At 73.7% G+C, this 57,671-nt stretch carries 45 protein-coding genes and 1 pseudogene (1 of these 46 running past the window's edge); 17 read left to right on the forward strand and 29 right to left on the reverse strand.

All coding sequences use genetic code 11. The annotated features are described in order from the left end of the window. On the reverse strand, positions 1-122 hold the 5' portion of the coding sequence (locus C4J65_RS30285) for a CDP-alcohol phosphatidyltransferase family protein (RefSeq protein ID WP_162833643.1). Its footprint begins 655 nt before the window's first position; 122 of the gene's 777 nt are visible here — the first part of the coding sequence; it begins with the start codon at positions 120-122; its stop codon lies beyond the left edge, outside the window. A gap of 118 nt (positions 123-240) precedes the next feature. Between C4J65_RS30285 and C4J65_RS30295 the strand changes: the two genes are divergently transcribed. From C4J65_RS30295 to C4J65_RS30315, 5 genes are all read left to right on the forward strand, one after another. Continuing rightward, positions 241-1,251 (forward strand): zinc-binding alcohol dehydrogenase, encoded by a 1,011-nt coding sequence (locus C4J65_RS30295; RefSeq protein ID WP_162833420.1) that lies wholly within the window; start codon positions 241-243, stop codon positions 1,249-1,251. A 115-nt stretch (positions 1,252-1,366) separates the two neighbouring features. Then, entirely contained in the window at positions 1,367-1,765 is a 399-nt protein-coding gene (locus C4J65_RS30300) for a 6-carboxytetrahydropterin synthase (protein WP_115745279.1), read from the forward strand. 50 nt (positions 1,766-1,815) lie between these two features. After that, a complete protein-coding gene (locus tag C4J65_RS30305) occupies positions 1,816-2,994 on the forward strand; it encodes a glycosyltransferase family 4 protein (protein ID WP_240330659.1) in 1,179 nt (392 codons plus the stop codon). Then, the gene (locus C4J65_RS30310) at positions 2,991-4,304 is read left to right on the forward strand and encodes a hypothetical protein (RefSeq protein WP_240330555.1); all 1,314 of its coding nucleotides are present in this window, start codon (positions 2,991-2,993) and stop codon (positions 4,302-4,304) included. Before C4J65_RS30305 ends, C4J65_RS30310 begins: the two co-directional genes overlap by 4 nt. Then, the gene (locus tag C4J65_RS30315) at positions 4,301-5,584 is read left to right on the forward strand and encodes a lysylphosphatidylglycerol synthase transmembrane domain-containing protein (protein WP_240330556.1); all 1,284 of its coding nucleotides are present in this window, start codon (positions 4,301-4,303) and stop codon (positions 5,582-5,584) included. Before C4J65_RS30310 ends, C4J65_RS30315 begins: the two co-directional genes overlap by 4 nt. Here the strand turns inward: C4J65_RS30315 and C4J65_RS30320 are convergent. Then, a pseudogene (locus tag C4J65_RS30320) lies at positions 5,551-6,210 on the reverse strand (creatininase family protein); the annotation flags it as partial. The gene C4J65_RS30315 and the pseudogene C4J65_RS30320 overlap by 34 nt on opposite strands. A gap of 35 nt (positions 6,211-6,245) precedes the next feature. Here C4J65_RS30320 and ribA point away from each other — a divergent pair. Continuing rightward, on the forward strand, positions 6,246-6,908 hold the full coding sequence (gene ribA, locus C4J65_RS30325; RefSeq protein ID WP_115745282.1) for a GTP cyclohydrolase II: 663 nt from the start codon (positions 6,246-6,248) through the stop codon (positions 6,906-6,908). A gap of 30 nt (positions 6,909-6,938) precedes the next feature. On the opposite strand, the gene C4J65_RS30330 is transcribed toward ribA, so the two are convergent. From C4J65_RS30330 to tkt, 8 genes are all read right to left on the reverse strand, one after another. Beyond that, on the reverse strand, positions 6,939-8,168 hold the full coding sequence (locus tag C4J65_RS30330) for a serine hydrolase domain-containing protein (RefSeq protein WP_115746703.1): 1,230 nt from the start codon (positions 8,166-8,168) through the stop codon (positions 6,939-6,941). A gap of 91 nt (positions 8,169-8,259) precedes the next feature. Continuing rightward, the gene (locus C4J65_RS30335) at positions 8,260-9,765 is read right to left on the reverse strand and encodes a membrane-associated oxidoreductase (protein WP_115745283.1); all 1,506 of its coding nucleotides are present in this window, start codon (positions 9,763-9,765) and stop codon (positions 8,260-8,262) included. Between the two features lie 85 nt (positions 9,766-9,850). Then, complete coding sequence (gene gnd, locus C4J65_RS30340) at positions 9,851-10,732, reverse strand: phosphogluconate dehydrogenase (NAD(+)-dependent, decarboxylating) (RefSeq protein WP_115745284.1); 882 nt, start codon at positions 10,730-10,732, stop codon at positions 9,851-9,853. A gap of 1 nt (position 10,733) precedes the next feature. Then, on the reverse strand, positions 10,734-12,383 hold the full coding sequence (gene pgi / locus C4J65_RS30345; RefSeq protein WP_115745285.1) for a glucose-6-phosphate isomerase: 1,650 nt from the start codon (positions 12,381-12,383) through the stop codon (positions 10,734-10,736). Further along, the gene (opcA, locus tag C4J65_RS30350) at positions 12,376-13,311 is read right to left on the reverse strand and encodes a glucose-6-phosphate dehydrogenase assembly protein OpcA (RefSeq protein ID WP_115745286.1); all 936 of its coding nucleotides are present in this window, start codon (positions 13,309-13,311) and stop codon (positions 12,376-12,378) included. The genes pgi and opcA overlap by 8 nt, the downstream gene beginning before the upstream one ends. Next, entirely contained in the window at positions 13,308-15,086 is a 1,779-nt protein-coding gene (gene zwf / locus C4J65_RS30355) for a glucose-6-phosphate dehydrogenase (RefSeq protein WP_115745287.1), read from the reverse strand. Before zwf ends, opcA begins: the two co-directional genes overlap by 4 nt. Next, complete coding sequence (gene tal / locus C4J65_RS30360; RefSeq protein WP_115745288.1) at positions 15,083-16,228, reverse strand: transaldolase; 1,146 nt, start codon at positions 16,226-16,228, stop codon at positions 15,083-15,085. The genes zwf and tal overlap by 4 nt, the downstream gene beginning before the upstream one ends. Before the next feature lie 30 nt (positions 16,229-16,258). Next, complete coding sequence (tkt, locus tag C4J65_RS30365; RefSeq protein ID WP_115745289.1) at positions 16,259-18,355, reverse strand: transketolase; 2,097 nt, start codon at positions 18,353-18,355, stop codon at positions 16,259-16,261. Between the two features lie 157 nt (positions 18,356-18,512). Between tkt and C4J65_RS30370 the strand changes: the two genes are divergently transcribed. After that, on the forward strand, positions 18,513-19,418 hold the full coding sequence (locus C4J65_RS30370; RefSeq protein WP_115745290.1) for an AraC family transcriptional regulator: 906 nt from the start codon (positions 18,513-18,515) through the stop codon (positions 19,416-19,418). A 78-nt stretch (positions 19,419-19,496) separates the two neighbouring features. Here the strand turns inward: C4J65_RS30370 and C4J65_RS30375 are convergent, their stop codons facing one another. From C4J65_RS30375 to C4J65_RS30395, 5 genes are all read right to left on the reverse strand, one after another. Then, entirely contained in the window at positions 19,497-20,897 is a 1,401-nt protein-coding gene (locus tag C4J65_RS30375; protein WP_115745291.1) for a glycoside hydrolase family 16 protein, read from the reverse strand. A gap of 355 nt (positions 20,898-21,252) precedes the next feature. Next, a complete protein-coding gene (locus C4J65_RS30380; protein ID WP_115745292.1) occupies positions 21,253-23,370 on the reverse strand; it encodes an MMPL family transporter in 2,118 nt (705 codons plus the stop codon). A 147-nt stretch (positions 23,371-23,517) separates the two neighbouring features. Next, positions 23,518-24,189, reverse strand: a complete 672-nt coding sequence (locus C4J65_RS30385) for a response regulator transcription factor (protein WP_115745293.1) — start codon at positions 24,187-24,189, stop codon at positions 23,518-23,520. After that, positions 24,186-25,406, reverse strand: a complete 1,221-nt coding sequence (locus C4J65_RS30390; protein ID WP_115745294.1) for a histidine kinase — start codon at positions 25,404-25,406, stop codon at positions 24,186-24,188. The genes C4J65_RS30385 and C4J65_RS30390 overlap by 4 nt, the downstream gene beginning before the upstream one ends. Before the next feature lie 32 nt (positions 25,407-25,438). After that, positions 25,439-26,233: an IclR family transcriptional regulator gene (locus tag C4J65_RS30395; RefSeq protein ID WP_115745295.1), complete on the reverse strand. Its 795-nt coding sequence runs from the start codon at positions 26,231-26,233 to the stop codon at positions 25,439-25,441. A 127-nt stretch (positions 26,234-26,360) separates the two neighbouring features. Here C4J65_RS30395 and C4J65_RS30400 point away from each other — a divergent pair, with 127 nt between their 5' ends. Next, the gene (locus C4J65_RS30400; protein ID WP_162833421.1) at positions 26,361-27,698 is read left to right on the forward strand and encodes a 6-phospho-beta-glucosidase; all 1,338 of its coding nucleotides are present in this window, start codon (positions 26,361-26,363) and stop codon (positions 27,696-27,698) included. Here the strand turns inward: C4J65_RS30400 and C4J65_RS30405 are convergent. Continuing rightward, positions 27,691-28,839: an ATP-grasp domain-containing protein gene (locus tag C4J65_RS30405; protein WP_115745296.1), complete on the reverse strand. Its 1,149-nt coding sequence runs from the start codon at positions 28,837-28,839 to the stop codon at positions 27,691-27,693. The genes C4J65_RS30400 and C4J65_RS30405 overlap by 8 nt on opposite strands. A 285-nt stretch (positions 28,840-29,124) precedes the next feature. On the opposite strand from C4J65_RS30405, the gene C4J65_RS30410 reads away from it, so the two are divergent. Both C4J65_RS30410 and C4J65_RS30415 read left to right on the forward strand, forming a co-directional pair. Next, positions 29,125-30,012, forward strand: a complete 888-nt coding sequence (locus tag C4J65_RS30410) for a metallophosphoesterase (protein WP_115745297.1) — start codon at positions 29,125-29,127, stop codon at positions 30,010-30,012. Then, positions 30,009-30,689: a 4'-phosphopantetheinyl transferase superfamily protein gene (locus tag C4J65_RS30415; protein WP_115745298.1), complete on the forward strand. Its 681-nt coding sequence runs from the start codon at positions 30,009-30,011 to the stop codon at positions 30,687-30,689. Before C4J65_RS30410 ends, C4J65_RS30415 begins: the two co-directional genes overlap by 4 nt. Positions 30,690-30,712: 23 nt before the next feature. On the opposite strand, the gene C4J65_RS30420 is transcribed toward C4J65_RS30415, so the two are convergent. Then, on the reverse strand, positions 30,713-30,949 hold the full coding sequence (locus tag C4J65_RS30420) for a hypothetical protein (protein WP_115745299.1): 237 nt from the start codon (positions 30,947-30,949) through the stop codon (positions 30,713-30,715). 95 nt (positions 30,950-31,044) lie between these two features. Further along, complete coding sequence (locus C4J65_RS30425) at positions 31,045-31,701, reverse strand: helix-turn-helix transcriptional regulator (protein ID WP_115745300.1); 657 nt, start codon at positions 31,699-31,701, stop codon at positions 31,045-31,047. Between the two features lie 233 nt (positions 31,702-31,934). Between C4J65_RS30425 and C4J65_RS30430 the strand changes: the two genes are divergently transcribed. After that, a complete protein-coding gene (locus tag C4J65_RS30430; protein WP_115745301.1) occupies positions 31,935-32,594 on the forward strand; it encodes a hypothetical protein in 660 nt (219 codons plus the stop codon). Positions 32,595-32,601: 7 nt separating this feature from the next. On the opposite strand, the gene C4J65_RS30435 is transcribed toward C4J65_RS30430, so the two are convergent. The 7 genes from C4J65_RS30435 to C4J65_RS30465 form a co-directional block, all read right to left on the reverse strand. Further along, positions 32,602-33,393: an ABC transporter ATP-binding protein gene (locus C4J65_RS30435; protein WP_115745302.1), complete on the reverse strand. Its 792-nt coding sequence runs from the start codon at positions 33,391-33,393 to the stop codon at positions 32,602-32,604. Between the two features lie 76 nt (positions 33,394-33,469). Beyond that, a complete protein-coding gene (locus tag C4J65_RS30440; protein ID WP_115745303.1) occupies positions 33,470-34,249 on the reverse strand; it encodes an ABC transporter permease subunit in 780 nt (259 codons plus the stop codon). Beyond that, positions 34,246-35,019 (reverse strand): ABC transporter permease, encoded by a 774-nt coding sequence (locus tag C4J65_RS30445; protein WP_115745304.1) that lies wholly within the window; start codon positions 35,017-35,019, stop codon positions 34,246-34,248. The genes C4J65_RS30440 and C4J65_RS30445 overlap by 4 nt, the downstream gene beginning before the upstream one ends. Next, complete coding sequence (locus C4J65_RS30450; RefSeq protein WP_115745305.1) at positions 35,016-35,987, reverse strand: ABC transporter substrate-binding protein; 972 nt, start codon at positions 35,985-35,987, stop codon at positions 35,016-35,018. Before C4J65_RS30450 ends, C4J65_RS30445 begins: the two co-directional genes overlap by 4 nt. A 144-nt stretch (positions 35,988-36,131) precedes the next feature. Beyond that, positions 36,132-37,085 (reverse strand): PDR/VanB family oxidoreductase, encoded by a 954-nt coding sequence (locus C4J65_RS30455; protein WP_115745306.1) that lies wholly within the window; start codon positions 37,083-37,085, stop codon positions 36,132-36,134. After that, positions 37,082-37,252: a hypothetical protein gene (locus tag C4J65_RS36430; protein ID WP_115745307.1), complete on the reverse strand. Its 171-nt coding sequence runs from the start codon at positions 37,250-37,252 to the stop codon at positions 37,082-37,084. Before C4J65_RS36430 ends, C4J65_RS30455 begins: the two co-directional genes overlap by 4 nt. Further along, entirely contained in the window at positions 37,249-38,328 is a 1,080-nt protein-coding gene (locus C4J65_RS30465) for an aromatic ring-hydroxylating dioxygenase subunit alpha (RefSeq protein ID WP_115745308.1), read from the reverse strand. Before C4J65_RS30465 ends, C4J65_RS36430 begins: the two co-directional genes overlap by 4 nt. A gap of 304 nt (positions 38,329-38,632) precedes the next feature. Here C4J65_RS30465 and C4J65_RS30470 point away from each other — a divergent pair, with 304 nt between their 5' ends. The 4 genes from C4J65_RS30470 (at position 38,633) to C4J65_RS30485 (ending at position 50,117) form a co-directional block, all read left to right on the forward strand. Further along, positions 38,633-39,511 carry a DUF4132 domain-containing protein gene (locus C4J65_RS30470; RefSeq protein ID WP_115745309.1) on the forward strand — a complete coding sequence of 293 codons (879 nt, stop codon included), beginning with the start codon at positions 38,633-38,635 and terminating at the stop codon, positions 39,509-39,511. A gap of 46 nt (positions 39,512-39,557) precedes the next feature. Continuing rightward, on the forward strand, positions 39,558-44,591 hold the full coding sequence (locus C4J65_RS30475; RefSeq protein ID WP_115745310.1) for a DNA-binding protein: 5,034 nt from the start codon (positions 39,558-39,560) through the stop codon (positions 44,589-44,591). An 85-nt stretch (positions 44,592-44,676) separates the two neighbouring features. Beyond that, positions 44,677-48,285, forward strand: coding sequence for a DUF5682 family protein (locus C4J65_RS30480; RefSeq protein WP_115745311.1), 3,609 nt, complete (start codon positions 44,677-44,679; stop codon positions 48,283-48,285). After that, a complete protein-coding gene (locus C4J65_RS30485) occupies positions 48,282-50,117 on the forward strand; it encodes a hypothetical protein (protein WP_115745312.1) in 1,836 nt (611 codons plus the stop codon). The genes C4J65_RS30480 and C4J65_RS30485 overlap by 4 nt, the downstream gene beginning before the upstream one ends. Positions 50,118-50,211: 94 nt before the next feature. Here C4J65_RS30485 and C4J65_RS30490 read toward each other — a convergent pair whose 3' ends face one another. After that, entirely contained in the window at positions 50,212-51,501 is a 1,290-nt protein-coding gene (locus tag C4J65_RS30490) for an MFS transporter (protein WP_162833422.1), read from the reverse strand. A 184-nt stretch (positions 51,502-51,685) separates the two neighbouring features. Here C4J65_RS30490 and C4J65_RS30495 point away from each other — a divergent pair, with 184 nt between their 5' ends. Then, entirely contained in the window at positions 51,686-53,749 is a 2,064-nt protein-coding gene (locus tag C4J65_RS30495) for a phospholipase C, phosphocholine-specific (RefSeq protein WP_115745313.1), read from the forward strand. A 28-nt stretch (positions 53,750-53,777) separates the two neighbouring features. Here the strand turns inward: C4J65_RS30495 and C4J65_RS30500 are convergent, their stop codons facing one another. Both C4J65_RS30500 and C4J65_RS30505 read right to left on the reverse strand, forming a co-directional pair. Further along, positions 53,778-54,731 (reverse strand): hypothetical protein, encoded by a 954-nt coding sequence (locus C4J65_RS30500; RefSeq protein WP_115745314.1) that lies wholly within the window; start codon positions 54,729-54,731, stop codon positions 53,778-53,780. Further along, positions 54,728-55,543: a phosphatase PAP2 family protein gene (locus C4J65_RS30505; protein WP_115745315.1), complete on the reverse strand. Its 816-nt coding sequence runs from the start codon at positions 55,541-55,543 to the stop codon at positions 54,728-54,730. The genes C4J65_RS30500 and C4J65_RS30505 overlap by 4 nt, the downstream gene beginning before the upstream one ends. A 174-nt stretch (positions 55,544-55,717) precedes the next feature. On the opposite strand from C4J65_RS30505, the gene C4J65_RS30510 reads away from it, so the two are divergent. After that, a complete protein-coding gene (locus C4J65_RS30510) occupies positions 55,718-56,332 on the forward strand; it encodes a TetR/AcrR family transcriptional regulator (RefSeq protein WP_115745316.1) in 615 nt (204 codons plus the stop codon). A 168-nt stretch (positions 56,333-56,500) separates the two neighbouring features. Here C4J65_RS30510 and C4J65_RS30515 read toward each other — a convergent pair whose 3' ends face one another. Next, positions 56,501-57,538: a DUF2510 domain-containing protein gene (locus tag C4J65_RS30515; RefSeq protein ID WP_115745317.1), complete on the reverse strand. Its 1,038-nt coding sequence runs from the start codon at positions 57,536-57,538 to the stop codon at positions 56,501-56,503. Positions 57,539-57,671: the final 133 nt, after the last annotated feature.

Genomic DNA, 57,671 nt, shown 5'->3' on the forward strand with positions numbered 1-57,671 from the left:
CCGATCGCGGTGCCGAGCAGCGCCAGGAGCAGGATCTGCGCGCCCGCGCCGACCGCCGTCTCCTGCTGAACGGACCTCGCGGGACAGGCGTCGTACGCGTCGTCCGTGTGGTTCAGGTTGATCAGGGCCACCGAACATCCTCCGGCCGTGTGACAGAGTCGATCAACGCCGCTACCTTGTGCGCGGCTTGTGCATCCCTCGGTACGTGAGTGGCTTCCCGACCGTTCAGGAGGACTTCCGATGACACGCAGGGCACGTGCGTTCTGGCTCGAAGCGCCGGGGCGGGGCGCGATCCGCGAGGTGGAGCTGCCGGTACCGGGCGCGGACGAGGTGCTCGTGCGCGCCCTCTTCAGCGGGGTCAGCCGTGGCACCGAGACCCTCGTCTTCGGCGGCCGGGTGCCGGAGAACCAGTACACGGCGATGCGCGCGCCGTTCCAGGAGGGCGACTTCCCCGGGCCGGTGAAGTACGGCTACCTCGGCGTCGGCGTGGTGGAGGAGGGGCCCGAGCCACTCGTCGGGCGCACCGTGTTCTGTCTCCACCCGCACCAGACCCGGTACGTCGTCCCCGCCGCGGCCGTGACGCCGGTACCGTCCTCGGTCCCCGCCGGGCGGGCCGTGCTCGCCGGCACCGTCGAGACGGCGGTCAACGCCCTGTGGGACGCGGCGCCGCTGATCGGCGACCGGGTCACCGTGGTCGGCGGCGGCATGGTCGGCTGCTCGGTCGTCGCCCTGCTGGCCCGATTCCCGGGCGTGCACGTGGAGTTGGTCGACACGGACCCGGCCCGGGCGGAAGTCGCCGAGGCGCTCGGTGCCGGTTTCGCGTCCCCGGACGACGCCGCCGGCGACCGCGATCTCGTCGTGCACGCCAGCGCGACGGAGGCCGGGCTCGCCCGTTCGCTGGAGCTGCTGCGGCCCGAGGGCACCGTCGTCGAACTGAGCTGGTACGGCGACCGGCGCGTCGCCCTGCCGCTGGGCGAGGCCTTCCACTCCCGGCGCCTGACCCTGCGCGGCAGCCAGGTCGGCACCGTCTCCCCGGCCCGCGCCGCCACCCGCACCTACGCCGACCGCCTCGCCCTCGCCCTCGAACTGCTCGCCGACCCGGCGCTGGACGCGCTCGTCACCGGCGAGTCCGCCTTCGCCGAACTGCCGGAGCTGATGCCGCGGTTGGCCTCGGGAGAGATTCCCGCACTGTGTCACCGGGTCCGCTACGACGGGGAGGACACCGGCGCGGGCGCCCACAGCGGCGCCTGACCTTGAGGAAAGACGTAAGGCCCACTGAACAGGGGAAGACATCCGGCCGTAATAGACGGCACCCCGCGCAGCGATCGGCGGGGGACCAGACGCGCCACACCTGGAGGGTCGTCCGTTGTTCAGCATCACCGTCCGCGATCACATCATGATCGCCCACAGCTTCCGCGGCGACGTCTTCGGCCCCGCGCAGCGCCTGCACGGAGCGACGTTCCTGGTGGACGCCACCTTCCGGCGCGAGCAGCTGGACGAGGACAACATCGTCGTCGACATCGGTCTGGCCACCCAGGAGCTGGGTGCCGTCGTGGGCGCACTGAACTACCGCAACCTCGACAACGAACCCGACTTCGCCGGCGTCAACACCTCCACCGAGTTCCTGGCCAAGGTCATCGCCGACCGGCTCGCCGAGCGCGTACACAGGGGAGCGCTCGGCGAGGGTGCCAAGGGGCTGGCCGGGCTCACCGTCACGCTGCACGAGTCGCACGTCGCCTGGGCGAGTTACGAGCGCGCGCTGTGACCGGCACGACCGCCGCCGGGCGGACCCGGCTCGCCTACGTCCCCGCCCAGCTGCCGGGGACGGCCCAGGCCCAGGCCCAGGCCCAGGCCCCGGTCCCGGCCCCGGTCCCGAGGAACGGGGGGATCGTCCCCATGTCCCTGCGATCCGTGCACTTCGTCATGCCGGGCGGCGTCGACGACCCGGCCGCGCCCAGTGGCGGCAACGCCTACGACCGGCGGGTCCGGCTCGACCTGCCCGGCTTCGGCTGGCGGGTACGGGGGCTGCCCGTGCCCGGCGACTGGCCCCGGCCGGACGACGCCGCCCGCGCGGAACTCGTCCGCGTCCTACGGCGGTTGCCGGACGGCGCGGTCGTCCTCCTCGACGGCCTGGTGGCCTGCGGGGTGCCGGAGGTCGTCGTCCCGGAGGCCGAACGGCTGCGCATGGCCGTCCTCGTCCACCTCCCGCTCGGCGACGAGACCGGCCTCGACCCCGGCGTGGCGGCCGACCTGGACGCCCGCGAACGCACGGTGCTGCGTGCCGTCCCGGCCGTCGTCGCCACCAGCGACTGGGCGGTGCGCCGCCTCGTCTCCCACCACGGCCTGGACCCGGGCCGGGTCCACGTCGCCGCCCCCGGCGCCGACATCGCGCCCCTCGCCCCCGGCACCGACGGCGTCTCCCGGCTGGTCTGCGTCGCCGCCGTCACCCCGCGCAAGGGCCAGCACCGACTGGTGGAGGCACTGGCGTCCGTGGCCGACCTGCCGTGGAGCTGCGTGTGCGTCGGCGGGCTCGCACAGGAACCGGACTACGTCGACCGACTGCGGGCGCTGATCGCGCGGCACGGTCTGGAGGAGCGGCTGGTGCTCGCCGGACCGCGGGCCGGTGCCGACCTGGACGCCGCCTACGCCACCGCCGACCTGATGGTCCTCACCTCGTACGCCGAGACGTACGGGATGGCGGTGACCGAGGCCCTCGCGCGTGGCATCCCCGTGCTGGCCACGGACGTCGGCGGCCTGCCGGAGGCGGTCGGGCGCGCGCCCGACGGCGGCGTGCCCGGCATCCTCGTCCCGCCGGAGGACCCCGCCGCGCTCGCCGCGGAGCTGCGCGGCTGGTTCGGCGAGCCGGACGTACGACGGCGGCTCAAGGCCGCCGCCCGCGGTCGCCGCGCCGCCCTGAACGGCTGGGCGAGCACGGCCCAGAGCCTGGCCGGCGTGCTGCACCGGCTGCCGGGCGAACCGAGGAGGGCCGCATGACCACGAGCAAGCCGGCCGCCCCGGCCGGAGGCGCCGTCCCGGCACCGACCGGAGGCGCCGCCCCGGCCCGGCCCGGCCCACCGGACGCCACCGGCTCCCGTCACGCCGTCGCCCCCGCCGCGGGCCCGGCCCGGCCGGACGCCGGACGCCCCGTGGAGTGGCCCGCCTCCGGCCTCGGGGGCGGCCCGGGCGAGGACTGGACGGTCCCGTCCGTTGACCGGCCCGAAGGCGGCGGCCCCGCCCGCCCCGCGACGCAGCGGCAGCGGCCGGACGGCGCCGCCGAGCGGACGGAGGACCGCGCCGAGCGGCCCTCCACCGGGCCGGCCGCCGACGGGCAGGCGCGGTCCGCCGACGGGCAGGGGCGGTTCGGATCCGGGCGGTCCTCTGCCGGGCCGGTCACCGACGGGCACGGGCGGTCCGCCGACGGGCGTGCCACGGTCCGCCTCCGCGGAGCGCCCGCGCGCGAGCACCCCGACGAGCCCCCGCGCTACGCCCCCGAGTGGCTGCGGCTGCGCGAGCCCGCCGACGCCGCCGCGCGGGCGCACGACCTGCTCGACCCGTTGCGGATCAGGCTCGCCAACCTGCCCGGGCGGGCGGACGGGCTGGTGGTGCACGACCTGGGCTGCGGCACCGGGTCGATGGGACGCTGGCTGGCCCCGCTGCTCGACGGCGCCCAGCACTGGGTGCTGCACGACCGGGACCCCTACCTCCTGCACTTCGCCGCCGTCGCCGCCCCGCGCACCGCCGCCGACGGCAGCCGTGTGACCGTCGAGACGCGGCGCGGGGACCTCGCCCGCCTCACTCCGGACGCCCTGACCGGCGCCGCGTTGGTGACGGCGTCCGCACTGCTCGACGTCCTCACCACCGAGGAGGTCGGCAGGCTCGCCGCCGCCTGTACCGCGGCCGGCTGCCCGGCGCTGCTGACCCTCTCCGTCGCCGGACGCGTCGACCTCACGCCAATCCACCCCCTGGACGCCGAGATCACCGAGGCCTTCAACGACCACCAGCGGCGCACCGGCATGCTCGGTCCGGACGCGGTCACCGCCGCCGCCGAGGCCTTCGCCGGGCACGGCGCCACCGTACGGGAGCACCCCAGTGACTGGCGGCTGGGACCCGACGAGGCCCGGCTCACCGCCCAGTGGCTGCGAGGCTGGGTCGGTGCGGCCGTCGAACAGCGCCCGGAACTCGGACCGCGGGCGGACCGGTACCTGGAGGAGCGCCTCGCGGCCTGCGCGGCCGGGGAGTTGCGCGTCGTCGTCCACCACACCGACCTGCTGGCGCTGTGCCGGCCGACGGGCGGGGCCCCGTGAGCGCACCGACGCTGCCGACGGTGTCGGCCCTACCGGCGCGGGAACTGCCGACGGCGGTACGCCCGCACACCCCCACCGGCGGCACGGCTCCCCGCCGCCGCGCCCTGCGCGCCCACCTCGGCACGCTCGCCGGCACCGCGGTCCTCGCCGTGCTCGTGTGGCGGCTGGGGACCGGCGCCTTCCTGGACGGGCTGCGCCGGATCGACGGGCCCACGGTGCTGGCGGCCCTCGGGATCGGGCTGGTCACCACGGTGTTCAGTGCCTGGCGCTGGGCCCTGGTCGCCCGGGGACTGCGCATTCGGCTGCCGCTCGTGGCGGCCGTCGCCGACTACTACCGCGCCCTGTTCCTCAACGCCGCCCTGCCCGGCGGCGTCCTCGGCGACGTGCACCGAGCGGTGCGGCACGGGCGGAGTACCGGAGACCTGGGGCGGGGCGTGCGGGCCGTCGTCCTTGAACGGGTCGCCGGGCAGCTCGCGTTGATCGGTGTCGGCGTCGGCGTCCTGCTCACGATGCCCTCCCCGGTGCTCGACGAGGTACGGCACCTCGCACCCCTCGCGGCCCTGGCCCTGGCCGGCGCGCTCGCCGTCGTCCTCGCCCTGCGCATGAACCGGGCCCCCGCTCGCCGGGGCCGGGCCTTGCGGAAGACGCTCGGTGCGGCAAGGGACGGGCTGCTGTCCCGGCGGAACCTGCCGGGCATCGCCCTCTCCTCCGTCGTCGTGCTCGCCGGACACCTCACGATGTTCGTGCTCGCCGCCCGGGTGGCCGGCAGCGCGACCTCCGTCGCCACGCTCACGCCGCTGGCCGTGCTGGCGCTACTCGCCATGGGGCTGCCGCTGAACGTGGGCGGTTGGGGCCCCAGGGAGGGCGTCACCGCCTGGGCGTTCGGCGCGGCGGGGCTCGGCGCCGGCACCGGGCTGGGCGTGGCGGTGGTCTACGGCGTGCTCAGCCTCGTGGCGAGCCTGCCCGGCGCCGTCGTCCTCGTCGTACGCCGGCACGCAGTGCGCTACACCCGCTCGCCATCGGAGCCATCGGAGCCATCGGAGCCATCGGAGCCGTCAGAGCCGTCAGAGCCGTCAGAGCCGTCAGAATCGCCAGCGCCGCCAGCGCCGCCAGAATCGCCGGCGCCGCTGGAGCGGTCGGACCCGGTCACCGGCACCGCCGTCTCGGTCGTCAGCAGCGCGAAGTATTCCCCGAAGGAATCCGCCAGGCTTGCCAGCAGTTCCTTCCCCTTTTCCGCCGAGCCCAGTGAAGGACGCCCGATGACACCGGAATCGGTGTAGGCGGACATACCGAGGGAGAGCAGATGACGCCGGTCGTCCGCGACGAAATCGGCGGCCTCGTAACCGGGCCTGACCAATTCGGGATGCTTGTGCAGAAGAATGGAGGTCTCGATTTCCCCCGCGTGCATGTCGGTGAGCAGCGAGGTGACCACCCCCGCCCGCCGGCGCGCCGTCTCCCAGTCCTCCGCGGCCGGGAACAGCGCCATCCGCTCACCGCGTGCCGAGGACTCCTGAACGACGTTGCCCAGTACGTAGTTGCCGCCGTGCCCGTTGATCACCACCAGGGTCTCGACACCCGAGCGGCGCAGGGAGTCCGCTATGTCGCGCACCACGGCGTGCAGGGTCACGGCGGAGATGCTGACGGTCCCCGGCCAGCCCGCGTGCTCGTGCGAGCAGCCGATCGTCACCGGCGGCAGCAGGTGCACCGGATACGCGTCGGCCGCCGCCCGGGCGACGGCGCACGCGACGAGCGTGTCGGTCGCCAGCGGCAGATACGGTCCGTGCTGCTCGTAACTCCCGACCGGCAGCACCGCGACCTGTCGCGGAAGCTCCGAGCCCCGTTCGCGCACGTCTTCGCTCGTGTCCGTCGGCACCAGTGAAAAATCCATTCCCGCACGGCCTTTCATCTCGGTTGAGCAAACTGTTGAGGAACGCGAGAATCATGACAGAAAAAGTCGGTGTACTCGGCAAGAAGTCGGCACAGCGCACGGACGTGGAACGGGTCGTGGTGACACCGCTTCCCACCGTGTATGGGAAATTCCGGGCGTTCGGCTATTTCGACCACGAACGCGGCGACGAGCAGGTGGCCCTCGTGCACGGCGACCTCGGCGCCGAAGGCGTGCTCACCCGGCTCCACTCGGAGTGCCTGACCGGCGACGCCTTCGGCTCCCAGCACTGCGAGTGCGGCGCCCAACTCGCCTCCGCGCTCCGGCAGGTGGTCGACGCGGGCAGTGGCGTCGTGGTCTACCTGCGCGGGCACGAGGGGCGCGGCATCGGCCTGCTCGCCAAACTGCGCGCGATGGCGTTGCAGGCGGAGGGCCTGGACACGGTGGAGGCGAACCTCGCCCTCGGCCTGCCCGTGGACGCCCGGGACTACGGCGTCGCGGCCCGGATCCTCGACGACCTCGGGGTGCGGTCGGTGCGGCTGATGTCCAACAACCCGCGCAAGCGCGAGGCGTTGGTGCGGCACGGCATCCAGGTCGCCGAGCAGGTGCCGCTGCTGATCCCGCCGTGCGAGTCGAACATCACCTACCTGCGCACCAAGCGGGAACGGCTCGACCACCACCTGCCGCACCTGGACGCCATGGCGCACCTGTCGTCCTGACCGCGAAGGTTCCGCCCGCGCCGGTCCGGCTCAGTCCGCGACGGCCTCGTGCACCAGCCGCTTCAGGTCCGGGTAGACCGTGTGCGAGGACCTCGGCCGCACCTGGGTCATGAACTGCACCGTCAGATCACGGCCCGGGTCGACCCAGAAGGTGGTCGTCGCCACTCCGCTCCAGCCGTACGTGCCGAGCCCGGAGGGCGACCGCGTGCGGCTCGGGTCGGTCACCACGGACACCCCGAGGCCGAAGCCGACGCCGTCGTTGCCGGGTTCGTCGTGCGCCGGACGGCTGCCGAAGGACCGCAGGTCGGCGTCGCCCGGGAGGTGGTTCCGGGTCATCAGGTCCACCGTCGCCGGGGCGAGCAGCCGGACCCCGCCGAGTGCGCCGCGGCGCCGCAGCAGTTCCGCGAAGCGGTGCACGTCGTACGCGGACGAGACCAGGCCGCCACTGCCCGACAGGAACCTTGGCCGGCCCCGCAGCGGCAGCCCGGGGGCCGGCGCGATGCCGCCGTCCTCCGTCTCGCCGTACAGCTCGGCCAGGCGGTCGGCCTGCGCGTCGGTGACGTGGAACCCGGTGTCCGTCATGCCCAGCGGGCCGAAGATCCGCTCGGCGCAGAACACGTCGAAGGGCTGCCCGGACACCACCTCCACCAGCCGCCCCAGTACGTTGCTGGCCACCGAGTAGTTCCACTGGGTGCCCGGTTCGAACTGCAGGGGCAGGCTCGCGTACAGGTCGACCGTCTCGGCCAGGTCGGCCCCCGGCCGCACCGAGGACTCCACACCGGCCGCCCGGTACAGCGCGTCGACGGGGTGGGTGCGGTAGAAGCCGAACGTCAGCCCCGCGGTGTGGGTCATCAGGTGCCGGACCCGCACCGGACCGGCGGCGGGGCGGGTGACGACGTCCGCCCCGGTTCCCCCGACGTACACCCGCGGCTCGGCGAAGGCGGGCAGGTACCGGTCGACGCGGTCGTCCAGCGCCAGCCGGCCCTCCTCCACCAGGGTCAGCACCGCCACGGACGTGACCGGCTTGGTCATGGAGTAGATCCGCCACAGCGTGTCGGCCGTCACCGGGAGTTTGGCGGCGACGTCCCGCAGCCCGTGCACGGTCAGATGGGCGACGCGGCCGCCGCGCGCGACGGCCACCAGGAACCCGGGCAGTCGGCCCTCGTCGACCTGCCGGGCGAAGTGCAGGTCGAGCCGGTCCAGCGCCCCGGGGTCCAGCCCGGCCGCGCCCGCGTCGACCTCCTGCCGCAGGGGTGGCATCGCCATCACCCTCCTTGATCGTTCGTTCAGGACGCGTCGGGCATACCCCGTACGCGCCTGCTCGGAACTCCTGGCCCCCGTACGGGGCTCCTCACTGGCGGCTGACGGTGCGGGTCAGGCCGGTGATCACCGTCGTGGCCAGGATCCAGCCGGTGACGATCAGGACGTAGGAGAGCGTCTGGTACCAGCCCTCCGGCGCGAACGCGTTCTCCTGGCCGAAGGAGATCACCGGCAGCAGCAGGTCCAGCGTGTAGAAGACCGGGTTGAAGCCGGGGGCCTCCGCCTGCTTGAGCGGCGGCGGGTGGTGCAGCCCGTAGACGACCGAGCCCACCGCAAGGAGCGAGAGCAGCCAGCCGCCCGCGCGCAGCGGACGGAAGCCGTACCCGACCGCGATGTCCTGGAGGTGCCCCCACAGACGGCCGTACCAGGGCAGGGTGCGCCGGCGCCGCCGCTGCTTGGCGAGCTGTACGAGGCGGGCCGCGTCGTCGTCACCGATCCGCCGGTAGGCGGCGGTCAACTGCTCATAGGTGAAGGGGAGGTAGCCGTCCCCCTTCTCCAGCATGGGCAGCCGCCGCTCGGCGGGCTCGTGCGGGATGAGCGACGTGTACGTGAGGTCGTTGAGCTGGACCCAGGCCGGCACCACCTCCGGCTGGAGGAACAGCACGTCCACCTGGGCGCGGCGCAGGTTGAGCGCACCCTGCACCGCCGGGCCCTCCCGCAGCCAGAGTTCGCCGATCACGCAGCTGCTGGCGCGCAGCGCGGTGTTCCCGGCGTTGGCCAGCCGGGCGTGCGACAGGTCGAGCCGGCCGGGTATCCGGGCACCGCGCAGCTCCAGCCGGCCCCGGACGTCCGCACGCCGCAGCAGCACGTCGGCCTCGGCGGCGAGCGTCTCGGCCTGGACGGCGGTGCCGCCCGGCCGGTCCAGCACCGAGTCGTTGAGGTTGACCGTGCCGGCCACCCGGGCGCCGGTGAGCCGGACCTCGCCACTCGCGCGGAGCCCCGGCGCCCAGAGGTCGGCGCCCAGCACCGCCTGGTTCAGCTGGAGCACCGGCCACTCGGTGTTCGGTGTCTCGATGCGGGTGCTCTCCAGGTACAGACTGCCGGTGACCTCCGCCCCCGCCAGCCGCACCGTATCGCTGAACCGGGCCCGGGTCAGCCGCAGTACGCCCTCCACCCGGACCGCGTGCGAGATCAGCCCGGGCAGCACGGACTCGCTCAGGTTCAGCTCGCGCAGCCGGGCCCCGTAGAACCTCGGTGCCTCGTCGAAGTGGCAGTGCCGCAGCCGCACGGGGTGGTCGACCGTCGCGTACTGCAGATCCAACTGCCCGGTGACGCGGGCGCCGGTCAGGCTGAGCGCCGCGACCCGGCCGTCCTCCCGGGGCCCGTCCAGGAGGAGGGACCGCAGCACGCCCGCGCGCACGGTCCGTTCGGGCCCCCAGGTGCCGCCGCGGGCCGGGTCGTCGGAGTCCGCGCCGGAAGGGGCCGCGGCGGAAGAACCCGGGGCGGAAGGGTCCGCGGTACGGAAGTCCACGTCGGTGCCGGAGGCGAAGGCCCGCCAAAGACGCGACTCGGCCGGTGTCAGGTCGTTGATCTCCATCAGGGAGGGACTCTGACCCGAACCGGCCGATCACGTCAACGCGCTTTCCGGACCGCCCACTTCTCGGGCGGCTGTTCCCGGTCGGCTACTTCTTGGCCGACTCCACGGCGTGCCCGCCGAACTGGTTGCGCAGCGCGGCGACCATCTTCATCTGCGGCGAGTCCTCCTGCCGGGACGCGAACCGCGCGAAGAGCGAGGCCGTGATCGCGGGCAGCGGCACGGCGTTGTCGATCGCCGCCTCCACGGTCCAGCGGCCCTCGCCGGAGTCGTCGGCGTAGCCGCGCAGCTTCTCCAGGTGGTGGTCGTCGTCGAGGGCGTTGACGGCCAGGTCCAGGAGCCAGGACCGGATGACGGTGCCCTCCTGCCAGGAGCGGAAGACCTCGCGGACGTTGTCCACGGAGTCGACCTTCTCCAGCAGCTCCCAGCCCTCGGCGTAGGCCTGCATCATGGCGTACTCGATGCCGTTGTGGACCATCTTGGAGAAGTGCCCGGCGCCGACCCGGCCCGCGTGGACGTAGCCGTAGGGGCCGTCAGGCTTGAGCGCTTCGAAGATCGGCTCGAGGTCCTCGACGGTCTCCTTGTCGCCGCCGACCATCAGGGCGTAGCCGTTCTCCAGCCCCCACACGCCGCCCGACACACCGGCGTCGACGAAGTTGATGCCGCGCTTGCCGAGGTCCTCGGCGTGCCGCTCGTCGTCCGTCCAGCGGGAGTTGCCGCCGTCGATGACGGTGTCACCGGGCTTGAGCAGCGTCGCCAGCTGGTCGATGACGTGCTGGGTGGCGCCGCCGGCCGGGACCATCACCCAGACCGCGCGCGGCCGCTCCAGCCGGTCCACCAGCTCGACCAGGCTGTCGACGTCGGCCCGGTCGGGATTGGTGTCGTATCCGACGACGGTGTGGCCGGCGTTGCGCAGACGCTCGCGCATGTTGCCGCCCATCTTGCCGAGACCAACGAGACCGATCTCCATGTCAGTGCACTTCCTTCAGTTCACGGTAGGCGGCCACCAGCGCGGCCGTGGACGGATCGAGGCCGGGCACGTGCGCGCCCTCGGTGAGGGCGGGTTCGACGCGCTTGGCGAGCACCTTGCCGAGTTCGACGCCCCACTGGTCGAAGGAGTCGATGTTCCAGATCGCGCCCTGGACGAACACCTTGTGCTCGTACAGCGCGATGAGCTGGCCGAGGACGGAGGGGGTCAGCTCGGCGGCCAGGACGGTCGTGGTGGGGTGGTTGCCGCGGAAGGTCTTGTGCGGGACCAGTTCCTCGGGCACTCCCTCCGCGCGTACCTCGTCCGGGGTCTTGCCGAGGGCGAGGGCCTGGGTCTGTGCGAAGAAGTTGGCCATCAGCAGGTCGTGCTGCGCCTTGAGTTCGTCGCTCAGTTCGCCCGCGGGCCGGGCGAAGCCGATGAAGTCCGCGGGGATCAGCTTGGTGCCCTGGTGGATGAGCTGGTAGTAGGCGTGCTGCCCGTTGGTGCCCGGCGTGCCCCACACCACCGGCCCGGTCTGCCACTCCACCACATTCCCGTCCCGGTCGACGGACTTGCCGTTGGACTCCATGTCGAGCTGCTGGAGATAGGCGGTGAACTTCGACAGGTAGTGCGAGTACGGCAACACCGCATGCGACTGCGCGCCCAGGAAGTCGCCGTACCAGACGCCCAGCAGGCCGAGGAGCAGTGGCGCGTTGGCCGGGGCCTCGGCGTTGCGGAAGTGCTCGTCGACGATGCGGAAGCCGTCGAGCATCTCCCGGAAGCGGTCCGGGCCGATGGCGACCATCAGGGAGAGTCCGATGGCCGAGTCGAAGGAGTACCGGCCGCCGACCCAGTCCCAGAACTCGAACATGTTGGCCGGGTCGATGCCGAAGCCGGAGACCTTCTCGGCGTTGGTCGACAGGGCCACGAAGTGCTTCGCGACCGCGGCCTCGTCACCGAGCGCGTCCAGCAGCCACGAGCGCGCCGAGGTGGCGTTGGTGATCGTCTCGATGGTGGTGAAGGTCTTGGAGGCGATGACGAACAGCGTCTCCGCCGGGTCCAGGTCCCGGACCGCCTCGTGCAGGTCGGCGCCGTCCACGTTGGACACGAAGCGGAACGTGAGCGAGCGGTCGGTGAAGGCCCGCAGCGCCTCGTAGGCCATCGCGGGACCGAGGTCGGAGCCGCCGATGCCGATGTTGACGACGTTCCTGATGCGCCTGCCGGTGTGACCGGTCCACTCGCCGGAGCGGACCCGGTCGGCGAAGCCGGCCATCTTGTCGAGTACGGCGTGCACCCTGGGAACGACGTTCTCGCCGTCGACCTCGATCACCGCGTCCCGCGGGGCGCGCAGCGCGGTGTGCAGCACCGCCCGGTCCTCGGTGATGTTGATGCGCTCACCGCGGAACATCGCGTCGCGCAGCCCGAACACACCGGTCGCGGCGGCCAGCTCCTGGAGCAGGGCCAGCGTCTCGTCGGTGACGAGGTTCTTCGAGTAGTCGATGCGCAGGTCGCCGACGCGCACGACGTACCGCTCCGCCCGCCGGGGGTCCTGGGCGAACAGCTCGCGCAGGTCCGGGTGGGGCAGCGTGCCCTTGGCGTGGTCCGCGAGCGCGGTCCACTCGGGCCGCCGGTCGAGCTTCGGGGTGTCAGACATGGACAGGGGTCTCCTTGCCGGCCTCGCCGCGCAGGGCGACGGCGTACATCTCGTCGGCGTCGAGGCGCCTGAGCTCCTCGGCGATGAGTTCGGAGGTGGGGCGCACCTTCAGGGCGACCGAGCGCGGGGGCTGACCGGGCAGGGTCATCGTGGCGAGCGGCCCCTCCGGCCGGTCGACGACGATCTCGCCGTCGGCCGTGCCGAGGCGGACGGCCGTCACGACCGGGCCGTCGGTGACCACGCGCTCCACGCGGACGCCGAGGCGGGCCTCCATCCAGCGGGCCAGCAGTTCGGCGGCCGGATTGTCGGCCTCGGCCTCCACGACCGCGGAGGTCACCGGTACCCGGGCCTGGTCCAGGGCCGCGGCCAGCATCGAGCGCCACAGCGTCAGCCGGGTCCACGCCAGGTCGGTGTCGCCGGGGGCGTAGGCGCGGACCCGGCGCTCCAGGACCTCCATCGGCCGCTCGACCGTGTAGAGGTCGGTGATCCGGCGCTGGGCCAGCGCGCCCAGCGGGTCCTTCGCGGGGTTGTCCGGAGCCTCCACCGGCCACCACACGACGACCGGCGCGTCCGGCAGCAGCAGCGGCAGCACCACCGAGTCGGCGTGCTCGGACACCTCGCCGTACATGCGCAGGACGACGGTCTCGCCGGTACCGGCCTCCGAGCCGACCCGGACCTCGGCGTCGAGGTGCGAGCGGGTGCGGTCGCGCAGGTTGCGGGGGTGGCGCTTGATGACGACCAGGGTGCGCGAGGGGTGCTCGTGCGAGGCCTCCTCGGCCGCCTTGATCGCGTCGTAGGCGTTCTCCTCGTCCGTGACGATGACCAGCGTGAGCACCATGCCCACGGCCGGGGTGCCGATGGCCCGACGGCCCTGCACCAGCGCCTTGTTGATCTTGCTTGCCGTGGTGTCGGTCAGGTCGATCCTCATGGCCTGCGCCAGCTCCGTCCGTCTCGTGCGAGCATCTCGTCGGCTTCCCGCGGTCCCCAGCCGCCCGACGCGTACTGCGCGGGCTTGGCGTGCGAGGCCCAGTACTCCTCGATCGGGTCGAGGATCCGCCAGGACTCTTCCACCTCCTGGTGGCGCGGGAACAGGTTGGCGTCACCCAGAAGGACGTCCAGGATCAGCCGTTCGTACGCCTCGGGGCTGGACTCGGTGAAGGACTCGCCGTAGGCGAAGTCCATGGACACGTCCCGGATCTCCATCGACGTGCCCGGCACCTTGGAGCCGAAGCGCACCGTCATGCCCTCGTCGGGCTGGACGCGGATCACGATGGCGTTCTCGCCCAGCTCCTCCGTCGCCGTGGAGTCGAAGGGGGAGTGCGGGGCGCGCTGGAAGACGACCGCGATCTCGGTGACCCGGCGGCCCAGTCGCTTGCCGGTGCGCAGGTAGAAGGGCACCCCGGCCCAGCGGCGGTTGTCGACGCCCAGCTTGATCGCCGCGTAGGTGTCGGTGGTGGAGGCCGGGTCGATGCCCTCCTCCTCCAGGTAGCCGGGCACCTGTGCGCCGCCCTGCCAGCCGCCCGCGTACTGCCCGCGCACCGTGTGCCCGCCCAGGTCGTCCGGCAGCCGCACGGCCCGCAGCACCTTCAGCTTCTCGGTGAGCAGCGACCGCGCGTCGAAGGCGGCCGGCTCCTCCATGGCGGTCAGCGCCATCAGCTGGAGCAGGTGGTTCTGGATGACGTCGCGGGCGGCGCCGATGCCGTCGTAGTAGCCGGCCCGGCCGCCGATGCCGATGTCCTCGGCCATGGTGATCTGCACGTGGTCCACGTAGGACCGGTTCCAGATCGGCTCGTACATCTGGTTGGCGAAGCGCAGCGCCAGGATGTTCTGGACCGTCTCCTTGCCCAGGTAGTGATCGATCCGGAAGACCTGCTCCGGGTCGAAGACCTCGTGCACCAGCGCGTTCAGGTCGCGGGCGCTGTCCAGGTCGTGCCCGAACGGCTTCTCGATGACCGCACGGCGCCAGGAACCCTCGGGCGCGTCGGTCAGCCCGTGCTTCTTGAGCTGCTGGACGACCTTCGGGAAGAACTTCGGCGGCACGGAGAGGTAGAAGGCGTAGTTGCCGCTGGTGCCGCGGGAGGCGTCCAGCTCCTCGACGGCCTTGCGCAGCTGTTCGAACGCGTGGTCGTCGTCGAAGTCGCCGGGGATGAAGCGCATGCCCTCGGAGAGCTGCTGCCAGACCTCCTCGCGGAACGGTGTGCGCGCGTGCTCCCTGACGGCGTCGTGCACGACCTCGGCGAAGTCCTGGTCCTCCCAGTCCCGGCGGGCGAAGCCGACCAGCGAGAAGCCGGGCGGCAGCAGGCCGCGGTTGGCCAGGTCGTACACGGCGGGCATCAGCTTCTTGCGGGACAGGTCGCCGGTGACGCCGAAGATGACCAGCCCGGACGGGCCCGCGATACGGGGCAGACGGCGGTCCTGGGGATCGCGCAGCGGGTTGCTCCAGTCGAGCGGTGCCACCGGCTCCACGGCCCGGCCGGCCGCACCCTTGCCCTTCGCAGCCTTGGCGGCGCCGGCCGTCCCGGTCCTCTTCGCGCTCCGGGAGGACCCGGACGCGCCGGTGGCCTTCGCCGTCTCGGCGACGCGGGCCTGCCCGGCCTCCTCGGCGAGCGGCGGTCCGGCCGCCTCCTGCGCCGCCCGGGCCTCCTTGGCTTCCTTCGTCGCCTTGGTCTCCCGGCCCGTCGTAGCGGGAAGCTCCTCGCTCATTCCCCGTCAACTCCCTTGCTGTCGAGGGACTTCGTCACGGCGGCGAGCAGGTCCTGCCAGGCCGCCTCGAACTTCGCCACGCCCTCCTGCTCCAACTGCTCCACCACCTCGTCGTACGACACGCCGAGCCGCTCCACGGCCGCGAGGTCGGCTCGCGCCTGGGCGTACCCGCCGGTGACCGTGTCGCCCCGTACGTCGCCGTGATCGGCGGCGGCGTCCAGGGTGGCCTCCGGCATCGTGTTCACGGTGCCGGGGGCGACCAGCTCCTCCACGTACAGGGTGTCCCGGAATGCCGGGTCCTTCACACCGGTGGACGCCCACAGGGGGCGCTGCGGGTTGGCCCGGGCCCCCGCGAGGGCGGTGAAGCGGTCACCCGCGAAGACGTTCTCGTACGCCTCGTAGGCCAGCCGCGCGTTGGCCAGCGCCGCCCGCCCGCGCAGGCCGAGCGCCTCGTCGGTGCCCAGCAGCGACAGGCGCTTGTCGATCTCGCTGTCGACGCGGGAGACGAAGAACGACGCGACCGAGTGGATGCCCGCCAGGTCGGTCCCGGCCGCCTGCGCCTTCTCCAGGCCGGCGAGGTAGGCGTCCATCACCTCGCGGTAGCGCTCCAGGGAGAAGATCAGCGTGACGTTCACGCTGATGCCGGCGCCGATGACCTCGGTGATGGCCGGGAGACCGGCCTTCGTCGCCGGGATCTTGATCATCACGTTGGGGCGGTCGACCAGCCAGGCCAGCTGCCGCGCCTCGGCGACGGTGGCCCGGGTGTCGTGGGCGAGCCGGGGGTCGACCTCGATGGAGACCCGGCCGTCGCGCCCGCCGGTGGCGTCGTACACCCCGCGCAGCACGTCGGCGGCGGCGCGGACGTCGGCGGTGGTCATCATGCGGACCGCCTCGTCGACGGTGACGCCCCGGGTCGCCAGGTCGGCGAGCTGCTCCTCGTAGCCTTCGCCGGAGCCTATGGCGGCCTGGAAGATCGACGGGTTGGTGGTGACGCCGACGACGTTCTTCGTCCTGATCAGCTCGGCGAGGTTGCCGGACTCGATCCGCCGCCGCGACAGGTCGTCGAGCCAGACGGACACGCCCTGGTCGGCCAGGCGCTGCAGTGCTCCCGCGGTGGCGGTTGCTTCGGTCACAGTGATCATCTTCTCTTTCTGCTTGTCAGTGCGTTCGGCTCAGCCGCGGGCGGCGGCCAAGGATTCCCGGGCGGCGGCGGCCACGTGCCCGGCGGTGAAGCCGAACTCGGTGAACAGGGTCTTCGCGTCGGCGGAGGCGCCGAAGTGCTCCAGGGAGACGATGCGGCCCGCGTCCCCGACGAACCGGTGCCAGGTCAGGCCGATCCCGGCCTCCACGGCCACCCGGGCCCGCACGGACGGCGGCAGCACGCTCTCGCGGTAGGCGCGCGGCTGCTCCTCGAACCACTCCACGGACGGCATCGACACCACGCGCGTGGCGGTGCCCTCGGCCTCCAGCGCCTCCCGCGCGGCCATCGCGAGCTGCACCTCGGAGCCGGTGGCGATCAGGACGACGTCCGGGGCGCCGGTGGAGGCGTCGGCGAGGACGTACCCGCCGCGCGCCGCGTCCGGGTTCGGCGCGTAGGTCGGTACGCCCTGGCGGGTGAGGGCGAGGCCGTGCGGCGCCGGGTGCGTGGCGTGGCGCCGGAGGATCTCCGCCCACACGGTCGCCGTCTCGTTGGCGTCGGCGGGGCGGACGACGTTGAGACCGGGGATCGCGCGCAGCGAGGCCAGGTGCTCGACCGGCTGGTGGGTGGGGCCGTCCTCGCCGAGGCCGATCGAGTCGTGCGTCCACACGTACGTCACCGGCAGCTGCATCAGCGCGGACATGCGGACCGCGTTGCGCATGTAGTCGGAGAAGACCAGGAAGGTGCCGCCGTAGATCCGGGTGTTGCCGTGCAGGGCGATGCCGTTCATCTCCGCGGCCATGGAGAACTCGCGGATGCCGAAGTGCACGGTGCGGCCGTACGGGTCGGCCCCGGGGAGCGGGTTGCCCACGGGCAGGAAGGAGCTGGTCCCGTCGATGGTCGTGTTGTTGGAACCGGCCAGGTCGGCCGAGCCGCCCCACAGTTCGGGCAGCACCGGGCCGAGCGCCTGGAGGACCTTGCCGGAGGCGGCGCGGGTGGCGACGGCCTTGCCGGTCTCGAACACCGGCAGGGTGTCCTCCCAGCCCTCGGGCAGCCGGCCGGCGACCACGCGGTCGAACAGGGCCGCGCGCTCGGGAGCGGCGTCGCGCCAGGCGGCGATCCGCTTGTCCCAGGCCGCGTGCGCCTCGGCGCCCCGGTCCAGGGCCCGGCGGGTGTGGGCGAGCACCTCGCCCGCGACCTCGAAGGACCGCTCCGGGTCGAAGCCGAGGACGCGCTTGGTGGCGGCGACCTCCTCCGCGCCGAGGGCGGAGCCGTGGGATGCCTCGGTGTTCCGCGCGTTCGGGGCGGGCCAGGCGATGATCGTGCGCATCGCGATGATGGACGGACGCCCGGTCTCGGCCTTCGCCGCCGTCAGCGCCGCGTGCAGCGCGTGCACGTCCACGTCACCGCTCTCAGCGGGCTCGACGCGCTGTGTGTGCCAGCCGTACGCCTCGTAGCGCTTCAGCACGTCCTCGGAGAACGCGGTCACGGTGTCGCCCTCGATCGAGATGTGGTTGTCGTCGTAGAGGAAGACCAGATTGCCGAGCTTTTGGTGACCGGCGAGCGACGACGCCTCGGCGGAGACGCCCTCCTGGAGGTCGCCGTCGCTGACGACCGCCCAGATCGTGTGGTCGAAGGGCGACTCGCCCTCGGGGGCCTCGGGGTCGAACAGGCCGCGCTCGTAGCGGGCCGCCATCGCCATGCCCACCGCGTTGGCCACCCCCTGGCCCAGCGGACCCGTGGTGGTCTCCACGCCCGCCGTGTGCCCGTACTCGGGGTGGCCCGGCGTCCTGGAGCCGTGCGTGCGGAAGGCCTTGAGGTCGTCCAGCTCCACCTCGTACCCGGCGAGGAAGAGCTGGGTGTAGAGGGTCAGCGAGGTGTGGCCGGGGGAGAGGACGAAGCGGTCACGGCCGGTCCACTCGGGATCGGCGGGGTCGTGTCGCATCACCTTCTGAAAGATCGTGTACGCCGCCGGGGCCAGGGCCATCGCCGTACCCGGGTGACCGTTGCCCACCTTCTGCACGGCGTCGGCCGCCAGGACCCGGGCGGTGTCGACGGCACGCCGGTCGAGTTCGGTCCATTCGAAGCGGTCCGCGCTGTCCACTGTCTGCTTGCTCGACTGCGTGCTCATCTTCAAGAAATCCTCGATCGGAGCGAAGTAGCTGGCCTGACGTGTTCAAACTTAAAAGTCTGACTTTTGGGAGTGAAGGTCGTGGTGTGCCAGCCTGTGGTGAAACTGGGACACGCCCCGGCCGCGGGGCACACGGGCGGGACGGTACGAGAAGGACATGGCGGACGAAAGAAGCCAAGGCGGCGGCGACGGGATCAGAACGTTCCCCTTCCCGGTCGATCTCAGCCTCCTCGGGGTGGGCATGCAGGTCGGTCCCATGGGCGCCGGCCGCACCTGGCGCGCGCACGCCCCGCTGCACCGCGTGCACCGCATCGACTTCCACATCGTCATGCTCTTCACCGGCGGACCGGTCCGACACATGATCGACTTCGCCGAGTACGAGGCGACGGCCGGCGATCTGCTGTGGATCCGTCCCGGCCAGGTCCACCGCTTCGCGCCCGAGGGCGAGTACCGCGGAACGGTGCTCACCATGCAGCCCGGCTTCCTGCCCCGCGCCACCGTGGAGGCCACCGGCCTCTACCGCTACGACCTGCCGCCCCTGCTCCACCCCGACGAGGCGCGGCTCGCCGGACTGACGGCGGCGCTCGACCAGTTGCGGCGCGAGTACGAGGACGCGACCACACTCCCGCTGAGCCTGCACACCGCCGTACTGCGCCACACGCTCTCCGCGTTCCTGCTGCGCCTCGCCCATCTCGCGGCCGGCTCCGCGAGGGCGGCGCGTCAGGGGCGGGCCGAGGCACCGGGGGACAGCACCTTCATCCTCTTCCGGGACGCGGTCGAGCGGGGCTTCGCCACCAACCACAGCGTCAGCGCCTACGCCGACGCGCTCGGTTACTCCCGCCGCACCCTGGTGCGCGCGGTGCGCGCCGCCACCGGTGAGACGCCCAAGGGGTTCATCGACAAGCGCGTCGTCCTGGAGGCCAAGCGGCTGCTCGCCCACACCGAGATGCCCATCGGCCGGATCGGCGCGGCGGTCGGCTTCCCGGACGCGGCGAACTTCTCCAAGTTCTTCCAGCAGCACACGGATCAGACACCGGCGGCATTCCGGGCGGAGCTGCGCTGAAACACCGCGCGTGGCACGACGAAGGGGCCCCACGGCGAGTGGAGCCCCTGCGCCCTCCTGCGGGGGGCCGGTTGCCGCTCAGCGGCCGAAGCTGAACCAGTTCACGTTCACGAAGTCGGCGGGCTGCCCACTGGTGAAGGTCAGGTACACGTCGTGCGTGCCCGTCACCGAGGCGATGTTCGCCGGTATGGTCCGCCACGACTGCCAGCCGCCCGTGTTGCCCACGGCGAAGCTGCCGACCGGCGTGCTGCCGCGGCTGTCCAGGCGCACCTCGACCAGACCGCTGACCCCGGCGGCCGCACCGCTGGCCACCCGGGCCTTGAACTGGGTCGCCGCGCTCGAACCGAACTTCACACCCTTGTACTGGACCCAGTCGCCGTTCGCCAGGGCGCCGAGGTTGCTGCCGCCGCCCGAGTCCGAGGTGCCCTCGGTCATCGTGCCGGACTGGGCGTCGTACGACTCCGCCTCGACGGTGCTGTACGCGTCGCGGTCACCGCCGGTCGGGGGCGGCGTGGTACCGCTCCCACCGGCCGACAGCACCTGGACGTAGTCCACGAGCATCGAGTGGCCGGGCTGGGTGCCGCCGTCCGGGCCGCCGCCGAAGGCGTCCGGGAAGCCGCCGCCCATCGCGACGTTCAGGATGATGAAGTAGCCGTGCTTCGTGGCGTTCGCCCATGTCGTCGCGTCGACCTGGTTGGCGCGGACGGTGTGGAAGTTGTTGCCGTCGACGTAGAAGCGGATCTCCTCGACGCTCGTCGAGCGGTCCCACTCCACCCGGTAGGTGTGGAAGCCCGCCTGGCAGGTGGCGCCGGGACACGGGGTGTTGCCGCCGATGCCGCTGGTCTCGTTGCAGGGGCCGCCGGGCGAGGTGCCGCAGTGCAGCGTGGACCAGACCGTGTTGAGGCCCTGGGTGTTCTCCATGATGTCGATCTCGCCGACGCCGGGCCAGTTCCAGTAGTTGCCCCGGTAGGGCGAGCCCAGCATCCAGAACGCCGGCCAGTAGCCCTTGGCCGCCGCCCCGGTGACGTTCGGGACCTGGATGCGGGCCTCGACGCGCAGCTTGCCGCCCGCCGGCGGTTCGAAGTCGGCGCGCTTGGTCTCGATGCGGCCCGAGGTCCAGTTGCCGGCGCCGTCGCGCTGCGGGGTGATGCGGAGGTTGCCGCCGCCGTCCAGCGAGACGTTGCCTGGGGAGGAGGTCATCGTCTCGATCTCGCCGGTGCCCCAGTTGGCGGGGCCGCCGGGGTACGACGTGCCGGTGTCGTACTGCCAGTTGGCCGTGTTCACGCCGGAGCCGGCCGCGCCGTCGAAGTCGTCGGCGAAGACCTGCGTCCAGCCGGACGGGGGTGGCGGAACGGCCGCGCCCGCCGACGGGCCCGTGACGGTCGTCGCCGCCGCGGCGAGGCCGAGCGTGCCGACGACGGCCACCAGTGCCCGGCGCAGCGGCCGGCGTCTGGGCGGATTGCCGGATGCATCTCTCATGTGGGGGTCGCCTCTCGAAACGCGGGAGTGGGAAGCGGTACGCCCCGAGCGCGCTCCGCGGGGAGACGTGTGAGAGCGCTCTCAGAGTGCGGCCAATGTGCTCCGGGTCGCCGCCGCCGTCAAGAGGTGAAGCCGAGAAAGTCCTTGCGGGGCCGGGGAGTTCAGCCCGTGAACGTCGTGAACGTCACGAAAGTGCCGGGCGGGGGCGGGCGTGCCTCGACCGCGGTTCCTCCCCACCCCCGTCGGGGCGGAACCGCGGACCGGCCGGGCCGCGCGCCCGGTGTCCCGGCGGCGCGCCGGCGTCTCAGCGCTCCCGGCGTCTCAGCGCTCCCGGCGTCTCGGCGCGCCCGGCGTCTCAGCGCGCCGCGGGTTGCGGCGGAGCCGGAGCGGGGGCGGGGGCCTCCTCGCGCACCCCGAACCTCTCGTGCGCCCGGCGCAGCGGCTTCGGGGCCCACCAGGCGCGCCGGCCCAGCAGCGCCATGGTGGCCGGCACCAGCAGCATCCGGACCACTGTGGCGTCGATCAGCACCGCCAGGGTCAGGCCGAGCCCGATCTGCAGGATCGGCGAGAAGCCGCCCGTCATGAAGGCACCGAAGACCACCGCGAGGAGCAGCGCGGCACAGGTCACCACCCGGCCGGAGCGGCGCAGTCCGGTCACCACGGCCTCCCGGTCGTCGCCGGTCCGCTCCCGGGCCTCGCGCATCCGGGCCAGGATGAACAACTCGTAGTCCATGGCCAGTCCGAAGGCGATGGCGATGATCAACGGTGGCGCCGTCAGGCTCAGCGCGCCCAGCCCCTCGGCACCGATCAGCCCGGCCAGATGGCCGTCCTGGAACACCCAGACCACCGCGCCGAGTGCGGCCCCGAGGCTGAGCAGCGTGGTCGCGACGGTGCGCAGCGGCAGCAGCACCGACCCGGTGAACGCGAACAGCAGCACGAAGATCCCCGCCAGCACGGTCAGCGCCGCCCAGGGCGCCCGGTCGGCGAGCATCTGCCGGAAGTCGACCAGCTGGGCCGCGCTGCCGGTGACCTGGACGGGTGCGTCACCGCGCAGGTCCCGTACCCGCTCGACGAGTTCGGTGGCCGCCGGGCCGTCGGCCGCTCCGCCCGGGGGCAGTTCGAGCACGGTGGTGCCGCCGGACAGGTCGCGCGCGACCGTGCCCGGAGCGAGCGCGCGGATCCGGTCGGCCGTCGCGGCGTCGGTGCCGGGCCGCAGGACGACCGTGACCGGTGAGACGCCGGTGCCCGGCGGGAAGTGCGCCTCGATCGCGTCGTACAACTGCCGCGCCTCGGTGCTCTTCGGAAGCTGCCGCGCGTCCCCGAGGTTGATGGTCATGCCGGTGACGGGCAGCGCCAGCACCAGCAGGGCCGGGACGGCCACCGCCAGGACGGCCACCCGCCGCCGGGCGGCGAAACGGGCGAGGCGGGCGAAGAGCCGGCCCTCCTCCTCGGGCCGGGCCTTCGCCGGGGGGATCCGGCCGCCGAACCGGGCCAGCAGCGCGGGCAGCAGCGTCAGCGCCGCCAGCATGTCGACGACGACCACCGCGGCCACCGCGAGCCCCATGCTGCGCAGGAACGTGCTCGGGAAGACCAGCAGCCCGGCCAGGCTCACGGCCACCGTCAGCCCCGAGAACAGCACGGTCCGCCCGGCCGCCGCGACCGTGCGGTGCACGGCCTCCACCACGTCGGGGGTGTTCCGCCGCTCCTCGCGGAAGCGGACCAGCATCAGCAGGGCGTAGTCCACGGCGAGGCCGAGCCCCAGCATCGTCGTGACCTGGATCGCGTACACGGAGATGTCGGTGAACTGGCTGAAGCCGAACAGCGCCAGGAACGCGCCCGCGATCCCCGCGACCGCCACCAGCAGCGGCAGCCCGGCCGCACGCAGCCCGCCGAACACGACGAACAGCAGGACCAGCACGACCGGCAGCGAGATCAACTCCGCGTTCTTCACGTCCTCCTGGGCGCGCTCGCCCAGCTGCTGTCCCAGCAGCGGCCCGCCGCTGACGTGGACCCCGGACACCTCGCTCCCGTCGATCCGGTGCAGCCGGTCGGCCGCGTCCTGGACCGCCGCCTCCTCGGCGTCGTCGCCGAGACCGCCCTCCAGGGCGACGGAGACGACCAGGGCCCGTCCGTCCCCGGCGACCATGCCGTGCGTGGCGTAGGGGTCGGGGACCTCGGCGACGCCCGCGACCTCCCGCAGGTCGGCCACGGCCCGCCGGACCTCGGCCCGCACCGCGGGATCCGCGACGGCGGCGGCCTCGACCACGCCGGTGATCGAGTCGCCCGCCGGGTCGAGGCCGTCCAGGTGTTCGGCGGCGACCTGCGACTCGGTGCCCGGGACGTCGGGCACGTCGTCGGAGAGCTTCCCGAAGACGCCCGTGCCGAGGCCGAAGCCGAGCAGCAGGAACAGGCCCCACAGGAGCATCACGGTCAGAGGGCGGCGGGTCGCCGCCCGGGCGAGTGTGGACAGCACGGTCCCTCCCGGCGATCGGACTCGGATCTGGTGTCATCGCCACCAGAGTCGGGGCGGCCGGGGGTCCGCCGGATCGCCGGAGAGAGCGGTTTGCGCACTCGCCCGCACGGGGGAGAGCGGCCGTCGCCTCACCCGTCAGGGGGAGCGTCACGGGGCGCCGGGAGCCACCAGACCGGTCTCGTACGCGCAGATCACCGCCTGCACCCGGTCGCGGAGACCGAGCTTGCTCAGCACGTTGCTGACATGCGTCTTGACGGTGTGCTCGCTCACGAACAGGGTCGTGGCGATCTCGGAGTTGGACAGCCCCCGCGCCAGCAGCCGCAGCGTCTCCACCTCGCGCGCGGTCAGCACCTCCAGACGCTCCGGGGTGACGTCGGCCGCGGCGGCCTCCTCGCGCCGGCGCCGCACGATGTCCGCGACCAGCCTGCGCGTCACCGCCGGGGCCAGCAGTGAGTCACCGGCCGCGACCACCCGCACCGCGTGCACCAGGTCGTCCCGGCGCACGTCCTTGAGCAGGAAGCCGCTGGCACCCGCGTACAGCGCCTCGTACACGTACTCGTCCAGGTCGAAGGTGGTCAGCATCACGACCTTGCAGGCGGAGCGCGCGCACACCCGCCGGGCCGCGTCCAGGCCGTCCATGACCGGCATGCGGATGTCCAGGAGCAGGACGTCCGGCGCGTACCGCTCGACCGCGGCGACCGCCTCCGCGCCGTCCCCGGCCTCCGCGACCACCTCGATGTCCGGCTGCGCCTCCAGGATCATGCTGAACCCGCTGCGCACCAGCTCCTGGTCGTCGGCCACGACCACCCGGACGCTCACCCGAGCGCCGTGTGCCGGACGGCCGCGACGGGCAGGCGTACGACGACCCGGAAGCCGCCGTCCGGTCCGCCGCCGGTGACGGCCTCGCCCCCGCAGGCGGCGGCCCGCTCCCGGATGCCGATCAGCCCGTGCCCGGCGTCGCCCGCCCCGTCACCCGGGGCCGCCGGGCCCCGTCCGTCGTCCGTCACCGTCAGGGTCACCGCGTCCTCCGCCCAGTCGAGTCCGACCGCCGCGCAGGAAGCGTACGCGTGCTTGACCGTGTTGGTGAGGGCCTCCTGCACGATGCGGTAGGCGGCCACCTCGGTGTCCGGGGGCAGCGCACACGGTTCGCCCGTCGTCCTCAACTCCACCCGCAGCCCGGCCGATTCACCGACCCGGCGGACCAGTCCCGGCAGCGCGGTCAGGCCCGGCTGGGGCAGCCGCCGCGGCCCCGGCTCGCGTTCCTCCTCCTTCAGCACCCCCAGAATGCGCCGCAGTTGGGTCATCGCGTCCCGCCCGGCCGTCGCGATCGCGTCGAACGCGGCCTCCGCGCGCGCCGGATCACTGCGCACGACGACCGGCCCGGCCTCGGCCTGCACCACCATCAGGCTGACCGCGTGCGCCAGGATGTCGTGCATGTCGCGGGCGATGCGGGCGCGTTCCTGCGCCGTGGCCCGCGCCGTGTCGGCCGCCCGCTCGCGCTCCAGCCGCCGCGCCCGGTCCTCCAGTTCGGCGGTGTAGGCGCGCTGGGTCCGGGTGAGCGAGCCGAGCGCGTACGCGCACCCGATGCTCAGCAGCTGGAACGCGTACTCGAACGGCTCGGCGTCCTCCTTGTGGCTGATGGTGGCGGCGACCCCGATCAGCCAGCCCGCCAGCATCACCCGCCGCTGCCAGGGCCGGGCGAGGGCGGCCAGGGTGTAGAGGACGACGAAGCCGCCGTACATCAGGTCGGGCGGCGGCGCATGGTAGAGCGCCTGGGCCGGGGTGGCCGCCGACACGGCACAGGCGGTCGCGAACGGCGCCGCACGCCGCCACACCAACGGCACGGCGGTCGCGGCCCCGAGCAGCCAGCCCCGCCAGGACAGCGGATCGTCCCCCTCGTCGGGGAACAGCCACTGCAGCGAGACGGCGAACAGCACCAGCGCGGCGACGGCGGCGTCCACCGCGTACGGGCTGGTCGTACGCAGCCGGGCGAGGACGGCGGCGAGCGGGGAGGACAGCGGGGACCGGGTGGACATGGCGGCTCCTGGGGCACGGGGCCGTCCCAGTATCAGGAGGCGTGCGGGGGCCCGTCCTCACCGGTGCGAGGGATATTCGGGTGCCAGCCCAGGGCCCGGGAGATGCCGCGGGCCGCCAGCCGGACCGCCGGGACCAGCGCCGGCACCTGCGCGTCGGCGTACGGCACGACGACCGACACGGCCGCGGTCACGGTGCCGTCCGGGCCGTGCACCGGGGCGGCAACCGAGAGGGCGTCGTCGGTGATCTGCCGGTCGCTCACCGCCGCTCCGGTGCGCCGCACCTCGGCCAGCACCCGGCGCAGCCGTGCCGGGTCGGTGATCGTGTACGCGGTGAAGGAGGCGAGCGGACCGGTGCGGTACGCCTCCTGGAACTCCGGTTCGCCGTGCGCGAGCAGGGCGAGCCCGACCCCGGTGGCGTGCAGCGGCCAGCGGGCGCCGACGCGGATGTGCACGCCGACCGACGACCGGGCCGCCAGCCACTCGATGTAGACGACCTCGCCGCCGTCCCGCACCGCCAGCTGCACGTTCTCGTGCGTCGCCTCGTACAGGTCCTCCAGGTACGGCCACGCGACCTGCCGCAGCGCGAGACCGCGTGGGGCCAGCGCGGCGACCTCCCACAGCCGCAGGCCGACGTGGTAGACGCCGGCACCGTCCCGTTCCAGGGCACCCCACCGGGTCAGGGCGCCCACCAGCCGGTGCGCCGTGGTCAGGCTCAGCCCGGCCCGGCGGCTGATGTCCGTCAGGGACAGGGCCGGGTGCGCGTGGTCGAACGCGGCGAGCACGGCGAGCAGCCGGTCGGGGGCGGTGGGGGCGGAAGGGGCGGTCACCGGGCCGAGGGTAGGTGTCCGCCCGGCTCCTGGACAGAGGGAAGGGGAGGTGCACGCGCGGGCGGTACCGGCCGTGCCATGATCGGCGCCGGACGGAAGTGCGGCCGGGCGACGGAAGGATGCGGACGTGAGGCTGACGATGCTGGGCGGCGGCGGATTCCGCGTACCGCTCGTGTACGGGGCGCTCCTCGGAGACCGCGCCGAGGGGCGCGTGAGCGACGTCGTCCTGCACGACCTGGACCCGGCCCGGCTGACGGCGGTGACCCGGGTGCTGGCCGAACAGGCGGCCGGGGTGCCCGACGCGCCGGCCGTCACCGCCACGACCGACCTCGACGAGGCGCTGCGCGGCGCCGACTTCGTGTTCTCCGCGATCCGCGTCGGCGGCCTCCAAGGACGCGCCGACGACGAACGGGTGGCGCTCGCCGAGGGCGTCCTCGGCCAGGAGACCGTCGGCGCGGGCGGCATCGCCTACGGGCTGCGGACCGTCCCGGTCGCCGCCGACATCGCCCGCCGGGTGGCCCGGCTGGCACCGGACGCCTGGGTCATCAACTTCACCAACCCGGCGGGACTGGTCACCGAGGCCATGTCCCGGCACCTCGGCGACCGGGTCATCGGCATCTGCGACTCGCCGGTCGGCCTCGGCCGCCGCGTCGCCCGCGTGCTCGGCGCCGACCCGGACCGCGCCTTCGTCGACTACGTCGGCCTCAACCACCTCGGCTGGCTGCGCGGCCTGCGCGTCGGCGGACGCGACGAGCTGCCGCGGCTGCTGGCCGACCAGGCGCTGCTCGGCTCCTTCGAGGAGGGCCGGCTCTTCGGCGCCGACTGGCTGCGCTCCCTCGGCGCCGTCCCCAACGAGTACCTGCACTACTACTACTTCAACCGGGAGACCGTCCGCGCCTACCAGGAGGCCGGCCTCACCCGGGGCGCGTTCCTGCGCGACCAGCAGGCCCGCTTCTACGACGAGATGCGCCGCCCCGACGCCCCGGCACTTGCCACCTGGGACCGCACCCGCGCCGAACGCGAGGCGACGTACATGGCCGAGAACCGCGAGACGGCGGGAGCGGGCGAACGCGAGGCCGAGGACCTGTCCGGCGGCTACGAGAAGGTGGCGCTGGCGCTGATGCGCGCCGTCGCCCGCGACGAACGCGCCACCCTGATCCTCAACGTCCGCAACCGCGGCACGCTCTCCGTCCTCGACCCCGACGCGGTGATCGAGGTCCCCTGCCTGGTCGACGCGAACGGCGCCCACCCGATGGCGGCCGATCCGCTGCCGGACCACGCCACCGGTCTGGTCCGCGCGGTCAAGGGCGTCGAGCGCGACGTCCTGGCCGCGGCCGAGACCGGCTCCCGCGCGGCGGCGGTACGGGCCTTCGCGCTGCACCCCCTCGTCGACTCGGTCGACGTCGCCCGCCGCCTCGTGGACGGCTACCGGGCGGTGCACCCGGGACTGGCGTACCTCAGGTGAGCCCCACGGGGGCGGACGACACCGGTGCCGCCGCCCTCGCTGCCGCTGCCGGTGCGGGCGCCGGTGCCGGTGCCGGTGTCGCGACGGCCGGGAGGTCCGCGCGCTGGTGCGGCAAGGTCACCGGGCGCAGCGGACGCGGTCCCGCCACCACCGCGTAGTCCTGGCCCAGGAACGGCGGCTCCAGCTCGCCCGGGTCGTCACCGAGGGCCAGCCGGACCGCCGCCCACGGCACGTTGACGCCGCACAGCGCCAGCTGGTGCAGCCCGCCCGCCGGGCGGGTGTTGACGTCCATCAGGACGGGCCGGTCGCCGTACATCCGGAACTGGATGTTGGACAGGTGGTGCAGCCCGAACGTCTCGGCGATCCGCCGCGCCGGTGCCAGCCACTGCTCGTGCAGGGTGAACCCGCGGCGGCGGCCGTTCTTGGTGCGGCCCACGGCCAGCCGGACCCGGTTGTCGGGCCCGGTGAGGCAGTCCACCGAGACCTCCGGCTGCTCCAGGCGCGGCATCACCAGCCAGTCCACGGGCTCCTCGGCCGCCCGCAGCGCCTCGACGACCAGGGGCAGCGGCACGGACGGGCTGGGGAAGCCGTTCAGGTGCGCGAGGGAGAAGGGGTCACGGGTGACCATCCGGAAGCCCACGCCGCCCGCGCCGGAGGCCGGCTTGAAGCACGCCCGGTGCCCGTCCGCCTCCAGCTCCTCCACCGCGAGGACGAGTTCGTCGGCCGTGCGCACCCGCCACCACGGCGGCACCGGCACGCCGAGGGCCCGGACCGCCTCGTAGGCGATCACCTTGTCCCGGAAGACGGCCACCGCCTCCGGCGGCGGCGCGAGCAGCGCCGTACCCACCGTCTCGAACTCGGCGCGGTGGGCCACGATCGCGGACTGGTGCAGCCGGGGTACGAACACGTCGATGCCGCGCCGCGCGCACTGGGCCAGGGCGTACTCGACGTAACCGGCCGGGGAGAGCCCCTCGGGCTCCAACTCCGCGGTGTCCGCGGCGGCCAGCACGGGGGAGTCCGGGTCGCCGTGCGTGGCATGGATCTCGACGGCCCGGTCGGCGGGATTTCTCCGCAGCTGATCCATGAAGAAGACGTTCTCCGCGTACGTGCGGTTGAGCCAGACGCGTACGGGAGAAGCCATGCAAGCCGCCTTCCGGGGTTCGCGGGCAGGGCGAGGCGGGCCGTGCCCGGCCAGGGGTTTGGAGGGACACCGGGCCGCTCTGCGCGTAAGGAGAGTCGTGGCGGTGGTGTTGGGGCGATCATAGGGGTACGCGCGGCCCCGAGCGCAACGAGCGTCACACGGATGCCGTGGCCCGGCCGGGCCACGGTCCCCCCGGGGGGTCGCCGCGGCGGCGCCGGGTCGCCTTGTGACCCGGGCGGGGATGTGATCTCGTGGCGTCGAACGCGTGTCTGGAAGGGGTGGGGGATGACCACGAGGGCCGGCGCTCCGGGGAAGCTGTGGGCCATCAGCGATCTGCACATCGGATACGAGGAGAACCGGGCCCTGGTCGAGCGGATGCACCCCGAGTCCGACGACGACTGGCTCCTGGTGGCCGGCGACGTGGCGGAGACCGTCGCCGACATCCGCTGGGCTCTCGGCGTCCTCGCGGACCGCTTCCGCCGGGTCGTCTGGGTCCCCGGCAACCACGAACTGTGGACGCACCCCAAGGACGAGATCGACCTGCGCGGCGTCGCCCGCTACGAGCACCTCGTCGAGCTGTGCCGGGAACTGGGCGTGACCACCCCCGAGGACCCGTACCCGGTGTGGGAGGGCGCCGGCGGCCCGGCGGTCGTCGCGCCGCTCTTCCTGCTCTACGACTACTCGTTCCTGCCCGCGGGGTGCGCGACCAAGGCCGAGGGACTGGAGTACGCCCAGGGCACCGGCGTCGTGTGCAGCGACGAGTACCTGCTGCACCCCGACCCCTATCCCAGCCGCGAGGCCTGGTGCCGGGCGCGGGTCGCCGAGACCGAGCGCAGGCTCGCCGAGATCCCCGCCGACCTGCCCACGATCCCCGTCAACCACTACCCGCTGCACCGGCACCCCACCGATGTCCTGTGGTATCCCGAGTTCGCCATGTGGTGCGGTACGTCGCTGACCGCCGACTGGCACCGCAGGTTCCGGGTGCGGACCATGGTCTACGGGCATCTGCACATCCCGCGCACCACCTGGCACGAGGGGGTCCGCTTCGAGGAGGTCTCGGTGGGCTATCCCCGCGAGTGGCGCAAGCGGCCCGGGCCGCCCGGGCAACTGCGCCGCATCCTGCCGTCGACGCAGGCGTCCACGGCGCCGTCGCGCCAGGAGGCGACCCGTTGATCGAGGAACTGCTGCCCGACACGGTCGTCACCGTGGAGGCCTTCGATCAGGACGACGCCGGTCACCTGCCCCTCTATCCGGAGGAGGAGGAGATCGTCGCGCGGGCGGTCGCCAAGCGGCGCCGCGAGTTCACCGTGGTGCGGTCCTGCGCCCGCCGGGCCATGGAGAAACTCGGCGTGCCGGCGCAGCCCGTGCTGACCGGCGAGCGCGGGGCCCCGCGCTGGCCGGACGGCCTCGCCGGCAGCATGACCCACTGCGACGGCTACTGCGCCGCCGCCCTGGTCCGCCTGACCGACCTGGCCTCCCTCGGTGTCGACGCCGAACCCGACGGGCCGCTCCCGGACGGCGTCCTGGAGACCGTCGCCCTGCCCGCCGAGGTGAGCCGGCTGCGGCGACTGGGCGGGGCGTGGCCCGGCGTCCACTGGGACCGGTTGCTGTTCAGCGCCAAGGAGTCGGTCTACAAGGCGTGGTTCCCCCTCACCGGGCAGTGGCTGGACTTCGCCGAGGCGGACATCGAGATCCGCGTGGACCCGGTCGACCCGCGCCGCGGCACCCTGCACGCCGCCCTTCTGGTGCCGGGGCCGACCGTGGACGGCAGGCGCCTGAGCCGCTTCGACGGCCGCTGGAGCGCAAGGGACGGCCTGGTCACCACGGCGGTCACGGTCCCGCGCACCTGAACGGCGGCCGGTTTTCCCGCCCGTCAGGTGGGCGGGCACCAGTCGCGCAGCAGCCGGAAGAACGCCTCCTCGTTCCCCGTCAGCCCCGCGTCCCGCAGCGCCTGCTCCGCCTCGGCCAGCACGGAGGGCGGGACGACGGGCGGCCGGGGAGCGTCGCCCGTGCCCGAACCGGTGTCGAAACCGGCCCGCACGGTGTGCAGGAGCCGCAGGTAGGCCTGGACGGCGGTGCGTTCGTGGTCGGTCAGTACGGCGGTGGTCATCGGTCGGCTCTCCCCACAACGACGTCAGCGGTCACGCGCCCCCGCACGGCGGGGGCACCCTCCCAGCTTGCCGTCCACCACTGACAATCCCGTCCTCACGACTCGGGCCGCTTGACGCTCTCCAGGAGCATGTCCAGCCACTCGGCGACCTTGTCGCGGTGCTGGTCGGTGGGCAGTTGCGCGGCCCGCCAGGCGATGCCGCGCACCCCGTGGTCCTGGAGCAGCCGCTCCAGCGGGTCATCGGCGGGGGCCGCCGCCTCCCGCTCCCGGTCGGCGAGTTGCTGGAGCAGTTCCTGCTCGGTGCGCTGGAGGGCGCCCGAGAGCGCCTCGGGGTCCTCGGCGGTGAGGAAGCCGGCGTGCACCCGGAAGAAGCGCTGGATGGCGTCGCAGTGCTCCATGGTGGGGCGCCGGTCGCCGTTGATGAGCGCGCCTGCCTGCTGCCGCGACATCCCGGCGCCGTCGGCTATCTCCTGCTGGGTGTACTTGCGGCCGTTCGGCTTCAGCCGGGTGCGGCGCAGCAGGTCCAGGCGCTGCACGAACCTGGTCTGCACATCGGGCTCGCCCGTCGGCCGGCCCCCGAGCAGGGCCCCGACGACGGACTCGGGGACGCCGGAGGCGGCGGACAGCCGGCCCACGTCGAAGACCTCGGCGTGCGGCACGTCGAGCCGGTCCGCGAGGGCGCCGACCCGGGCGACGACGGCGGCCAGCGCGGTGGTCGGCTTGGCGCCCGGACCTTCGAAGCCACCCGTCACCGACAGCTCTCCTACGTCTCTCACAGGCCTCACAGGCTTCTCACAAGCAGTTGCCGTGAACTTCCCGGAGAGTAGCCTGCCGCTCGAACTCACATCCAGGCATCGCCACAACTGTGGCCTATTTCAGCCGTCAACAGGCACGAAATGCCACGATAGTTGACACGCCTCGCGTCGGGGCGACAGGATGCGGACGCCGCGAGAAGGGCCGCACAGGCAAGAGGGGTGACCTCCCGATGGCATTTCAGGCAGGAGGGCAGCGGCCGGCGCCGCGGCCCGCCCCCGCGACCCCCGAGGCCCAGGCCTATCTCCAGGACTACACCGCCCTCCTGGAGGCCGTCCCCTTCCCCTCTCTCGTCGTCGACCACCGCTGGGACGTGGTGCTGGCCAACGGCGCCTTCCGGACACTCTTCCAAGGCGCCGGACCGCATCCGACGGCCATGCCCAACGACAACTTCCTCCGGTTCGTCCTCTTCCACCCGGACGCCGCCACGGTCCTCGGCGAGCACGAGTCGAGCTGGTGCCTGCCCATGCTGGCGCACTTCGCCGCCACCCTGGAGCGGTACGGCCACGACCCCGGACTGCAGGCCGTCCGCCGGGACATCGCCCAGGACCCGATCATGGAGGCGGCCTACTGCCAGGGCCTGCCGCACTGGATCCGTGCCGTCGGAGCACGGGCCGTCGAACACGACGGTGCCGTACGGCCGCTGCACCACCCCGACCCGCGCCGGGGCACCACCGAGTGCCGGGTCGTGGTCGAAACGCCCGCGTCGCTCCAGGAGCTGGGCTACACGCGGTTGACGCTGGTCCTGCGGGAACCGCGCCGCGCCGCCCACCGGTCACCACGTCCCCGCCACGCCCCCTCCCACCTGAGAGTCGTCCCCGCCGCCGAGTGACGGATGGTCACTGCGGAGGCGGGGCGGCGGGCACCGCGCGCTTCGCCGCCTGGATCTGCTCGTACACGTGGGTGCGCAGCTCCGCGAAGCGGGGAGCCACCCGGGTGTGCACCTGGTCCCGCCCGTCCGGCAGGTCGACCCGGAGCTGCTCCCGCACGACGGTGGGGGAGGCGGACAGCACGATCACCCGTTCGCCCAGGTAGACGGCCTCGTCGATGTCATGGGTGACGAACAGGACCGTGATGCCCCGCTCCCGCCACAGCGCCCGTACCAGGTCCTCGAGGTCGGCGCGGGTCTGCGCGTCGACCGCCGCGAAGGGTTCGTCCATCAGCAGCACCTCGGGTTCGTACGCCAGCGCCCGCGCGATGGCCACCCGTTGCTGCATGCCGCCCGACAACTGCCACGGGTAGGCCCCGGCGGCGTCCGCCAGCCCGACCGACGCGAGCGCGTCCACGACCAGCTCCGTGCGCCGCACCTTGCTCAAGTTCTTCCGCTTCAGGGGTAGTTCGACGTTCTGGCCGACCCGCATCCACGGGAACAGGCTGCGCCCGTACTCCTGGAAGACGAACGCCGTCCCGGGTGGCGGACCGGTCACCCTGCGGCCGGCCAGGAACACCTCGCCCGCCGTCGGTTCGAGCAGTCCGCCCACGCACTTCAGCAGCGTCGTCTTCCCGCAGCCCGACGGGCCGACCAGGCAGACCAGTTCACCGGCCGCCACGGAGAAGGTCAGATCGCGCACCGCCTCGACACGCCGCCCCGCACCCTCGTACACCTTCTTCAGGCCACGTACGTCGAGCATGGACCGCCCTTTCACGAGTCACTGGTCACGAGCAACTGGTCACGAGCAACTGGTCACGAGTCACGAGGCGCGGGTCTCACCGGGACCGCCGGGCGGCGGCGCGCAGGCCGTGGTACCAGCCGAGCGCACGCCGCTCGACCAGTTGGAAGAGGACCGACAGGACGAAGCCGAGCAGACCGAGCAGCAGGATGCCGGTCCACATGTCGGGGATCGCGAAGGAACGCTGGAACTGCACGATGGTGAAGCCGAGCCCGTTGCTGGCCGCGAACATCTCGCTGATCACCATGAGGATGATGCCGACGGACAGCGCCTGGCGCAGCCCCGCGAAGATCTGCGGGCTCGCCGAGCGCAGCACCACGTGCCGCAACCGTGCCACGCCCGTGATGCCGTAGGAGCGGGCGGTCTCGGCCGTCACCGCGTCCACCGCCCGCACGCCCTCGACCGTGTTGAGCAGCACCGGCCAGACACACCCGGCGGCGATGACGACGATCTTCATCGTGTCGCCGATGCCCGCGAACAGCATGATCACCGGCACCAGCACCGGCGGCGGCACCGCGCGCAGGAACTCCAGCACCGGCTCGCACACCGCCCGCACCCGTCGGTAGGAGCCGATCAGCGTGCCGAGCGCGACACCGGCGAGTCCCGCCAGCGCGTAACCGGCGGCCAGCCGCAGCACACTGGGCAGGACGTCACCGCGCCACCGCTCGCCGGTCCACACGTCCGGGAAGGTCTCGACGATCGTCCGCAGCGGCGGCCAGTACACGTCCTCGCTGCCGGACGAGGACACCCACCAGACGGCCACGAGGACCACCGGCAGCGCGAGCACGAACACCAGTCGCAGCAGCAGGCGCCTCACACCGCCACCTCCCCGCGCACCGACTGGTGCCAGGCCAGCGCCCGCCGCTCCACCGACCGCGCGCCGACGTTGATCAGCAGGCCCAGCAGCCCGGTGACGACGATCAGCGCGTACATCTCGGGCACGGCCTGCGAGGTCTGCGCCACGGCGATCCGCGCACCGAGGCCAGGCGCCCCGACGACCAGCTCGGCGGTGACCGCCAGGATCAGCGCGACGGCCGCCGCCAGCCGCACCCCGGTCATGACGTAGGGCAGCGCGGTCGGCCACAGCACGTACCGGACCCGCGCCCAGGCGCCCAGGCCGTACGAGCGTGCCGTCTCCTCGGCGACCGGGTCGACGTCCCGCACCCCGTACAGGACCTGGATCAGCACCTGCCAGAAGGCGGCGTAGACGACCAGGAGCAGCACCGACCGCAGCTCGGTGCCGTACAGCAGCACCGCCAGCGGGATCAGCGCGACCGACGGAATCGGGCGCAGGAACTCGATCGTGGACGCCGTCGCCGCACGCAGGTACGGCACCACGGACAGCAGCACCCCCACGACGATCCCCGCGCCGACCGCGACGGCCAGGCCCAGTGCCCAGCCGGTGAGGGTGTCGCCGAGCGCGGTCCAGAAGGCGCCGTCCGCCACCTCCGTGCCGAGCGCGTCGGCGATCCGGCTGGTGGGCGGGAAGTAGTCCTCCTCGACCAGGCCCAGCCGCGGCACCGCCTCGCCCAGGGCGAGGAAGGCCGCGAGCCCGGCCGCACCCAGTGCGGCGTTCGCGCCCCTCACGGCAGCAGCTTGTCCAGGTCCGGCGCCCGCTTGAACAGGCCGTCCGCCTCGCCGAGCCTCGCCAGTTCCTCGATGGCGGCGCGATCGGGCTCGGCCGGCCACTTCGGCAGGGTCACCTTCGCCAGCACGTCCGCCGGGATCTTCGTGTAGGTGGTGACGACCTCGCGGACCTCGTCGGGGTGCGCGTCCGCGTACGCGAGGGACTCGGCGGTGGCCGCCCGGAACTTCTCCACCACCTCGGGGTGCTCCGCGGCGTACCGGGTGGAGGTGAAGTACATGGCGACCGTCAGCCTCGGGGCGACGTCGATCATGGGGGAGGCGATCTCCCGGCCGCCCTGGCTCTTGATCGTGGCCAGCGCCGGTTCCACCACCATCGCCGCGTCGATCCGCCCGGCGTCGAGCGCGGCCGGCATCTGGTCGAAGGCCAGCTCGACCAGTTCCACCTCGTCCGGGTCGCCGCCCGCCTTGCGCACCGAGGCCCGCACCGCCGTCTCGTTGATGTTCTTCAGCGTGTTGATGGCGACCTTCTTGCCCTCCAGCTCCTTCGGCGACTTGAGCGGGCTGTCCCCCTTGACGGTGAGCGCCTCGAAGTCCTTGCCCACCTCACCGGTCGAGGCGATGCCGTTGGCGACGGCCTTCACCGGCACGTCGTTCGACTGGGCGACCATCAGGGACGTCATGTTGCTGAAGCCGAACTGGAACTGGCCGCTGACCACGCCCGGCACGATCGCCGCGCCGCCCTGCGCGCTGGAGAACGACAGCTTCAGCCCCTGCTTCTCGAAGAACCCCTTCTTCTGGCCCAGGTACAGGGGGGCCACGTCGACGATGGGGATGAGACCCACCTCGACCTCGGTGGTGCCGCCGGCGGAGCCGGACCCCTCCGGCCCCCCGGAGTCGTCGGACGAGCCGCACGCCGTCGCGGCGGCCAGGACGGACACGGCCGTGAGGCCGACGAGCAGACGACGCATGACTCCCCCTGGAGGAACGTGCTCAGTGGAACGTGCTCAGTGGGAACGTGCTCAGCGGGAACGTAGGGCCGGGGCGGAGCCGTGGTCAATGCCCGTGTCGAGATGGGCCGTTGAGGTTTCAACCGGCCGTGCGCCGCCGCTGAGTCACAGGTCCAGCACGAGCCGCCGGCCGCGGCATCGCGACACGCAGACGAGCATCGTCTCCCCGGCGGCCCGCTCCTCCTCGGTGAGCACCGAGTCCCGGTGGTCCGGTTCGCCCTCGACGACCTCGGTCTCGCAGGTCCCGCAGGTGCCCTCCGTGCAGGAGTGGAGCACCTCCACGCCGGCCTCCCGGACCGCGTCCAGGACCGACACGCCCGGCGGGACGGCCACCGTACGGCCGCTGCGCGCGAGCACCACCTCGAACTCCGCCTCCGCCGGGGCGCCCGCGTCGGCCTCCTTCGGACGGAACCGCTCCACACGCAGGCTCCCGGCCGGGCAGCGCGCCTCGACGGCGTCCAGCAGCCCGCCGGGCCCGCAGCAGTAGACGAGGGTGCCCGGCGGGACGTCGTCGAGCACCGGGGCCAGGTCCAGCCGCCCCGACTCGTCCTCGGGGACGAGCGTGACCCGGTCGCCGTACCGCCGCAGCTCCCCGGTGAACGCCATACCCGCGCGGGTCCGACCGCCGTACAGCAGGCTCCACGCGGCGCCCGACTCCTCGGCGGCGGCCAGCATCGGCAGGATCGGGGTGATGCCGATGCCGCCGGCGACGAAGCGGTAGCGGGGCGCCCGCTCCAGCCGGAAGCTGTTGCGCGGGCCGCGCACCCGGACCTTGTCCCCGGCCCGCAACTCGCCGTGCACGTAGGCCGACCCGCCCCGGCCGTCGGTCTCGCGCAGCACCGCGATCCGGTACACCGCCCGGTCGGCCGGGTCGCCGCAGAGCGAGTACTGCCGCTCCAGGCCCGGGCCGAGGACGACGTCGATGTGGGCGCCGGGCTCCCAGGCCGGGAGCGGTGCGTCCAGCGGGTGGCGCAGGGTGAGGGCGAGCACGCCGTCGGCCGCGGTCTCCCGGCGGTCGACGACGAGTTCGGCCTCGTACCGGGCTTCGTACCGGGTCACGAGCCGTGCCCCGCGCGGTCGTGTCCCTGCGGGTGGGCGAGCATCCAGTCCCACATCGCGACCGGGTCCTCGGCGCTGTGCTCGGCACCGCAGTGGCAGGTGCCGTGCAGGACGTCGGTGCCGGGCAGCCAGTCGACGCGGTAGACCTCGCCGGTGCGCCCGCTCACCGGGCCGCCCGCCGCACGGCCCCGTCACCCTCGCCCTCCTCGACCAGCCGGGCCAGGATGCGGCGCGCGGCCAGACCACCGGTGTCGATGTTGATGCTCAGCTCCTGGTATCCGGTGCGCTCGCCGCCGAGCGTGCGCTGGAGCAGGTTGAGCGCGTCGACGTCCTGCATGACGACCGTGCGGTTGTTCTTGTACAGGAAGTCGGTGACCTCGGTGTCGTCCGTCGCCCAGTCCCGGGAGACCGCCCAGAAGTCGTACACCTTCCCGTCGCCGGACGGCGTGATGGCGTAAGTGATCTCGGTGTGGAAGCCGTCCGGATCGCTGCCGTCGGGCGCCGGCGCCACGCCGGTCGGCGCGACCCTGCTGTGCAGCACGTACAGACAGGGCGCGTGGTACTCGATGTCCTGCCATCGGTCGATGCGCCCGCCGATGCCCGTCGACCTGGCGTAGAACGGCGGGCACTCGGCGTCGTCCATGCGCCGGCTCACCCGGACGATTCCGGCGCCCTCGTCGACCTCGGTGGTGATCGGCGTCTCGGCGACCTCGGGCGTGCCGATGTAACCGCCGTGCAGATACGTCTCGTGGGACAGGTCGAGGAGGTTGTCGACCAGCAGCCCGTAGTCCGCGTCGATCGGCTCCATGCCCCGGACCGTGACCCAGCCCGGCGCGTCCAGGTGCCGGGCCCGCGGCACCGCCTCGGGGTCGGCCGACGCCGGGTCGCCGATCCACACCCACACCAGGGAGTCCCGCTCGGCCACCGGGTACGAGGCGACCCGGGCGGTGCGCGGGACCCGCTTCTGGCCCGGCACGTACACGCAGGTGCCGGTCGTGTCGTACGTGAACCCGTGGTACCCGCACACGATCCGGTCCCCGTCCAGCCGGGTGGGCGCCTCGGACAGCGGATAGCGGCGGTGCACACAGCGGTCGTGCAGGACGACGGGGCTCCCGTCCTCCTCGGCGCGGTAGAGCACCAGCGGTTCACCGAGAACCGTGCGCCCCAGCAACTCGCGCCCCACCTCGTGACTGTAGGCGGCGACGTACCACTGGTTCCTGGCGAAGGCGGTCATGTGCGGCATGCGCGGCTCCCGTCGTCCTCGACGTCGTGTGGTCACACCATCGCGACGCCGCCCCGCCCCGGCAACAGCACTTCCGTCAGGAGGAATTTTGCCGGGTCGAGGGCCTCGCCCGGCCGACGTCGCCCGGGTGTTCCGCGCACCACCGACCTGCCGACGGCTCCGGTCCGTTCGGGCCCCGCGCGGTCGGCTCACCCGGCTGTCGGTGGGTGCCCCTAGTCTTTGGCCAACGCCACAGCGGAGCGTGCCGATTCAGGGGCCCCGTGCTGTGCCGTGCGTTCCTAGTAGTGGGAGAGGCGAAGAGCTGATGGGTTGGCTGGCAGCGGGCGACACGTACGAAGTCGCCCTGGTGGAGGGCCGGGTGGTGGCGCGGTCCGCGTCGGCGAAGTCCCCGGCGGAGGGGAAGCGGGAGCGTGCTCTGCCCGCGGAGATACGGGACCGCCCCGAGGTGGTCGAACTCCAGCGCTTCGCCGAGTGGCTGGACCGGCACGCCGCCGAGTGCGTGGCGCAGGTCGACAACTGGATGGTGTCCTCGCTCCCGGTGCCGACCGGGCTGCTCGCGCAGGTCTGGCCCGACGAGGCGTGGCAGGCGGCCCTGCGGGACATCGTGGTGGTCGGCGAGGGCCCCGACGAGGCCGGCTTCCTGCGCGACGCGGACGCGTCGGACGGACTGCGGGTGGTGAACCTGGACGGCGAGACCGTCCGTCTGACCCCCCGCACGGTGACCATGCCCCACCCGGTCCTCCTCCCCGGCCTGGAGGAACTGCGCACCTTCGCCGCCGAGTTGGGCCTGACCCAGGGCGTGGAGCAGATCCACCGGGCCACCTGGGAGGCGCCCGGGGAGACCGACGGCGGCGACACCGACGTGGTCACCGAGTTCGCGGGTGCCGAGTACCGCTCGTGGTTCCACCTCTCCGCCCGTGCCACCTCCCTCGGCTACCAGGTCTCCGGGGGCCGCATCGTCGACCGCGTCCGGGACGCGGGACGCATCGTCACCGTCTCCGTCGGCATGAGCGACCCCTACACCGAGGAGAAGGCCTGGACCGGCGCCCTGACCTGGAACCACGAGGACGCGTACCGGAGCCTTCCGCTGCGCGAGGTCGGCCCCGTCGCCTGGTCCGAGGGCATGCGCATGGCGGCCGCCCTGCACGCAGGCCGCGCCGTGCCCACGGACGGCGCCGAGTGAACGCCGCAGCGGCGGTACGTACCACACCCACGAAAGGCACACGATCATGAGCGACGGCACGACCCGGGACGGGGCGGCGGCAGAGGTGGAGGAGCTGCTGCGCGCCGGTGCGGTGCTGCCGCCGGGCACCACCGGGGGCGGCGACCGCGCCGTGCCCGTGTTCACCCGGGCCTACCGGCATCCGGGCCTGGACGACCGGATCGTCGTCCGCCTGACGCCCGCCGACCCGTCCGGCACGGAATCCGCCGCGGGAGACCCGGCGGGCGGGGACGGCGGCGGGTTCCTCGGGCTGCTGCCCGTGGCCGAGCCGGTCGAGGTCGGCGTCGGACAGCACCGGGCCATGGGCTTCCCCGAGTGGGTGCTGGTCCGCCACCCCACCGACGGTCACCTCGCGATGTCCCTGGTCGAGGAGATGAACAAGGTCGCCAGGACGGTGCGCTCCCGGGCGAAGCGGGCCCGCGCCACCTACGAGTCGATCGGAGCCCGCCTCGCGGGTTCCGTGCCGCACTTCCTGCCCACCTTCTACGAGGAGGCCGGCCGGGTGTTCCTGGCCGCCGGCGAGAGGGCGTACGCCTCGCAGATGTTCGTCAACGCGCGCAAGGCCGAGACGGCCCACGCCCTGCCGTTCGACGAGGCCCGCATGGACGCGGTGTTCCTTGAGTTCGCCCTCGCCGGCGCCATGCCGACCAAGGTGCTCTCCAGTTACGCCAAGGGACTCTCGTCCCGGGTGCCGGCCGCCACCGCCTTCCGGCACCTGCGCGGGCTCTTCGTCCGGCTCGCCGCGCACGGCGTGGCCCCGTCGAGCCCCGGCGCGGGCGATCTGCGCAGGCTGGCGAAGGCCGTCGCGGGGAGGAACGCGCTCGCCGAGGAAACGGCCTACCTGCGCGAGGTGCTGCCGCTGCCCGGCACCCGCAAGGCACCGCCCGGCTGGTGGAAGGCCCACCGTGCCGCCCTGGTGGAACTGACCCGGCGCGAACCCGCCGCCCGCGGCTCCCTGCTCGGACTGCTCCCCTCGGAGTGGGAGCACGAGGAGCTGGGACAGTGGCTCGACCTGCTGGAGAAGACCGGCGCCACCGAGGGACTGTGCGACGCCACGCTGCCCGCCGAGGCCCGGTCCCCCGACGGCACCGCCGGCTGGACCCGAAGGTTCCTCGCCCTGTGCCGCACCCACGAGCGGTACATCGCGCCGTCCGGGCTGTACCCCCTCGTCGACCGCTTGGCCGGCGCCCTCCGCGCCGAACTGAACGACGAGGGCGGTACGTTGCCGCCCCCGGTCGGCGACGTCAACCTCCTCGACCAGCTCCTCGCCCTGGGCATCCCGGTCGGGGACCCCGAGCACCGCCCGTGGCTCAACCTCCAGGACTGGGCGGACCTCGACGAACGGCGCGACCTCCTCGCCCTGGCGGCCGACACCCGCTTCCGGGAGGTCTTCCGGAGCGGCTGCCCCACCTACGGGCGCGAGGGCATCGACAAGCGCACCGTGACCCGGCTCGCCGAGTCGCCGGGCGGCCGCCCGATGCTCGCCGAGTGGGTCGCCGAGGTCAGCCGCGGCTACCTCACCAGCGGACTGGGCGACTTCGCCCTCAACAGCGGCCCGTTCCAGACGCTGAACTGGCTGCCGGGCGAGATCCTGGCGACCGCCGAGCAGGAGGTGCGCGGCGCGCTGGGCACCGGCATGGCGCCCGTGCTCGCCCGCGCCCTGCGGGACGGGATCGTCGACGAACTGGGCTGGCCCGCCTGGGACGAGGCGATCGGCTCGTCCGCCTCCCCGGAGGGGGCCCGCGCGACACGCGTGGCCGAGGCCTGGCCGTACCTCGTCGTCCTCGACGGCACACACGCCCGGGTACTAGGGGCGCAGGGCACGGTCCTCAGCCACGAGCTGCGCCTCCCGGACGACGCGGACCGCCCCGACGTCCGGTACGTGGACGGCGGACTGCTGGTCTCCTGGTACACGTCCGCAGAGTCCACCTCGTACGGCTACTGGTACCACCCCGACACGGGCACCTCGCCGCCCACGGAACTCGTCGGCGACGTCCGCTCCTCCTACGCCTGCCACGCGGACGGCAGCGGCGGGACGAACGGCATGCCGTCCGCCTCCCTCCCGGTCCCCGGGGGCGGCAGCACCACCGGCCGCGGCGTGCTGCGGCCCGGGGACACCCAAGTCCCCTGGCGGCGGCCGGTGATCAGCGACGGGACCTCGTACTGGCTCTGGGTCCAGGACTGGTCCCGCGACAGGAACAGCGACTGGCACGCCTACGACCCGGCCGACGACACGGTGGGGGAGCGCGGCGGTCCGGACTGGTTCGGCGAGGGGCTGCGCGCCGCACCGGAGGGCAGCACCCTCGGCACCTCGTGGCTGCTGCCCGTCCCGTCCGCCGAACCGGGCCCGGTGTGCGCCCCGGTGGACGGGCTGATCGGCTGGCGGGTGATCATCCGGCCCGACGGCTCGCGGCACGGAGAGGACCTGGCCGGCCGCTCGGTGGTCGTACCGTGGCGCGTGGGCGGGAGCCCGGAGAACGTGCTGGTCTTCCCCGGCACCGACCGGGCAGTCACCGTGATGCGGTGGTCGAGCGACCTCCAGCTGCGGGACTCCGACAACGCGGTGCTCGCCCACTTCACGCGTGATCAGACAGCCGGTCCCTTCTCCGCGGGCACCCCCCTGCTGCCGCCCCTGCGCTACTGGCACCTGCTCCGGCCCCGCGACCCGCAGGGCTCCGCGGCGCTCCGCCGGGTCGGCGACGACGTCGCGGCGGCGCTGCTGGCGGCGGCCGTGGCCGAGACGACCGGAGAGGACGGGGCGGCGGACCGGGACGCGGTCCTCGGACCTGTCCGCACGCTCTTCCCGGAGGCCGGCGACGAAGGGCTGCTCCGGGGCATCACCGGCGTGGCGCGCTACGCCGCCGAGCAGCAGCGCGTTCTGGACGGGCTGCTCGCCCGGCTGGACTCGGCGGTCCGGGGCGTCACCCCGGAGGAACCGCGGCCCGCGCTCGGCGACCACCTGCTCGCCTCCGCGCTGAACGGCGCCGGCCTGACCGAACGCGACGCACGCGGGTACTACGACTTCCGGCACAGCCTCTTCGAGCTGCCGCAGCTCCTCGCCCGGTCGATGAAGGGGCTGGCGGAACCGGCTCCCGCGGGCATCTTTCACCTCTCGCTCGCCAAGCAGGAGCCGTTGGAGCACCTCAACGGGCTGGCCCTGCCCGAACTGCCCGCCGTACTGGCGCTCCGGGCGGCCTCGGAGGCCACCGTGGAGGAGCACCGGCAGGCCCTGGACACCTTCCTCGGTGAACTGGACGCGCACGGGCTGACGGAGCTGGACCCCGGCCACTGGCGCCGGGTGCACCTGGCCTTCGACCCCGACACCTTCGACGGGCCGGGCGACACGCACGGGTACCGGAGGGGGACCGTGCTCGACCTGGAGGGCGGCGAGTTCCTTGTCTTCCCCGACGACTGGTACCAGTTCGTCCGCGAGTACGGACCCCACGAGGTCAAGGGCAAGCACTACGGCGCCGTCCACCACGACCCGTCCGGCCGCTTCGAGACACCGGCCCCCTACACGCCGGTGTCCGAGGAGCCGTTCGTGCCGGAGCCGACCCGGCCACCCGGCTGGGTCGCCGCCTTCCGCGCCGGACTGGCCGAGCGCGGGCCGGTGCCCTGGCGCCCCGAGGCCGCCGAGGAGTTCGCCCGGCTCACCGGCGTCACCCCGACCACGGCCCGGCTGGTGCTCGCCGGGATGCCGCAGACCGACGACAAGCGCACGAACGTGCCCTCCGCGACCCTCAAGGTCATCGGGGTGAAGTCCGCCGACGCCCGCGTGGCGAAGGACGAGCTGAGGTCCCTCGACAGCGGCGCCCTGCGGGCCGTCCTGGCGGCACTGCTGCCCACCGAACCCTCCCGGCTCTGGACGCACGGCCCCGACACCGCCCGCGCGGCCGAGGTCTGGAACGAGCGGCTCGGCCGGCGCACCCCGCTGCCCGAGGAGGTGCTGCACGACGCCGTCCGCACCGTCGAGCCCGTCGGCTGGGCGCCCGCCGACGCCCTGCGGGGCTTCGTCGACCTGGCCACCGAGCCCCGGCTGACGAAGGACCTGACCTGGAGCACCGGCCGCTACTACCTGGAGACCGCCGAGAAGTCGCCCGGCTTCGACGGTTCGGTCCTCAAGGGCTCGGTGGCCCTGGCCGCGTGGCTCGCCCACCGGCTCCCCTCCGGCGACCCGCTGCGCGCCGCCCTGCCCGGCGTCCTGACCGCGCTGCGCGAACGGCTGGCCCATCCCGGCCTGCTGCTCGCCCTCGACCGGCGGGGCGTCGACTGGGAGGCGTTCCGGCGGGCCGCCGGAGACCCTGCCGAGACGGGCGACGACTTCGAACGCCACGGCGCGGTCGTCCTGGGCACCGAGCGGACGGAACCGCTGCCCGCGATCCGGCCGGCACTGCTGGACGCCGCCGGTCACGACCCGCACCTGGCGGCGCTGTTCACCGGTGAACGGCCGAACACCCAGGAGACCGCACTGCGCCTGGTCCACGACCGGTCGTTCGCCGAACTGCTCGCCGACCCCGGCCAACCGATGGGCGGGGAGCGCGACGCGGACGGGCTGTGGTGGCCCCAGGACCCCGCCCGCTCGGTGCCCGACCTGGTCGGCGAGGCGGCCAAGCGGTACGGCATCGGCGAGGACGCCGCCGTCGTCTACCTGATGCTGCTCGCCATGCCGGACCCCACCGACCGCAACACCGCCCGCTGGAGCGGCTGGGGCGGGCAGCGCGGCGGAACGGCCAGGCTCCGCGCGGCCCGCGCCGAACTGGCTGCCACCGACCTCGTGGTCGAGGGCAGCCGTTCCAAGGCCGGACGCTCGCTGTTCCTGCCCGGCGGCTGGACCCAGCCCGGCAATCCGCACCTGCCCCTGGAGCGGTGGAAGCTGCCGATGTACGACCTGCTGGAGGGCGAGGCACCCGTCCTGGGGACCGTCGTGCCCACCCGGCCCGTCGCCGGGCTGTACCGCGAGGCCTGGCAGCGCGTCCAGGACGGCGACGGGCCGCGCCTGGAGGAACTGGAGGTGCCGCGGCCGCACAGGCGCCGCCGCTGACGTCCGCCACCGGAGGGGACGGCCGTCGCGCGGCCGTCCCCGCCGCCTCCTGTCCACCCCCCGCCCGCCCGCGCACCTGGGACCCATGACCGCACGCGAAGAGACCGTCACCGAGGTGGTGGTGCCTACGGCTGACACGCGGCCGTACCTGATCGGCATACGCCACCACAGCCCCGCACTGGCCGTCGCCGTCCCCCGGTTGCTGGACGCCGCGGACGCCGAGGTCGTCTGCGTGGAACTGCCGGCCGACTTCCAGACCTGGCTGCCGTACCTCGCCGATCCGCGGACCGTGGCGCCGGTGGCCCTGAGCGGTGCCCACGAGGACGGCCGGCTGCACCTCTACCCGCTCGCCGACTTCTCGCCGGAACTGGCGGCGATCCGCTGGGCGCGGGAACGGGGCGCGGAGGTGGTCTGCTGCGATCTGCCGCTGGCGGACCCGGCGTGGTTCCGCGTGCCGCCGGCCGGAACCGACATCGACACTGACACCGACGTCGACACCGACACCGACACCGACACCGGCACCGACACCGACACCGACACCGGCACCGGCACCGACGTCGACGAGCTGTGGGACCGCACCGTCGAGGCACTGGCGCCGGGCAGCGCTCCCGAGGCCGTGCGCCGCGCCGCCCTCGCCTTCGGGCGGGCGGTGCGCCGGGACGGCGCGGACCGAGACGGCCTCCCCGCCGGTTGCCTCGCCCGCGAAGCACACATGCGCCGGGTCATCGCCGCGCAGGGACAGCGCCGGGTCGCGGCGGTGGTCGGCGCCTTCCACGTGCCCGGACTGTCCGAGGAGGGCGACCCGGGGACGGTGGCGGAGACCGTGCCGGACGCGGGGCCGGGCTCCCCGGTCGTCACGTCCCTCGTGCCGTACGCCTTCGCCCTGCTGGACCCCGGCTCCGGGTACCCCGCCGGCATCCGCGCCCCGCGCTGGCGGCAGGCGCTGCTCGACGCCGGTGGCGACCCCGGCCGCGTCCGTGACGCCGCCGCCCGGTTCCTCACCGAAGTGTGCCGGGAGATCCGCGCGTCCGGCGACACGGCGGGCACCGGTGAGGCCGTCGAGGCCCTGCGGCTGGCCTGCGACCTCGGCACCCTGCGCGGCCTGCCCGCACCGGGCCGCCGGGAACTGGTGGAGGCGGTGACGTCCGTACTCGGCCGGGGCCAGGTCCCCGAACGGGAGTTGGGCGCCGTCCTGGTCGGCACGGGACGCGGCCACCTCGCGCCCGGCACTCCCCGCTCCGGCCTCGGACCCTGGGTGGAGGCCGAACTGGCCGCGCTGCGGCTGCCCGGCCCGGCCGACCCGGGCGGCCGGGACCTCCGGCTCACGCCGCTGCGCTCCGCGCTCGACGCCCGCCGCGAGATCCTGCTCCAGCGCCTTAGGGAATGCGGGGTGGGCTACGCGGAGCCCGTCGCCGTGACCGCGGCCGGGGAGGGCGGCGCGCTCACCACCCGGTGGCGGGCCGCGTGGACCCCGTCGGTCGCCGCCCGCCTCGACCTCGTCGGCGTCCGCGGGGTGACCGCCGCCCAGGCGGCCGACGGCACCCTCCGGGAGAACCACCGCAGGGCGGCCGAGGCCGGCCGGGTCACCCCGGCCCGGGTCGTCGCCCTCCTGGGGGCCGCGGCCCGGTGCGCGCTCACGCACCTGCTCCACGACGGCCTCACGGAGGCCGAGCGCGTCCTGCCGGGCGCCGCCGGCCTGCCCGAACTCCTCGATGCTCTGGACCTGTTGGAGTCCATAAGCCGACGGCACCTGCCCGGCACCACCGAACGCGTCCGGAACCGGGCGGCCCGGCTCGCCGGGCTCCTGCTGGACGCCGCCGTCCGCGTCCTGCCGGGTCTTGCGGGCAGCGACGAGACCCGGGACGCCGTCGCGGTCGTCACCCTTGCCGTCCGCAGCGCCACGGACCGGCTCGGCCTGCGGCTGGACGGCGAGTTGTACGCGCTGTCCCGCACCGGCTCCCCGCTCCTCCAGGGCGCCGCCCAGGCTGCCCGGGTACTGTTGGACCTCGATGGCTCGCACGTGCTGGGGACGAGGCTCGCCGGCTGGGTGGACACGGCGACCGGGCCGGACGGACGGCGCCGGCTGGAACGCCGGCTCACCGGGGTGCTCGTCGCGGCCGGATTCCTGATCGAGTCCGCGTCCACCGCCCTCGGCCCGCTGTTCGAGCGCGTGGAAACCATGAGTGACCGCGGCTTCCTCGACCGGCTGTACGCCTTGCGTGGCGGTTTCCGGGCGCTCACACCGCAGGGACGGACCCGTGTGCTCGCGGCCGTCTCCGACCGCCTGGGCGACCTGCCCGACCTGCGGCTCCCCGCGTCGGCCGAGCTGGTCGGGCGGTGGGCCGCGGCCGACGAGGAGGGCTTCACCCTGCTGCGGGAGCTGGGCCTGGCGGACCTGGTGGGTGCCCCGGCGGCACAGGACTCCGGGGCGACGTCGGCTCCCGCGCCGCCGACGGAGCGTTCCGCCGCCGAGGCCCCGCACGGAGCCGGACCCCCACGGCTCGGCCCCGTGGACCGCTGGCGGCTGCTGCTCGGCCGCGACACCGCGCGACTCCCCGCGGCCCTGCGGCCGTACGCCCGGGCACTCGACGAACTCTTCGAGAGGGAGGGCGGGGAAGCAGACGGGGAGAGTGGGGAGAGCGGGGAGACGAAAGAGGGCGAAGACGGCGGCGAGCCGGAATCCGGCGCGAGCGGCACCTCCGGAGGCAGCGCCGCCGGCGACGACCGGACCGGAGGCCGGGCGCGGAGCTGCCCCAGCATCCGGCACTGGGCCGAGGACCTCCGGACGCTGTTCGGCGCGGAGATCCGGGAGGAAGTCCTCGAACGTGCCGTCGCCGACGGCCGCACGGACGCCATCGCCCTGCTCGACCCGGCCTCCGTACGGCCCTCCGTGGAACTGCTGTCCGCCGTGCTGACGCTGGCCAGGGGGATGCCCGAGCAGCGGGTGGCGAGCCTGAGGCCCCTCGTGAAACGACTGGTCGAGGAACTCACCAAAGAACTCGCCACCCGCCTGCGCCCCACCCTGACGGGCCTGACCACCCCGCGCCCCACCCGCCGCCCCGGCGGCCCGCTCGACCTGCCCCGCACCCTGCGGGCCAACCTCGCGCACACCCGCCGCCGGGAGGACGGACAGGTCGAAGTCGTCCCCGAACGGCCGGTGTTCAGGACCCGTACCGCACGGCACAACGACTGGCGGCTGATCCTGGTGGTCGACGTCTCCGCCTCCATGGAGAACTCGGTGGTCTGGTCGGCGCTCACCGCCGCGATCCTGGGCGGAGCACCCATGATCTCCACCCACTTCCTCACCTTCAGCACCCAGGTCGCCGACCTCACCGGCCTGGTCGCCGACCCCCTCTCGCTGCTGCTCGAGGTGGAGGTCGGCGGCGGGACACACATCGCGGCCGGTCTCGCCCACGCCCGCTCCCTGGTGAGGGCGCCCGACCGGACCCTCGTGGTGGTCGTCAGCGACTTCGAGGAGGGCGCCGCCGTCGAGGGACTGCTGGCCGAGACCAGGACCCTGGTCTCCTCCGGCGTCCGGCTGCTGGGCTGCGCCGCGCTGGACGGCGAGGGGACTCCCCGCTACTCCGTCCCCGTCACCCGCCAACTCGTCGCCGCCGGAATGCCGGTGGCCGCCCTCAGCCCCCTCTCGCTCGCCCGCTGGGTCGGCGGCCAGGTCCGTGGAGCCGCCCGATGACCCGTCCCCGCCCGGGCACCGCCCCCTCGCTCCCGCCGGTCGCACCGGAGGTGTTCGCCGCCGCGGTGGAAGGCCTGACAACCCGGCTGCGCCGCAGACTCGACGCGGCCGTCGAGTCGCTGGCCGCCACCCCCGTCGACGCCGCCGAGGACGGCACGTACGGCATCCGCTGCGGCGAGGACGCGCGGGTCACCCTGACACCCGGCCCGTCCGGCACGATCACCGCACCGGACCAGGCCCGCTGCACCTGCCTCCTCTCCCCGCGCTGCCTGCACCGCACCGCCGCCCTGGGCGCCGCCCCGGTCGCGGCCCCGCCCCCGCACGCCGGGACGGCCCCGCCCACCGGAACCTCCACCGGAGCGGCTCCGCCCACCGGAACCTCCACCGGAGTGGCTCCGCCCACCGCGCCGGCCGCCCTTCCCGCGCGAGGGCCGTCCGCCGAGCAGGTCCGTGCCGCCGAGGGGCTCTGGGCGGCGGCCGCGGCCGTCCTGGCGGCCGGGGTCACCGCGGCGGGCGCGGTTCTCCAGGCCGAGTTGCTCCGGGCCGCGCACACCGCACGCCTGGCCGGCCTGCACCGTGCGGAGGGGGCGGCCCTCGACGCCGCACGCCACCTGCGCGACGCGCGTGACCCGCAGGGTGCCCACCGGGTCCACCGGCCCGCCGAGTCGGTCGCCGCCCTGCGGGAACTCCTCCTCGTCACCCACCGCCTGAAGGCGGCCGACCCCGACCCCGAGCTGATCGGCGCCGTCCACCGCAACCACCACCCCGACGGGCCGCTGCGCCTCTACGGCGTCTGCCGGGAACCGGTCGTCGGCCCCGGTGCCCTGGGCGGTGTCCTCACCCATCTCGTCGACGACGCCGGCCGCTGGTACACGCTGCGCGACATCGGACCGGGGGGCCCGGGGCGGGCCCGCCGCGCCGGGACCGCCCATGTCGCCGTCCGTTCCTTCCTCAGCGATCACGAGCGGCTGTCCCGCGGCGGTCTGGTCGTCACCGGGGCCGTCGTCGCCCCCGACGGCCGGCTGCTCGCGGAGCCCGGCGTCCGGGCCACGTTCGCCGCCGGACGCACCTGGGCCGGTGCCGGGCCCACGGGCGCCGTCGACGGGACCGGGCCTGCCCCGCCGCTGGCCGGGTGCGACGTGGAGATCGTCGCCGCCGACGGCGCGGAGGTGCTGGCCCGGGTCCGCACCGACGACGGTTCGGGGCCGGTGGTCCGGCTGGCACCGGCCCACCGCCATCCCGCCCTCGCGCACACCGCCAACCTCCGGCGGCTGGGCGCGTGCCCGGGGCTGCGGGTACGGCTGCTCGGGCGTGTCGACCCCCGCCGGGTCACGACCCTGCGCCCACTGGCCGTCGGGCCGGTCCCCGGCGCCGGGGCGGCGACGCTCCGCCTCCCGGAGGAATGGCGGGACCGCGCCGACCTCGGCTACGACCGGCTGCGCGACGCGCACTTCCCGGCAAAGGCACCCGGTCCGTCACCGTCACCGTCACAGTCCCCGCTCACCGACGCCGACGCCCGTCCGGTCGACTCGCCGCTCCGGCTCGTGCGCGATCTGGTCGAACTGGCGGTCACGGGCGGACGCCGTGCCGCCGCGGAACCCGCGCGCGAGAGCGACCGCGGCCGCCACGTCGCCGCGCTGCGCCGGGGCGGGTTCGCCACCGGCGCGGACCTGTTCGCCGCGCTCGGCACGGTGGCCGCCCGCCGTCCCCGGGACGCCTTCGGGCGTCCGGCCGGGGACGACCGGGACCAGTACGCGGCCCAGTGGCTGGCCACCGCCGTCTACCTCACCGGAACGGAAGCGGCCCTGCGACGCGCGCTCTGGCACCGGTGAGCCCGAAGCCCGGCGGGAGAGGCCGGCGGGAGAACCTGACGGGAGAACCCGAACGGGAGAAGCCGACGGGAGAACCCGGCGGGAAGGCCCGGCGTCAGCGCCGCAGTTCCTTGTGCGCCGTCTCCGGCAGCCGCAGGTACACCAGCGAGGAGAGCAGGCACAGCACGGCGACGTACCAGGGAAAGATCCCGGCGTGGCCCAGGTCCTTGAAGAGCGTGCCCACGTACGGTGCCGTGCCGCCGAACAGCGCCACCGTGAGCGAGTACGGGAAGCCGATGCCGGCCGCCCGCACCCGGGGCGGGAAGACCTCGGCGTTGACGGCGGCGCTGATGGAGGTGAAGCCGGTCAGCAGGACCATCCCGGCGCACTGCACGAGCAGCAGCACGGCGAAGGAGTCGCGCAGGGAGTGCAGCAGCGGCACGCTCAGCAGCGCGAAGCCCACGCCGAAGAAGAGCAGCAGGGGACGGCGCCCGAACCGGTCGGAGAGCATGCCTCCCAGCGGCTGCAGCAGCCCGAAGAAGGCCAGCGAGATCGTCCCCGCGAGCAGCGCGTCCGACTTGGCCACGCCCGCGTTGAGTTCGGCGTACGTCGGCAGGTACGAGGTCCAGGTGTAGTAGGCGATCGTGCCGCCCGCCGTGATGCCGCAGATCAGCAGGGACTCGCGCGGATGGCGGCGCAGCGCCTCGAACAGGGCCGGGCGCGGCGCCCGTTGCTGCTCGCTGCTGCGGGTCTCCTGCGCGCCCTGCCGGATCCAGAAGCCGACCAGACTGAGGACGGCACCGAACACGAAGGGGAGCCGCCATCCCCAGCCGTTCATGCGGTCCTCGCTCAGCGTGTCCACCAGCAGCGTGGCGATCCCGGACGCGAGCAGCTGCCCGGCCGTCGTCGAGACGTACTGGAAGCTGGAGAACAGGCCGCGCCGGCCCGGCCCCGCCGACTCCACCAGGAAGGTCGTCGAGGCCGCGAACTCGCCGCCCACCGACAGCCCCTGGAGCAGCCGCGCGAGGACCAGGACCACCGGGGCCAGCACACCCGCCGCCGCGTACGTCGGGGTCAGCCCGACCAGCAGACTGCTGCCGCCCATCAGCAGGATGGTGACGGTCAGCGCGGAGCGCCGTCCCCGCCGGTCCGCGATCGCGCCCATCAGCAGTCCACCGACGGGCCGCATGAAGAAGCCCACGGCGAACACGGCGAACGTCGACAGCAGCGGCACCAGTGAGTTGTCCGCGCCCTTCGGGAAGACCTGGTCCGCGAGGTAGGTGGCCAGGAAGGTGTAGGCGTACCAGTCGTACCACTCCACGGCGTTGCCCACCGAGGCGGCGAGGAGCTGGCGTACGGGCCGTCGGGTGGGGGGTGCCGGTGCTTCCGTGTCCATGCCTGTCATGATCGCGACCATCCCCGTACGGCGGGCCCGGCACACCTCGCGTACCGGTGACTTTCACACCAGCGCCACCGGACCCTTCCCTGACGTTTGCTGCTCCTGGAACACTCCTTTCGCGCGCATTCCGTCATCACCCGGCACCGTTCGGCCGGTTGAGCCACCCCCAAGGCGAGAGGTCCCTCACCCCATGGCCGAAGTGAACCGGCGCAGATTCCTCCAACTCGCGGGCGCCACGACGGCGTTCGGCGCGCTGTCCGCGAGCATCGACCGGGCCGCCGCGCTCCCGGCGAACCACCGCTCGGGGTCGATCGAGGACGTCGAGCACATCGTCGTGCTGATGCAGGAGAACCGTTCGTTCGACCACTACTTCGGCAGGCTGCGCGGGGTCCGCGGCTTCGGCGACCCGCACCCGGTGCGACTGGACGGCGGCAGGTCGGTGTGGCACCAGCGCAAGGGCGACGGCACGGAGGTGCTGCCGTTCCACCCGGAGGCCGACGACCTCGGCATGCAGTTCCTGGAAGGGCTCCCGCACGGCTGGTCCGACGGGCAGGACGCCTACCACAACGGCAAGTACGACCGCTGGCTGCCCGCCAAGGGCACCACCACCATGGCGTACCTGACCCGCGAGGACATCCCCTTCCACTACGCGCTCGCCGACACCTTCACCGTCTGCGACGCCTACCACTGCTCCTTCATCGGCTCCACCGACCCCAACCGCTACTACCTCTGGTCGGGACACACCGGCAACGACGGGGAGGGCGGCGGCCCGGTCCTCGGCAACGACGAACTCGGCTACGACTGGACCACGTACCCCGAGCGTCTGGAGGCGGCCGGGGTCTCCTGGAAGATCTACCAGGACGTCGGCGACGGCCTGGACGCGGCCGGACACTGGGGCTGGATCGACGACGCCTACCGCGGCAACTACGGCGACAACTCCCTGCTCTATTTCAACAAGTACCGCGACGCGAAGCCCGGCGACCCTCTGTACGACAAGGCCCGCACCGGCACCGACGCGAAGAGCGGCGAGGGCTACTTCGACCGGCTGCGCGCCGACGTCAAGGCGGGCAAGCTGCCGAAGATCTCCTGGATAGCCGCCCCGGAGGCCTTCTCCGAGCACTCCAACTGGCCGTCCAACTACGGCGCCTGGTACATCTCCCAGGTCCTGGACGCGCTCACCTCCAACCCGGCGGTGTGGGCGAAGACCGCCCTGTTCATCACGTACGACGAGAACGACGGCTTCTTCGACCACGTGGTGCCGCCGCTGCCGCCGAAGTCCGCCGCGCAGGGCCGCTCCACCGTCGACGTCTCGCTGGACGTCTTCGAGGGCAGCGCCAGCCACCGCGAGGGCTTCTACGGGCTGGGCCCCCGCGTGCCCATGCTGGTCGTCTCGCCGTGGAGCAAGGGCGGCTTCGTCTGCTCCGAGACCTTCGACCACACCTCGGTCATCCGCTTCATGGAGCGCCGCTTCGGCGTCCGCGAGCCGAACATCTCGCCCTGGCGGCGGGCCGTCTGCGGCGACCTGACCTCCGCCTTCGACTTCTCCCGCCCGGACAGCCGCCCGGCCCGCCTGCCGGACACCGACGCCTACGAGCCGCCGGACCGCGAACGCCACCCCGACTACCGTCCGACGCCGCCCGCGGACCCCGGCATGCCCCGGCAGGAACGCGGGACGCGTCCCACCCGCCCGCTGCGTTACGCCCCGCACGTGGACGGAGCCGTGGACGCGGCGGCCGGGAAGTTCACGCTGGCCTTCGGCTCCGGGGCCCGGGCCGGCGCCGCCTTCCTCGTCACCTCCGGCAACCGCACCGACGGCCCCTGGACGTACACCACCGAGGCCGGCGAGAACATCGCGGACACCTGGAACTCGGCCTACTCCGGCGGCTCCTACGACCTGACCGTGCACGGCCCGGCCGGTTTCCTGCGGGTCTTCCGGGGCGCCAACGCGGCCGCCGGACCCGCCGGGCCCGAGGTCACCGCGCGCCACGAGGGCGAAGACCTCCGGCTGACGCTCACCCACACGGGCACCGGCACGGTCCGGCTCCGGATCGCGAACGCCCACGACGGCCGCACCCGCACCCTCGCCGTCCGCCCCGGCGCCACCGTGCACCACACCGTCGACCTCGCGCGCAGCCGGCGCTGGTACGACGTGACGGTCACCTCCGAGACCGACCCGGCCTTCCTGCGGCGCTTCGCCGGGCACGTGGAGAACGGCCGGCCGGGGACCAGCGACCCGGCGATCATCACGGACTGATCCGGCCCGGACCCGGCGACTGGAGCGACTAGAACCGCGTGAGGTGCCCCGGCCCCGGCTGCCGGGGCACCATCCCGGGTCCCGCCGGTGCCGGTCCCCTCGGCTCCGGCTCCGGGCCGGCGAGTACCGGACCCGCGAGCAGCGGTGCGGCCGTCTCCGGCCGCTCGGGGGTCGCCCGGCTCAGCTGGAGCACTCCCCAGGCGGCCAGCGCCGCACCGGTCAGCGCGAGGAGCACGCCGCCCGCGCCGCCCCTGAGCCGTTCCCCGAGCAGGGAGAGCCCGATCACCGCGGCGGCCACCGGATTGGCCAGGGTCACCACCGCCAGCGGGGCGCCGAGACCGCCCCGGTACGCCGTCTGGGACAGCAGCAGTCCGCCGGTCGCGAAGGCGGCCACCAGCACGGCCACGCCGACCACCTGGACGCTCAGCAGCGGGCCCGACCGGTCGGTGACGGCGACCGTGACGGTCTGGGTGAGCGCCGAGGCGACGCCGGACGCGATGCCGGACGCCGTCGCGTGCCGCAGCCCCGGCCGGGTGCCGGGCCGCGACAGCACGCCGATCAGCGCCGCCGTGGCGCCGGACACCGTCAGCGCCTCCGGCACGCTCAGCACGTCGTCCGGGGCGGGCCCCGACGCGGTGAGCAGCAGTGCGCCCAGGCCCAGCAGCGTCAGACCGGTGCCCCGCCACTCGATCGCGCTCACCCGCCGGCCCGCCAGCCGCGCCCCCAGGGGCACCGCCGCGACCAGGGTGAGCGCGCCCAGCGGCTGGACCACGGTGAGGGGGCCGTACTTGAGCGCCACCACGTGCAGCAGTGCCGCCGAGGCGTTGAGCGCGACCGCCCGCCACCAGGCGCCGGAGGCAAGCATCCGCAGCGGACCGGCGCCGGAGGCGCGCGAGGCCAGCCGCTCCTGGGCGACGGCCGCCGCGGCGTAGGCGCAGGCGGAGACGAGCGACAGCAGTACGGCGACCAGGGCGGCGTTCATCGGCCCGCCCCGACCAGCGCGGGCCGCTCGGCAGCCGACCGGCGCCGGACCTCGGTCCGCCGGCGGGGGAGGGCGCACCGCGGCCGTCGGGGCCGCTCGGGCAGCCGCAGTACGGCGAGCGCGAGGCCGAGCAGGGCCGTGGCCACGATCACGTCGAGCCAGTAGTGGTTCGCGGTGCCCACGATGACCAGCAGCGTCACCAGCGGATGCAGCAGCCACAGCCAGCGCCACCGGGTCCGCGTCGCGACGATCAGACCGATCGCCAGCATCAGGGCCCAGCCGAAGTGCAGCGAGGGCATCGCCGCGAACTGGTTCGACAACGTGTCGGTGCGCGGCGGCCCGTACACCGAGGGCCCGAAGAGCCGGGCCGTGTCGATCAGGCCGGTCGCGGTCAGCATGCGCGGCGGGGCCAGCGGAAAGAGGAGGTGCAGCACCAGCGCGGCGCCGGTCACTGCGGCCAGCACCCGGCGGGCCCAGAGATAGTGCGCGGGCCGTCGCAGGTAGAGCCAGACCAGGAAGGCCAGGGTGGCCGGGAAGTGGACGGCGGCGTAGTACGTGTTCGCGACGTGTATCAGCGTGTCGCCGTGCAGGAGCAGGGACTGCACCGTGCCTTCGTCGGGCAGCCGGAGCACCCGTTCCCAGTCCCACACGTGGTGGGCGTTGCGGAACGCCTCGGCGGTGTCTCCCGTCGCCAGCCGGCGGCCGAACTTGTAGAGGAGGAAGAGCCCGGCCACGAGCAGGAGCTCACGGACGAGCGGTGGGCGCGCGGGCGCGTCCGGCCCCGCTTCTGCAGGCTCGCTGCGGGCATTCATCCCCCGGCCCCTTCACTGACGGTGGTGCGTGCGGCTCCTCGGGTACGGGGCGTGTGACGGTTTTCATCGATACGACCTCGTTCCGATACGCCAGTGTACCGATACGGTGGAGTACCGGTACACTGGCGTATCGATAGACATAGAACACACTGGAAACGGGAAGGAACGGGGCCCATGACGTCGCAGGACGCGGACCGACCGGAAGCGGTCGGCGCCTCGCGCCGCTCCAAGATCACGCCAGAGCGTGAGCAGGAGTTCTTCGACGCCGTGCTCGACCAGCTCAGCACGTGCGGCTACGACGCCGTCACCATGGAGGGCATCGCAGCCAGCACCCGGTGCAGCAAGTCCACGCTCTACCGGCAGTGGAAGACCAAGCCCCAGTTCGTGGCCGCCGCACTGCGTTCCAACCGCCGGGTGCGCTTCACCGGCATCGACACCGGTTCGCTCGCCGAGGACCTCCGCCGGGCGGCCGCGGCCGCGGGCGAGGGGGCGGGCAAGGACACCGGGCTGCTCCAGGCGCTCGGCCACGCGGTCATGGAGGACCCGGAACTCAAGTGCGCGCTGCGCGAGGCGCTCGTCGAGCCGGAGACCGCCGCGCTGCGGGCGATCCTCGCGCGCGGTGTGGCCCGGGGAGAGGTGCCGGCCGGTCATCCGGCGCTGGAGTACGTGCCCGCACAGCTCTTCGGCATGCTGCGGATGCGGCCCGTCCTGGAGGGCGAGCCGGCGGACGCGGCCTACCTCGTCCGGTTCGTGGAGGCCGTCGTGCTGCCTGCGCTCGGCCTCCCCTGAGACACAGGCCGCCGTCCACGGGATGACTGGACGGTGGCCTGCCCGCGCCGCACCGTGGGGACGGGGGCGGCGCGCACCCCCGGCCGGGTGGGGCACCCTTTGAGCGGAAGGGCGCCCCGCCCGGCCGACGGTTTTCCGGCGGTGCCTCCGTAGGCACCGCCGGGCCGGTCAGACGTCCTGCCCGTTGCCCCCGCCGCCGCCCGAGGTGTCCACCTCGATGCCCTTGGTGATGTCGTCGATGACCGTCTGCTGCTGGTCGGTGTCGACACCGAAGCGGACGACGACGATGCGCTCGGCGTCGGCGGGCGAGGGGAACGCCAGCGACTCGACAAAGCCGTCGGAGCCCTTGGCGGTGACCGCCTTCCAGCGGACCAGGTACCCCTTCTGACCGGCGACCGTGACCGCCTTGGAGGCCAGCTCCTCGTGCGAGGTGATCCCGCCGTAGGACTCGCCGCCGTAGGATTCCTCGGCGTTCGCCTCGATGTCGGCCTTCGCGACCTCCTCCGCGGTGTCGCCCTCGGTCTTCAGGAGCACGGCGGGGGCCGAGTAGGCGCCGCCCTTCGTGCAGGACTTGGAGGTGTCGCCGGGACACTTGTAGGCGTCGTCCGACGTCACCTGCGCGCCGACCTGCAACTCCTGCCCCGACCAGCCGTCCGGTATGGGCAGGCTGATCCCGCTGAACGCGTCCGTCACCGAACCGCTGTCGATCGTGGGCGGCTCCGACTGGTCCGGGGAGTCCGGCGCGGGCGACCGGCCGTCCTCGCCACCGCCCCCGCCGCCCGAGTCGCCGAAGGGGTCGTTCCGTTCGCCGGGACCGCGCCGGTCCTGCCGCGAGGCGCCGGTGTTGTCGCCACCCGAGCCGTCGTCGGTGAGCGCGTACACGCCGACCCCGATGCCGGCCAGCACCGCCACGGCCGCCGCGACGGCTGTGCCGGCACGCAGCCGCCGCCGTCGCGCGGACGGGGGCTGGACGGGTATGCCCGGATAGCCCGGGTGCACGGGATACGGCCCGGCCGCGGTGTCCCGCACCGGCGGCTGGACCGGCGGTTGCCCCGGCGGCTGCGCGGGTGGAGCCCATGCGGCGTCCGCCCCCGCGGGGCGCACCCGGTCGGTCCACGCCGTGCCGTCCCACCAGCGTTCGGTGGCGGGACCGTCATTCTTCTGTCCGGGGTCCGGGTACCACCCGGGAGGAGTCGCCTGCGTCATGTGCCCACCGTATGAGGCGTCGGTGAAAGGCGGATGAGAGGCCCGGTCGCACCACCCTCTTCCGGACCGACCGGCGCCCCGCGCCGCGCGAGGTTGACGGGTGCCCGGCCGCACCGCCGCTGATGACGGGCCC

Source organism: Streptomyces sp. CB09001, from assembly GCF_003369795.1.
Taxonomy (GTDB): domain Bacteria; phylum Actinomycetota; class Actinomycetes; order Streptomycetales; family Streptomycetaceae; genus Streptomyces.

Bases quoted from the DNA above. Each gene is read 5' to 3' on its own strand.
- C4J65_RS30515 (WP_115745317.1), bottom strand. From the start codon at position 57,538: ATGACGCAGGCGACTCCTCCCGGGTGGTACCCGGACCCCGGACAGAAG.
- tkt (WP_115745289.1), bottom strand. From the start codon at position 18,355: ATGAGCACGCAGTCGAGCAAGCAGACAGTGGACAGCGCGGACCGCTTC.
- C4J65_RS30405 (WP_115745296.1), bottom strand. From the start codon at position 28,839: ATGGCTTCTCCCGTACGCGTCTGGCTCAACCGCACGTACGCGGAGAAC.
- C4J65_RS30480 (WP_115745311.1), top strand. From the start codon at position 44,677: ATGACCGCACGCGAAGAGACCGTCACCGAGGTGGTGGTGCCTACGGCT.
- C4J65_RS30450 (WP_115745305.1), bottom strand. From the start codon at position 35,987: ATGCGTCGTCTGCTCGTCGGCCTCACGGCCGTGTCCGTCCTGGCCGCC.
- C4J65_RS30485 (WP_115745312.1), top strand. From the start codon at position 48,282: ATGACCCGTCCCCGCCCGGGCACCGCCCCCTCGCTCCCGCCGGTCGCA.
- C4J65_RS30475 (WP_115745310.1), top strand. From the start codon at position 39,558: ATGAGCGACGGCACGACCCGGGACGGGGCGGCGGCAGAGGTGGAGGAG.
- pgi (WP_115745285.1), bottom strand. From the start codon at position 12,383: ATGTCTGACACCCCGAAGCTCGACCGGCGGCCCGAGTGGACCGCGCTC.
- zwf (WP_115745287.1), bottom strand. From the start codon at position 15,086: ATGAGCGAGGAGCTTCCCGCTACGACGGGCCGGGAGACCAAGGCGACG.
- C4J65_RS30330 (WP_115746703.1), bottom strand. From the start codon at position 8,168: ATGCCACCCCTGCGGCAGGAGGTCGACGCGGGCGCGGCCGGGCTGGAC.
- ribA (WP_115745282.1), top strand. From the start codon at position 6,246: ATGACAGAAAAAGTCGGTGTACTCGGCAAGAAGTCGGCACAGCGCACG.
- tal (WP_115745288.1), bottom strand. From the start codon at position 16,228: ATGATCACTGTGACCGAAGCAACCGCCACCGCGGGAGCACTGCAGCGC.
- C4J65_RS30375 (WP_115745291.1), bottom strand. From the start codon at position 20,897: ATGAGAGATGCATCCGGCAATCCGCCCAGACGCCGGCCGCTGCGCCGG.
- C4J65_RS30310 (WP_240330555.1), top strand. From the start codon at position 2,991: ATGACCACGAGCAAGCCGGCCGCCCCGGCCGGAGGCGCCGTCCCGGCA.
- gnd (WP_115745284.1), bottom strand. From the start codon at position 10,732: ATGGAGATCGGTCTCGTTGGTCTCGGCAAGATGGGCGGCAACATGCGC.
- C4J65_RS30510 (WP_115745316.1), top strand. From the start codon at position 55,718: ATGACGTCGCAGGACGCGGACCGACCGGAAGCGGTCGGCGCCTCGCGC.
- C4J65_RS30435 (WP_115745302.1), bottom strand. From the start codon at position 33,393: ATGCTCGACGTACGTGGCCTGAAGAAGGTGTACGAGGGTGCGGGGCGG.
- C4J65_RS30500 (WP_115745314.1), bottom strand. From the start codon at position 54,731: ATGAACGCCGCCCTGGTCGCCGTACTGCTGTCGCTCGTCTCCGCCTGC.
- opcA (WP_115745286.1), bottom strand. From the start codon at position 13,311: ATGAGGATCGACCTGACCGACACCACGGCAAGCAAGATCAACAAGGCG.
- C4J65_RS30465 (WP_115745308.1), bottom strand. From the start codon at position 38,328: ATGCCGCACATGACCGCCTTCGCCAGGAACCAGTGGTACGTCGCCGCC.
- C4J65_RS30470 (WP_115745309.1), top strand. From the start codon at position 38,633: ATGGGTTGGCTGGCAGCGGGCGACACGTACGAAGTCGCCCTGGTGGAG.
- C4J65_RS30295 (WP_162833420.1), top strand. From the start codon at position 241: ATGACACGCAGGGCACGTGCGTTCTGGCTCGAAGCGCCGGGGCGGGGC.
- C4J65_RS30490 (WP_162833422.1), bottom strand. From the start codon at position 51,501: ATGACAGGCATGGACACGGAAGCACCGGCACCCCCCACCCGACGGCCC.
- C4J65_RS30370 (WP_115745290.1), top strand. From the start codon at position 18,513: ATGGCGGACGAAAGAAGCCAAGGCGGCGGCGACGGGATCAGAACGTTC.
- C4J65_RS30390 (WP_115745294.1), bottom strand. From the start codon at position 25,406: ATGTCCACCCGGTCCCCGCTGTCCTCCCCGCTCGCCGCCGTCCTCGCC.
- C4J65_RS30495 (WP_115745313.1), top strand. From the start codon at position 51,686: ATGGCCGAAGTGAACCGGCGCAGATTCCTCCAACTCGCGGGCGCCACG.
- C4J65_RS30410 (WP_115745297.1), top strand. From the start codon at position 29,125: ATGACCACGAGGGCCGGCGCTCCGGGGAAGCTGTGGGCCATCAGCGAT.
- C4J65_RS30420 (WP_115745299.1), bottom strand. From the start codon at position 30,949: ATGACCACCGCCGTACTGACCGACCACGAACGCACCGCCGTCCAGGCC.
- C4J65_RS30505 (WP_115745315.1), bottom strand. From the start codon at position 55,543: ATGAATGCCCGCAGCGAGCCTGCAGAAGCGGGGCCGGACGCGCCCGCG.
- C4J65_RS30430 (WP_115745301.1), top strand. From the start codon at position 31,935: ATGGCATTTCAGGCAGGAGGGCAGCGGCCGGCGCCGCGGCCCGCCCCC.
- C4J65_RS30335 (WP_115745283.1), bottom strand. From the start codon at position 9,765: ATGGAGATCAACGACCTGACACCGGCCGAGTCGCGTCTTTGGCGGGCC.